This is a genomic window from Sporolactobacillus kofuensis (genome assembly GCF_024125425.1).
Taxonomy (GTDB): Bacteria; Bacillota; Bacilli; order Bacillales; family Sporolactobacillaceae; genus Sporolactobacillus; species Sporolactobacillus kofuensis.
Genome location: NZ_JAMXWN010000001.1, coordinates 57,672 through 115,342, shown reverse-complemented (window position 1 = coordinate 115,342; position 57,671 = coordinate 57,672). Strand labels below are relative to the sequence as shown.

Genomic DNA, 57,671 nt, shown 5'->3' with positions numbered 1-57,671 from the left:
GGCTTCAGAAGTTGCACGTGCATAAGCCTCATCAACACCTTGAGCACTGCGTACAATACGCATTCCGCGTCCGCCGCCACCAAGTACTGCTTTTATTATGATCGGATAGCCATGTGTTGCCCCAAATGCCTTCACTTCATCTACTGAAGCAACTGGGCCGCCTGATCCGGGTATAACAGGAATATTTGCATTGACAGCTGCTTCTCGAGCAGCCGCCTTGTCCCCAAATGTCATCAAATGTTCTGGTTTCGGTCCGACAAAAATGATGCCTTCTTCAGCGCATCGTCGTGCAAAGTCTGCATTTTCAGAGAGAAATCCATATCCTGGATGAATGGCGTCGACATGATGTGCTTTTGCGACCTCGATAATGCTCTCAATATCCAAGTACGCTTCAATTGGATTCTTTCCTTTGCCAACTAGATAAGATTCATCCGCTTTGTAACGATGATAGGAGCTAATGTCTTCCTTAGAATAAATAGCTACAGTTCGAATACCTAGTTCCGTGCATGCACGACAAATTCTGATTGCAATTTCGCCACGATTCGCAATGAGCAATCGTTTAATAGTACGCTTTAACATTCTCTCTCTTCCCTTCTCGTTGGCTGTTCGATCTTTTCATATTTACGAATGCAGAAATGTTCATTAACACACAAATTGAAAAGACCATCGTAATCAATGAAGATCCACCGTAACTGACAAAAGGCAGTGTAACACCTGTTATCGGTAGTAGACCAGTGGCAGCTCCCAAATTGACAAATGTTTGTATTGCCAGCATACTCGAGATTCCAATGGCCAACAAACTTCCGAATACATCTTTGCAGCGAATCGCTGTTACAAAGCCTCTAAAAACAAGATAGGCTATACATAGTATAACAAATAAAATGCCCAATAGGCCCAATTCTTCCCCGATCACCGAGATGATAAAATCCGTTTGCGGTTCGGGCAAAAATCCTGTTTTTTCAATACTTTGTCCAAGCCCCCTCCCGGTAAATCCGCCAGAAGCAATTGCGATATATGAATTAATTAGCTGTCGTCCTGACTTATCGGCAACCGAAAAAGGATCGTAAGCCGCAGTAAATCTGCCGAGTTGGTTGCTACTCAAAAATTTGTTGTAAAAGAGCAGAACAAAAAGTACAGCGAATCCGCCTAGAAACAAAAGATGTTTTGTCCTAAGTCCTGCACAAAGAACCATAATCGTTGAGATCAAAATGAGAATCATAGCGGTCCCAAAATCTGGCTGTGCCGCAATGAGACAGAAAAACACCAATACTACAATTAATGGGGGCAGGACTGATGTCTTAAAATCAGAAATTGAATTCTGTTTATTTGAGAAAACTGAGGCCAAATATAATATAACTGAAATTTTCACTAATTCTGCCGGTTGAATATTGAATGCACCAATATGAAACCAAGATTGTGCATTATTCACAGTATTCCCCATCAAAAAGAGCAGGAAAAGCAAGCCCAATGATAAAAAAATAAATGGTTTTACAATTTTTTTATAGGCTTGATAAGGAAAGACTAAGCCAAAAATTCCAACTGGAATCGCTAGAATCAACCACATAAGCTGATGAATAAAAAAATAGGTAGGTGGCTGAGGCTTTTCAAAAATTAATCCTGCCCATACAGATCCGGCACTATAAACCATAATTAAGCCGAAACCAATCAATAATGTCATGGTCACGAGAAGCGTATAGTCATAATGATGTAGCAACTTTTTCAACATGAAATCCACCTATTTGTGCCCTTATCTAAATGTCTCTGGATACGTTTGTTGGAAGTGATCCATAAACGAGAGCCTGATTTGTCCCCTTAATTGCCAACTCCTAGATACCCGAATTGACAAAAAAGCCCAAACCACAACCATTTGCGGATTGTGAGTTTGAGCAACCAGGTTTATTTCTGTGTCGATGCTTCGTGGAGCGCAGAAACTTGCCGCTCAAGAGAGCTCAGCAGTTCTCGCCCCTCATCCGCACGCACAAGACCAAGGCGAACCGCAAAATCGATCTCACGGGATAAGCCGAACATTTGAGTATCCAATACTTCTTCATACAGGGGGCACTGGGGCATCGTTAAATTTTCCATTTGCACCCCGATCAGCTTCAGTATCTTCTGAGCATCGGCCTGTAACAATTCATAGGCTTTCTCTCGTTTTCCAATCTTCATTTCGACTGACAATTTGCTCCCCCCTTGTCTCAATAACTTTCCTAAAATTTATCTTACCCTCTGTCATGTCAAAAAGCAAGATTAATCACAACCACGGAAATGCACGATCCTGTCTCATCCCCCGATTTCCCCTACTTCACGATTTCTTAAAAAACCTGCTATACTATTCTCAAGGAGGTTATTTCATGCAAGTGAACTGTGCATTATGTGAAAAGATCTGTCAGTTGGATGATCACTCTTCAACTGCAAAGCGACTGAGAAACCGGCCAATTCACACGTATCTCTGTGACGCGTGTAATAAAAGAATCAGTGAGCGAACGAGAGCACGTTGGGCAACTGGTAATTTTTCACTACACTTGCCTCTAGCCGACGGAAAAAAATCACGACGTTTATGAATGCCAATTATTAAGAACGAATCATTTATAAGAGAAACCGGGTAAAAAATGCCCGGTCCTTATTTTGCATCACTTGTGCTCTTCGCTACATTTTCAAGTGAAAAACTTTTACTTTCTTATTTTCCAAGAAAAAAACGTCTGTGCTCATGGAGCACAGACGTTTTTTAAAAAATGCGATCACTTGAAGAATTTATAACGAACTCAATCAAAGAATAACGCAGGTGATCAGCCATTATATTTCGGAATCTTACTTCCTCTTCTTTCAAAACGTTCACGTTCACCCTTATTCAGGATCTTCTTGCGCATACGCACACTCTTTGGTGTAATTTCGCAATATTCGTCATCGTTCAAATAAGACAGAGAATCTTCAAGCGACAGTTTACGTGCCTCTTTCAAAGTAACCGTCTGATCTTTATTTGATGACCGCACGTTCGAAGCGTGCTTAGCCTTAGTAACGTTTACCGTCAAATCATTTTCACGGTTATGTTCGCCGACAATCATACCTTCGTACACATTGACACCTGGTCCGACAAACATCTCCCCACGATCTTCAAGTGCCGCGAGTGAGTATGCTGTTGTTTGTCCTTGATCCATTGAAACCAGCACACCGTTTCTACGTCCACCGATTTCTTCTTTGATGAACGGTGCAAAGTGATCAAATGTATGGTTCAGGATACCATATCCTCGTGTATCAGCCATAAATTGACGGTTATAACCAATTAATCCACGAGAAGGAATCATGAATGTCAAACGCGTTTGACCTGGTTGCTCTTGCCTCATATCTTTTAGTTCAGCTTTGCGTTTACCCATTGATTCAATGACTGCGCCGACATATTCTTCAGGAACGTCGATCTGAACCGCTTCATAAGGTTCGCAGAGTTTCCCATCAACTTCTTTTGTGATTACACTTGGTTTAGAAACAGACAATTCATAACCTTCACGACGCATTGTTTCGATCAGAATGGACAGGTGTAATTCACCACGACCAGAAACGACCCAAGAATCATGTGAATCAGAAGCAGATTCTACCTTCAAGCTGACATCACGTTCCATTTCAGCGAAGAGTCGATCCTCTATTTTACGGCTTGTTACATAGTCGCCTTCTTGACCTGCAAACGGACTCGTATTTGGTAAGAATGTCATTTTTAGCGTTGGTTCATCAATACGCAATGGCGCAAGTGGATCAATTTTATCTACATCATTAATTGTGTCGCCAATATCAATATCCGATACACCGGTAATTGCGATAATATCTCCGGAGTAAGCTTCTTCAATTTCTGTCCGTTTCAGCGCATGATAGCCAAAAAGTTTGGTAATCCGGAACTTCTCAACACTTGCACCGTTATTTTTAACCAGTGCAGCTTCTTCGCCGACTTTGATTTTGCCACGATAAATACGGCCAATACCAATACGGCCAACATAGTCGTTGTAATCAAGCATTGTTACTTGGAACTGCAACCCTTCATCACGATTATCAACCGGTGCCGGCGCATATTTCAGAATCATATCGAGCACAACACTCATATCTTGATCTACATGTTCAGGATCAGTACCAGCAACACCATTTACTGCGGAAGTGTAAACAACTGGGAATTCGAGTTGATCTTCATCAGCACCTAGGTCGATGAATAAGTCAATCACTTCATCAACGACTTCAGCTGGTCTTGCCATTGGCTTGTCGATTTTATTTACGACAACAATTGGTTTTAGATGTTCTTCCAAAGCCTTTTTCAAAACAAAGCGTGTCTGTGGCATACATCCTTCGTAAGCGTCGACGAGTAGAAGAACGCCATCAACCATTTTCATGATTCGTTCCACTTCACCGCCAAAGTCGGCATGTCCTGGCGTATCCACAATATTTATTGTATGGTCTTTGTAAGAAAGACTTGTATTCTTCGCCAAAATAGTAATACCGCGTTCACGTTCAATTGCATTGGAATCCATTGCTCGTTCATTAATGTGTTGATTCTTACGGAATGTCCCTGATTGCATCAAAAGTTTATCGACTAGAGTCGTTTTCCCATGGTCGACGTGTGCAATAATCGCGATATTCCGCAATTCTTCCCTTAATTTTGTCATTTATTCTATACTCTCCTCATAATATCCGTCGCTTCGCATTAGATAGCCGAAACATACACATGCAAATTATTCTCTCACAAGCAACCTTATGTTGTCAATTTTTTCTGTTGATCACGAAATTTATTTTTCTCAAGTTCCCGACCATTTATCATTTGTACTTTACGGAAAAGCGTCCTATGATATCTCCAGGAGGTGTTTCTATGTTCCGAAGTTTATACATTCTGTTCTTAATTTTGACTGCAGCAGGTTTGATCGGTGTAGCTGCAGGGATGGTTTATGGACAGCCACTTTTTATGCTTCTCTGCGCCTTTGCTGTTATCTTGTTTATGTGGCTCAGCTTCATGATCAAAGCGATGCAACAGAAGAAAGAAAATCGAATGTAAAAATTTTATAGTCACTCATTGTGGTTCGTTGAGGCGTTTGCCAGACGCTACTTGTTCCTTAATATGTTGTATCAAATCCTCATATAATCCGGGACGAGCGGCGATTACAGAGGTTTTTGATAGAATATTGATTGGTACACCATCAGCACGGGAATGACATCCGCCGACCTCAGACAATAGGATTAGACCAGCACCATAATCCCATGGGGAAAGCCGCATCGTAAAATAGGCATCAAGAAGTCCCGCTGCCACATACGCCAGTTCAAGAGAAGCTGCACCGTAAGCGCGCGTACCACTGCATCGCTTTATGATTTCAGTAAATACATCTTCATCGATACGCCGATTGGGCTTAAGCCATGTCGGACTTAGATCAATCAACGCGTCATCGATATGAATTTTGGTGAGTGGCTCTAACTTTGCATTGTTTTTATAAGCACCCTTTCCTGAAAGACAATGAAAGAGTTCATCGCCCATTACATCATAGATGAAGGCGGCGCGCCCCTCTCCATTTTCATAAATACCGATCGAAATGGCGAAAAAGCGTTTTTGCATCACATAATTCAGTGTCCCGTCAATCGGATCAAGGAGCCATAATATCCCATTGGTATCTGTAACTTCGTCCCCGTATCCTTCTTCGGAGATAATTCGATGCTCTGGATAATGATCCTTGATCTTACCAACAAGAAAGTGTTCAATCGAGCGATCCATGTTCGTAACGAGATCATTATGTGCACTTTTCTCACTAATTTCTAATGGATTGGTAAGTGAAGCACGCAAGCGAGCAGCTGCTTCTTTGATCCAACCTGTTACTCTCTTCTCAAGCATTGCCCATTCAGTTTGATTCATTTTTTCACTCCCGGTTCTGCGTCTTCATCTAAGACGCCTTTCGTTTAAAATTAATACTACATCATTTAGAGATAAAAATAAAAATCGCCGCTGATTGTGGCGATTTTTTTTTAATTTCAATTGCGAAATTTCGAATATCCAGATTAAAAAATGTTGTACGAATTAGAGAATAGTTATATCTCCAGAAGTAGCATTTCTTTTCGCAGTTTTTCCAATCTTTGTTTGCACAACTTAATGGTTTTGTAGTCTTTCTTCATTAGGGCATGATGCAAAGTCATCAGTTCAGTGTCAATCTCCACACGTACTTTAGGGATCCTCTTTTCTGCGTCCTTCCTGCTCAGTGTCTGATTGAACGCTTTCATGGCAATTGCCACTTCCCTTCAGGAGTCATTGTAATGAGCAAAGGAACATAACTATTTTCAACCCGAGTAATTGATTATGTTTCTCTAGTTTATGCTGTCGTACCGCGCTTATTTCCATAATAATTCTCATTCTTCAAAAGCTTTCAGCCCAATTCACCATTGAAGCTGTGGTAGACTATGAGAAACAAGGAATGTTTGAATAAGGAGTGAACAGCATGTCTCTGAACGGTTTTACAAAAAAGGATTTTGAGTTGATGGAACTTCCCGGCCTCGAAAACCGGATGAATGCCATCAAAGAACAGATTCAACCGAAATTTAAAGGATTGGCAGATCAGCTCGTCCCCTTTTTAAATAAACAGACCAATGCATTTTTCTACACTCATATTGCCCGTCATGCACGTCGAACAGTGAATCCACCCGACAGCACTTGGTTTGCGTTAGCGGAGGATAAACGTGGTTATAAAAAATATCCGCATTTTCAATTTGGTATCTGGCAATCGCATTTGTTTTTCTGGCTCGCATGTATTGATGACTATCCGGACAGAAAGGAGCTTGGAGAATCATTATTATCGAGAATACCTGAGATCATGGATAATACACCGCGTTATTTTTGTTGGTCGATGGATCATACGGATTCCGCGTACGTCATTCACGAAAAGATCAGTGCTGATCAGCTAACAAAAATGTTCAACCGCCTGAGTAAAGTACGTAAAGCAGAGTTACTATGTGGCGTAGTCATTTCAAAAGAAGACCCACGAGCAAGAAATGGAAAACAATTAGCAGACTACCTAAAGGATCAAGCAAACAAACTTCTTCCCCTTTATCAACTTGCGAAGCACTGCGCGCACACGTCAGTATCCTCTTCTTGAAAAAAATTCTTACATAGGTTAAGGCCTGAGTAAATTGATTTTACTCAGGCCTTTTTTATTCTAAATTATTTATTTTTAGTAGAACTACTTAAAGTTAGTACTCGTTATTTTGCAATATGAATCGGTCTACCAAGAACAACGTCCGCTGCTTCCATAGCCATTTCCCCAAGTGTCGGGTGGGCATGGATGGTCAAAGCAATATCTTCAACGGTCATCCCGGATTCAATAGCTAAGCCGAATTCAGCGATCATATCACTAGCGCCTGTACCAACAATTTGCGCACCGAGAACTAATCCATCGGATGCCCGTGATACAATCTTAAGAAATCCATCTGTCTCACCTAATGAAAGCGCACGTCCATTTGCTGCAAAAGGGAATTGACCCGTTTTCACTTCAAATCCTTCTTTGATTGCTTCATCTTCAGATAAACCTACTGATGCGATTTCAGGATCTGAGAAGACGACTGCCGGCATGACATGATAATCCACTTCCGCTGCCTCTCCGTTAATCGCTTCGGCTGCAACTTTTCCTTCATAAGAGGCTTTATGCGCAAGTGCAAGTCCTGCTACAATATCACCGACTGCATAGATTTTTTCAGACGTTGTTTTTCCTTGCTTATCGACCTTGATTAATCCTCGATCCGTGACCTCAACTCCCGCCAAGTCCAGGCCAAGATCTTTTGTATTCGGTCGGCGTCCTACTGTAACCATGACATAATCCGCATCGAAGACTTGTACTTTCCCTTTCACTTCTGCAGTCACAGCTACACCATTTGCGGATTCTTCAACACTTTTTGCCAAAGCATTCGTATAAATGGTAACGCCTTTTGCCTTTAATTTCTTCTTTACTGGGGCAATGAGACGTTTTTCAAATGCAGGGAGAATGGAAGGTGTACCTTCGAGAATGATCACCTCTGTACCAAATCCGGCAAAAGCCGAACTCAATTCAATACCAATATACCCGCCGCCAATAACGACAAGTTTTTTTGGTACTTCTTTTAAGGCGAGAGCTCCTGTTGAGGAGAGTACACGATCACTCCATTTAAATCCGGGAATCTCAATTGGGCTTGATCCGGTAGCAATAATGCAGTGGTTAAATTTGTATCGGGATGACTCATAGCCGTGGTTCACCCGTACAACATCAGTGTCCACGAATAAAGCTTCGCCTTCGACGAGTTCAATACCGTGTGCTTTAAATAGTCCTTTAACGCCGCCCGTCAGACGATCAACAACCTGACTCTTCCATTCTTGAACCTTAAGAAAATCAACACTCACATTCTCCGCTGTAATACCAAAAGCTTCAGAATGATTCATTTGTTCATACCGATGGCTTGCAGAAATTAATGCTTTTGAAGGAATACATCCAACATTCAGGCAGACTCCGCCGACATGCTCCTTTTCAATCACAATTACCTTCTGACCAAGTTGAGCAGCACGAATTGCAGCAACATAACCACCGGGTCCAGCGCCAATGACCACTGTATCCACTTCCGTTGTAAACTCACCTACTACCATCTCTACCCCTCCAAGATAAGTCTTTGTGGATCTTCTAACAATCTTTTTATTTTGTTCATTGCTCTTTGAGCGGTTGCCCCATCGATCAGACGATGGTCAAAACTCATGGACAGAGCGAGAATCGGTGCAGCAACAATTTGACCATCTCGAACAATGGCCTTTTCAGAAATCCTACCCACACCAAGAATGGCTGATTCAGGCTGATTAATAACAGGAGTAAACCATTGTCCTCCTTCAGATCCAATGTTAGAAATTGTGCAGGTTCCGCCCCTCATCTCATCTGAAGTCAGCTTACCTGTTCTCGCTTTTTCAGCAAGTTCTTGGATTTCTTGAGCTATAGCATACATTGACTTTGTCTCAGCATGCTTCACAACGGGAACGACCAAACCAGCATCCGTATTCGCAGCAATGCCGATATTATAGTACTTTTTGTAAACAATTTCCTGGTGCTCTTCATCGAGTGAAGCATTAATAATTGGAAATTCTTTTAATGCTGCAATAAGTGCCTTTAAAATATATGGAAGATAGGTTAATTTTACGCCATTTTTCTGTGCTTCTATTTTAAATAATTGTCGATGTGCGACCAATTTGGTGACATCAACTTCATCCATGAGCGTTACATGAGGTGCTGTTTGCATGGATTGTGCGGTTGCGCGAGCGATTGCTCGACGAATCCCCTTAAATTTCTCACGAATTTCCATCCCATCAACATGGTCATTATTGGAATTTTGAACAACCTTCTCAGAAGGATCTTCTGCTTCAGTTATTGGGGTTTCACTTTGCTTTTCGTCGGTCGTCGGTTGATTCAGGAACAGATCAATATCTTCTTTTAGTACTCGTCCGTTCGTTCCTGATCCTGTAACTAAGGAAAGATTGACTCCTTTATCTCTTGCGTATTTGCGTACAGACGGCATAGCAATAATCATCGGATGCTCATTTTTCTCCGATTTTTCAGGAACTGTTGTCTCCTGTTTCAGATCTTGTTCATGAACAGCCGCAAATTGAAGATCTTCGTGAGCAGGAACAGCATCTCCATCATTTTCATTCTCTCCATCGTCTGATTCGAGAGTAATGACCACTGTACCCACTTCAACAACTTGGCCCTCTTCTGCATCGAGCGTTAATACCTTGCCATTAACAGGTGAAGGTATTTCTACAACCGCTTTATCATTTTGAACTTCCGCTAATGTATCGTCCTCTCGGACAGTATCTCCTGGTTTGACAAACCATTTAAGTATTTCACCCTCATGAATGCCTTCACCGATATCCGGTAATTTAAACAAATAGGCCAACGGCGTTCACTCTCCTTCACTTCATCAACATCCATCAATTTTGATAAGCACGATTTTTACTGGATCAGAAAACTAAGTAACAAATTTTTCTCTTAAAAAGTTATCGTCTCTTTTACTTTTGAAATAATGTCCTTTTCATTCGGCAGCCAGACATCCTCTGCAGCAGCGAATGGGAAAACACTATCAGGTGCTGTAACTCTGCCTACTGGGGCATCAAGAGACAATAAAGCACGATCATTGATTTCTGCAATAATAGTCGAGGCAATGCCTGCTTGTTTCTGAGCTTCTTGAACGACAATCGCTCGATTCGTTTTCTTTACAGATTCAGCAATCGTATCGACATCAAGAGGACTGATTGTGCGTAGATCTATGACTTCACAATCAATGCCCTCTTTCTTTAATTGGTCCGCAGCCTTCAGAGCAGTTCGCACCATTGCACCATAGGTAATGATCGAAATATCGGTGCCTTCTCGAGCTACATTGGCTTTGCCAATTTCAATGGTGTACGCATTCTCTGGCACTTCTTCTCTAAAAGATCGATACAATTTCATATGTTCTAGAAAGATAACAGGATCATTGTCACGAATTGCAGAAATCAGCAATCCTTTTGCATCATATGGATTTGAAGGGATGACTACTTTTAACCCGGGACATTGGGCAAATAGACCCTCGAGATTGTCCGCATGAAGTTCAGGTGTTTTTACACCTCCGCCAAATGGCGAACGGATGGTGACCGGTGCATGATAAGCACCTCCGGATCGATACCTTAATCTGGCGAGTTGTGAGGCAACACTATCCATCGCTTCAAATACAAAGCCAAAAAACTGAATTTCCATTACCGGTCTGAAATTCTGCAATGCCAAACCTAGGGCGAGTCCTCCAATTCCTGATTCTGCTAAAGGCGTGTCAAATACACGTTCCTCGCCAAATTCATCAAAAAGTCCTTCTGTTGCGCGGAATACGCCTCCATTTTTCGCAACGTCTTCACCAAAGACCAAGACATTCTCATCATGACGAAGTTCTGTTCGCATCGCATCAGTGATCGCCTGAATCATTGTCATTTGTGTCAATGCTGATCACCTTCCCGTTCTCTGTAAGCAGCCAACTGCTCTTCAACGTTCTTTGTCGGTGCTTCATACATAAAGCTGAGTAAATCTGTTACTTTTTGTTTAGGAACTCCATCCGCCTGCTTTAAGGCTTTTGCGACATCTTCTTTTGCCTTTTCAGAGGCCTGTTCCTCATCATCTTTGGTCCATAGGCCAAGCTGTTCCAAGTAATAACGGAAACGAATCAATGGATCTCTTTTCTCCCATTCACCCGTTAACTCTTCGGTCCGATACCGCGTCGGATCATCTCCCGCCATCGTGTGCGGTCCATATCTATACGTCAACGTCTCAATTAATGTCGGTCCTTCCCCGGCAATTGCACGCTCACGGGCATTCTTAGCAGCGGCATACACAGCAAGCGGATCCATTCCATCGACTTGAATACCATGGATGCCCGCAGCCACCGCTTTCTGAGCTAATGATTGAGCTGCTGTTTGTTTTTCAACGGGCACAGATATTGCAAAGCGATTGTTTTGGCAAATAAAGACTGCCGGTGCTTTATAGATGCCTGCAAAGTTCATTGCTTCATAAAAGTCCCCTTGCGAAGTTGCTCCGTCGCCGAAATAGCAGAAGGCAATCTGCTTTTTGCCTCTCTTTTTCAAACCGAGAGCAACACCAGCAGTCTGAGTACACTGTGCACCGATAATGATTTGGGGCATTACAGCATTCAGCGTGTCAGGATACTGACCGCCTTCAAAATGTCCTCTTGAATAGAGAAATGCCTTATAGAGTGGCAGACCATGCCATACCAGCTGAGGTATATCTCTATAGGACGGAAGTAGCCAATCGCCTTTGTCCATTGCAAATTCACTTGCAACCATTGAAGCTTCCTGGCCGGCGACCGGCGCGTAAAAGCCAAGACGTCCTTGCCTATTCAATTTAAGTGCACGCTGATCCCATACCCTTGTATAGACCATGCGCCACATCAATTCTCTTAATTGATCATCAGTCATTTCAGGTTTACTTCGATCGTCAACGACATGCCCTTGTGTATCAAGGATACGTAGCGTTGAAAACGCATCCTCAATCTGCTCAGTATGATTTACAGGCAAGTCCCTCACCTCTTCCCATCAGTATTCATGTTTCCATGTTTCAACTAAAGTGATTTATTTCACTAAAGCGTTTTCAGTTAAATGAAACATCTCGCGGCAAGCCACTTTCTGAAAAGTTAAAAATCATTTCACCTATTGTTACGTTTATTCTCAAAAACCCCTTAGGAACAGGTAAAAACAGTCCTGACTATATACAGGATTTTTCCATTTTAGTTTATAATACTTCATTTAACTAAGTCAAACCAAAGGCTTTGGCTCATGATCAGCACAGCGAAAGACGAATCAGTGAGGTAAACATTTTGTACGTTTAATGATACACTAGAATTAGCAGAAAAAAGAAGCAGTCCATGGTGTGACTGTTGTACTGAATGGCAGAAGGAGTGGCTCTAATCATGATTACGATGGAAGATATAATTCGAGAAGGCAATCCAATACTTAGACAAGTTGCGCGTGAGGTGCCGCTGCCCGCTACAGAAGAAGAAAAAGATACATTGAAAAAGATGCTTGAATTTCTCAAAAATAGCCAGAACGAAGAGGTTGCAAAAAAATATGGTCTACGTGCAGGCATTGGAATTGCGGCACCTCAAATTGCCATCAGCAAGCGAATGATTGCATTATATTTGGACGATGAAAGTGGCAAACATTACGAATACATGCTGTTCAATCCGAAAATCATCAGTCATTCTGTTGAAAACACTTATCTTGAAGGCGGTGAAGGGTGTCTCTCAGTTGATCGAGAAGTTCCCGGGTATGTTCCTCGTCACGCAAGGGTTAAAGTAAAGGCATTTGATATTGACGGAACGCCATTAACTTTACGGCTTAAAGGTTATCCCGCCATTGCGATCCAGCATGAGATTGACCATTTGGACGGCATTTTGTTTTTTGATCATATTAATAAAGAAGATCCATTTAAGATTCCAGATCATATTGTTGAAAGTGATCTTTACTGATGACCCCATATAAATGTAAAAGAGCCGCAAAATCGTGGCTCTTTTTCTATGCACTGCTCCATAACATCAATACTTTTCTTACAATAACCCAATCTGTTGTAATCCATGATAAATACCATCTTTTTGAACAGATGTCGTAACAAGATCTGCTGATTTTTTTGCAGCTTCCACAGCATTGCCCATTGCAATTCCTGTTCCGACATAGGAGAGCATTTCCACATCATTATTTCCATCTCCGAATGCACAGGCGTCCTCAGGAGTAAAATTCAATATTTTCAACAGTTGTTTGATCCCTTCTGCTTTCGAACCATTATGTGGAATGACATCCACGCCGCATTCATGCCACCGTACATATCTTAATGTGTTAAGAGGCGTTTGTTCTAAGAATTCACGATTATCTTGCTCTGAATAGAAAAGCAGGCCTTGATAAACATCATGCTCTTTGTAAAAGTCAGGATCGGTTTCAGGAAAAGGCAAAGGCAACTTTAAGCTTTCAATGCCCATAATCGCCTCACGTGAAGCTGTTCTGTGCATTTTCATTGTCTCTTCATTAACAAAGGCAAGTGAAAAGCCTTGTTTCTCAGCGCCTGAAACCAACAATTTAAGCAACGGTTTCTGGATAGGATTGGTGTACACAGGGGCGTCTTCATGAACAACAAAAGAACCATTGATGCTTACAAAGGTATGAATAGTTAATTGCTGTCTCAGTTTACGGAACATGAATGGGGCACGACCCGTAGCAATTGCTGTAATCACACCTTTGCTCTGAAGCTTATGTATCGCTTCTGCCGTCGAATCCGGTACTGTTTTGTTCTGATCGTACAACGTATCATCGATATCAAAAAAAACAATCTTTGGTTTAGCCAATTTCTGAATCCCCCAGTCTGTAGATTGTGTAGCGATCACGCATCGTGCCAAAGCTGATCGTCTAAAAGCGCTCATAACCTTTTCATTATAGCAGTTTACACAGTTATATTCGTTATTACAGAATGATTTTTTGAGCATTGTCAAAGCTAAAGGTATCGATCAATATCATGTACAGATCACCACTTCATTCAAGATGATTTGCTGATTTCTTTAGGAAACAAAACTCGGACAGTGAAAAAGCTCGGCATTTCATATATAATGGTCTTTAGAATCAATTTTTTTGGAGGGAGCATGGATTATGATTTTTAAAGTATTGTATCAAGCTTCGAAAGACGAGGTTCCGGTTCGTGAACAAACGGAAACGCTTTATCTAGAAGCTACTGATGTACGCGATGTACGTAAAAAACTTTTAGACAGGCCCTATAATGTGGAATTTATTCAACCCCTAACCGGAAAATTTCTCGATTATGAAAAAAAGTCTGCCGAATTTAAACTGGAGAAGATATAACCCTATGAAATTTGTTAAAAACCATCAAACTGCCGTATTTTCCCTCGGCGGACTAGGCGAAATCGGCAAAAACACCTATGCTGTTCAGTTTCAAGATGAAATTATTGTCATTGATGCTGGAATAAAATTTCCGGAAGATGAGTTATTGGGAATTGATTACGTCATCCCGGATTACAGCTACCTGGTGAAAAACGCCGATAAAATTAAGGGCTTGTTCATTACTCACGGACACGAAGATCATATTGGCGGCGTTCCTTATTTACTGCGTGCAGTAAACATTCCCATTTACGCCGGCAAACTGGCAGCAGGCTTGATTCGTAATAAGCTTGATGAACACAATCTTCTAAGGCAAACCGTTATTCACGAAGTTACCGAAGATGATGTCATCAAGTTTCAAAAAACTTCGGTCAGTTTTTTCCGTACTACACACAGTATTCCTGACTCGTACGGAATTGTCGTCAAAACGCCTCAAGGAAATATTGTGGAAACAGGTGATTTCAAGTTCGATTTCACACCGGTTGGCGGTCAAATTGCCAATTTAACAAAAATGGCGGAAATCGGAAAGGAAGGCGTGCTTTGTCTGATGTCGGACAGCACCAATGCCGAAGTGCCTGGATTCACCATGACTGAACGTGAGGTTGGCGAAAATATCAAAGATATATTCCGGAAAGTAAATGGCCGGATAATCTTTGCGACCTTCGCTTCTAATATCCATCGTTTACAGCAAGTAGTCGATGCTGCAGTGGAAACAAACAGAAAAATAGCGGTTTTTGGTCGGAGCATGGAAGCATCGATCACCATTGGTGAGGAGCTCGGCTACATCAAAGCGCCAAAGGATACGTTCATTGACCATTCACAATTAAATCAACTACCCGATCAAGAAGTTACAATACTCTGCACGGGTAGCCAAGGTGAACCAATGGCCGCACTCTCTCGCATTGCCAACGGAACACATAGGCAGATCCAAGTACAACCTGGTGATACGGTCATTTTCTCCTCCTCACCAATTCCTGGAAATAAAGTGAGTATTAATCGGACAATCAATCAGCTCTATCGGGCCGGTGCCGATGTTATCCACGGAAAATTGAGCAACATTCATACCTCGGGACATGGTGGTCAAGAAGAAGAAAAGCTGATGTTACGCTTGCTTAAGCCGAAATTTTTCATGCCTATCCATGGTGAATATCGAATGCTCAAAAAACACGTCGAAACTGCACACGGCTGCGGGATCCCTTTTGATCATTCATTCATCATGAATATTGGTGATGTCTTAGCACTGGATCAAAATTCTGCAAGTGTTACAGGAAAAATACCATCAGGATCTGTATACATTGATGGGAGCGGCATTGGAGATATCGGTAATATCGTCCTTCGCGACCGTAAAATTTTGTCAGAAGAAGGATTAGTGATCGTCGTTGTAAGCGCCGATATTTCTGCACATAAAATTCTAGCCGGTCCCGATATCATTTCTCGTGGTTTTGTCTACATGCGGGAATCTGGAGATTTAATTAATGAAGCACAAAATCTCCTTGCAGCTCGGCTTCAGGAAGTCATTCAACGAGAAAAGTTGCAATGGTCTGAGATAAAAAGCGAGGTCACCGATCTATTGCAGCCGTTTCTTTATGAACGGACACGTCGTAGGCCAATGATTCTTCCGATTATTATGGAAGTTGATGAAAAAGCAAACAAACAGGTTGAAAGCAGCAATTAATCATTAAGAAAAGGCACAAGGAGACAATAATTATTGTTTCCCTGTGCCTTTTCTTTTTTCTGATTCTCAAAACAATACTTTATTGGAACTATTTATTTGCCTCATTCCGGATGGCCACTCGATTTCTGGATCTCAGAAACGCGGATAAAACAATTAGAGAAACAATCATGACACTGATAAAGAACCAACGGGAATTTGCCCACAAAGCTAAATGATGGTCCATCATAATATCCGGATAAATCAAAAATGGAAAATGAGACAATGTGTAACCAATCAACGCAAAAAAATATTGCAGCATAACAAGAATGAAAAAGCCTTTATATCTCCTCATAAAAACGAGCGAGACCGCGCCAAGAAGAGAAATAAGGGAGAGCATAAACATCCACGAAACATCAAGTGTACTCGTAAAATGTTGTGGATTCTGTCGTTCAAGTCCAAGAAATACAAGACCACTCGCAAGCACTGTCGGCATACTCCAAAACAAAGCAATATTACGAAAATGTTCAACGAGCGACTCATTTTTGCTGCGCATCCCAAAGTGAATGAGGTACATTGCACTTATATAAAAAATGCTCACAACGGCAATGATCATTACAGACCAAAAATAAAAATTCGATAATAAATGGACCACAAATGATCCTAAATGCCCGGTTCCGTAACCTGAAAATCCCCCTTCACTGATCACAAGAACAATGCTGAGTACAATGGGAACAAAAATCCCGGTGATCCCATTCCCCATGAAGAACAATTTTTTCAAACGATTTTCTTTTGGCAGCAAATCTGCTAAAGCCGCACATGTTCCTTTTAAAACCGTTAATGTAAGCGCAAGAACACCACAAAAGACCAATGGCATTTGGAAGTTAAGAATAATCTCCGGTGACAAACTCAGTACTGCCGTAAAGAGCAAAATGAAGCCAATATTCATAATTTCTGAAAGAGGTGACATCCAATAGAGTAATGGTGAAATGATTTGCTCACCAAGATTTCTTTGCTGACTGTAGAAAAGATAAAATGCTGTTCCGAAGTCAATGGATGCCGCAATCATATAGCAATAAATAATAACCCAAAGAATAATTAAGATCAATTGTTGCACCATTCTTTGCAACGCCCCAGTCTTTAACCATAATTCACAGATGAAATAGAGTACCATTATTTATTATACCAAAGTACTTAGAATCATCATCAATTAAGTGATTTCTGACTATGTGTCAAGCTTCTCCCGAATGCCTTCTTTAGAAGGACATTATTAACTACAAAGTATTATTTCTTCTAGAGGGTCTTAGCCAATTGAGGCGTTCATTGCTCGCTTGTCGCAGGTGTCCCTTCTAATTTTCCCATACATTCTGCGGGGCATCACAGACTTGTGATTACAGGAGTTCTCCCGCGTCTTGCACCATCACTTCCTAATTGTGTTCAGTGCTAACGGCCATCATTCAGTTTAGTTGTTAAGTGCCTCAGAAACGGACAGATCGAATTCTTTGATGCTCCCCAAGCCTTTTTGGCATAACATAACACAGAAACAATAGGAGAAGGGGATACCGTGGGCTCAAATAATATTGGTGAGAATGACTATAACTTTGCTGATCTTTTGCAATTAATCGGACAATGGTTAACGACAACAGGTGATACGTTCAGTCTTGTTGGGCAAATTATGGCGTTAGAAAAAGACAGAAATGATGCTATTCAAACGCAAATTGATAAACAACAAGAAGCATTACAAAAACAGCAATCCGATCAGCAAGTCCAACAACAAATTGCAAAGATGCAGGAACAAATCAATCACTTGCAAAATCAAATTGATAAAAAGGACTTGAATAAGTTGGATTAAAACAAAAATGATTTTGTGCACGCGCATTATAAAAGTCCCTATTAAGAAAAATTGGACATCGATTGCTTACATGCCGCGGGGGCACTGTGAGCCTCTCGAACAGACAAAAGTCTGCGGGATCTCACGGCTCCTGATCCCCGGCGTTTCACATCTTCAATGCATTATTTCGCAACAAAGGTTTAAGCTGTCTTTTTTTTTAAAAAAAATTGGCTTCGCCACGCCTCATGTAAAGGTAAAGGCGTTGTCCACCTATGCTAACTTTCGCTAATCTTTTTAAGATTTTATACTTTCTTAGTGTACAAAAGAGACGGAACGAACGATCGTCCCGCCTCCTGCTTAAGCAGCTGTTAACCGCTTCTTTCTTCTATTAAAGTAAGTTTGAAAGATCAAACATGTAATGTTTCGTCGCCTGGGTGCCAGTTTGCAGGGCAAAGTCCACCCGATTGGAGTGCCTGAAGCACACGAAGTGTTTCATCGACGTCACGGCCAATATTGTTGTCATTCACAACAGCATAACGCAGATCTCCTTCTGGGCTGATGATGAATAAGCCACGAAGTGCAACGCCTTCTTCAGGAATTAATACACCATACTTTTCTGCAACTTCTTGAGTGTGGTCAGCTGCAAGTCTGAAATTGATCTTGCCAATGCCGCCTTCTTTTCTAGAGGTCTTCATCCATGCTTGGTGTGTATAAATTGTGTCGCATGAACATCCGATAATATCTGCGCCAAGGTCAACGAATTCATCATAGCGATCGCTGAACGCAGTGATTTCTGTAGGACATACGAATGTGAAGTCCATTGGATAGAAGAAAAAGACCGTCCACTTTCCAGCCTTACTATTTTCTTCCAAATTGGCCTTACTAAAAGAACCATCTGCATTCACACAATCAAGATCGAACAATGGAGCCTTTGCACTAACAAGACGTTCTACCATATTGTAATAATACCTCCTGAAAAATGTACTTATTGCCTCACCTAATGAGGATATGTCATTATTATAGTATTGGATTATTTTTAAGTCAATATTAATTAATAATTAATGTAAATTAAATATAAACATAGATTAATAATGCTATTTGGTCAATGCATTAAAGTTCACAAATTATCATTTAGATAGTTTATTATCAAGTGTTTGATTCTAGCCCTCAAATTATTATCTTATTTTATCATAGCACGTTGTGCACTTTTCTCCCATTGAAACGCTTGCCTCACTTATTTTTCCCTAATCCATTCCATATCAGACGTTTACATTTCCCAAACTGCGCGGCGGATCTCTTATCTCGTGATCAATCGGAACGCTCCGCGGGCGTCTTGAATCTTGGTCGCATTTTTACGTTAAAAAAATTTAATCTGTCTTTTCTATTGAAAAAGCCGAAACGAATTTTCTCGTCCCGGCAACCCTAAGCATCCATTCTATTAAAGAATTTCTCTTAAATAAGTACTGACCACTTTTACACCTTGAGCCAATGCTGATTCATCTGGTTTAAAATCAGCCGAATGTAGGCTTGATGTTTCCCCAACCCCAAGCCAAAACATAAAGCCAGGCAATTCTTTAAGAAAATAACCGAAATCCTCGCCTGTCATTGCATCACCGCAAATAACATAAGGAAACCCATTACTTGCGCAGAATCTGATGAACGGATCTACATCTTCCTTGCGATTATATACTTGATAGTAATTGGCTCCATAATCTATTTTACTTTCACAATGATAAGCAAGTTCAATGGCTTTTGCATGGCATTCGATATCATTTTTGATCAAAGCCATGGTTTCTTGATTCAGCGTTCTGATTGTTCCTTCAACACGTGCATGCTCAGCAATAATATTCTGTTTCGTGCCGCCACTCATTTTTCCAATAGTGAGCACAGCAGCATTCAACGGATTGACACGCCTGGCGACGATCGTTTGAAGACCAACAACAAAATGACTAGCGGCAACAATCGTATCGTGTGTTAAATGCGGGTAAGCGGCATGTCCGCCTTTACCAAAGAAATCAATAAAAAGTTCTGAAGTATTTGCAAAGAGAATACCCTCTTTTGTCGCTACCGTACCTGCAGGAAAATCTGGAGAAACATGTAATCCGAAAATCAGGTCGGGCTTCCATGCTTGAAACTCGTCACTTTCCATGAGAGGCAGTGCCCCTCCAGGACCTTCTTCAGCAGGTTGAAAAATGAAAAGTGTATCATCCTTTACCGGATTGCTGACAACATTCTCCAATGCACCAAGTGCAATGGTCATATGAAAATCGTGACCACAAGCGTGCATCTTACCATCATGCTTTGATTGAAACGGATAGCCTGTGTTTTCTTTCACAGGTAAAGCATCGATATCGGTGCGATAACCGATCAATCGACTGGGGTTGGTACCTGCCACACGGACAAGCAAACCTGTTTTCCATTTTTTAACTTGCAACCGCTCTTGAGGTAACCGTCCGATTTGATCCAACAAAAAAGCCTGTGTCTCTACTTCTTCAAATCCAATTTCAGGAATTTGGTGCAGAGCACGTCTGACTGCAACATAATCCATGATAAGTCCCTTCCTGTTTCTACACGTAGTAATGCGCTCTATTAAAGCTGACGCAATTCCTGCATAATTTCAGTCTTGGAACGCGTTTTTTCATCGATTTTCTTGATAACACGTGCTGGAGCACCGACAACAACAGTGTATTCTGGAACATCTTTTGTGACGATTGCACCGGCAGCGACTACAGAACCCTTTCCAATACGTACGCCTTCAAGAACAACTGCATTGGCACCGACAAGAACGTCATCTTCAATAACAACCGGCTGTGCGGACGGCGGCTCAACCACGCCAGCCAATACTGCACCTGCGCCAATATGACAATTCTTCCCAACCGTTGCACGACCGCCAAGTACCGCATTCATGTCGATCATTGTCCCTTCACCGATCACAGCACCGATATTGATTACAGCACCCATCATGATCACAGCTTGTTTCCCAATTTCAACCTTCTCACGAATCAGAGCACCTGGTTCGATACGTGCTTCAATTCCTTTGAGATCGAGTAATGGAACTGCAGAATTTGAAGCATTGTTTTCAACAACGTAATCTTCAATTTTGTCCTTGTTTGCCGTAAGAACCGGTTCGATATCTTTCCAGTCGCCAAACAACGTGCCCATGCCCGCACTAATAAACGTTTTTACATTTTCGCCAAATGAAAGGTCGGCTAAATCACCTTTTATGTAAACTTTTACAGGCGTTTTTTTCACACTGTTTTGCAGAAAAGAAATTATTTCATACGCATCCATTTGTTCCAATACAAGCCCCTCCTGAAATTTCATTTCATAAGTAATATTAAAGGATTTTATGTGAAAAGTCTATGACGCACAAGGTCGATAAAAGCTCGAACTTGTTTCAATTTTAGCGCTTCCTTGTCATATAAAAGCCAATTTTCTCGAACAAGAGGTGCTCCCTGTTGATCAAGTAATGGAATACGATGGACACGATCTTGGTTGGTAAGACTAATCGATGGCAGTACCGCATAACCAATTCCATGCGTCACCATTTGTTTGCATGTCTCAATTTGATCCACCATTATTGTTCGGCTGGGCAGCCTAAGGTTTCGTGAACGCCACCAATTCTGAATTACTTGATCATAGGAGGAATCACTACGAAATTGTATATACGGACGCTCTTCAGTTTGCAAGTCGCGTAAATCTGTCATCTTCGAATCAACAAATTGCAGTGGATCCGAAAATAGGTGCAACTTCCCTCCAGCCCAGTTGGGGTTACCCCGAACAATAGCCGCATGGCATTCAGAGTGATACAACTGATCAAGAATGCCGCTTGACCAACCGGTTGTTAATGATATTTTAACTAATGGATAACTCTCGACAAATGCCTTCAATACATTCGGCAACCAATATTGTCCATTAACTGATGAAACCGCAAGTTGGAACGATCCATAAATCTCTGATTCATTTGCTTCAAGCTTTGCACGAAGCTCTGAAGCTCGTTCAAGAGTGTCTTGAGCAAATTTTTCAATTGCTTCGCCTTCAGCAGTCAATGTAACTCCCCGTTTTGAACGAACAAATAATTGAGTATTCCATTCTCTTTCTATCGTCATTAATCTTTGACTAAGCGCTGATTGGGATATAAACAATTTTTCCGAAGCTCTTCTCATACTGGCTTCGGCAGATAATACGGTGATTAACTCAAGATCTGAAAGTTTCATTCACGATCCTCCTGTTTAACAGTAACCCATGCCTTCAATCTGCAACCAACTCTCTCAATTGTATACGTTTGGTAGACAAAAAAAAGAGACATGCTATAATGTATTTAAAATAAATGTTGTCCTGCGCTAAGGAGGGACTTTTTCTTCATGTCTGATTTCCTACAGGTAGGTATATCTCAGGAAAGTAGTTCTATTTACTCTGAGGATATCGAACAAAAGAGACAGGAATTATTGATTACTGCGAAGCAACATGGAATATTTGCCGAAGAAACGCTGCGATGCAGTCAAGAACTCGACCTCATGATTATCGATATACAAGAAAAAAATTCGCCGATGCGTGCAACAATTCATTCCTTATAAGTTTAACTCAAATTTTATCCGGCTCACAGCCGGCACATTTTTACATTTTATTGAAAACGTTTTCTTACCCACCCAAACTAAAATTATTTAAAATCGGCTCAAAAAAAAAGCTCGCAAATGCGAGCCCCTCACAATACCCAATTCAATAATCGATAAACAATTGATGCAATCAGTGCCGTGCATGGCAATGTAATCACCCAGGTAATGACAATATTCAAGGCCATTCCCCAGTTAACCCCTTTCACACGTTCAGCAGATCCTACACCTAATATTGATGAAGTAATGACATGTGTCGTACTTACCGGGAAATGAATCGAAGTGAACCCAAAAATAATCGCAGCTGACGAAAGGTCGGCCGCAGCGCCGTTGATGGGTTGAATCTTCATAATTTTACTGCCAACAGTATGAATGATCCGCCAGCCGCCTAGCGAGGTCCCCATCGCCATAGCAAATCCGGCTGCAACACGCACCCACATAGGAATTTCAACATGGGTTAAATAATGTGATGCAACCAACGCCATGGTAATAATCCCCATTGTTTTTTGTGCATCATTTGTACCATGAGCAAAGGATTGTAATGCTGCTGTGAATATTTGAAGCAATCGAAACCGTCGATTTGTTTTTACAAGTGAGAAATTATGAAAAAGCAACGTAAAAAGTTTCATCACAATAAAGCCTACTGTAATCGCCGCAATTGGCGAAATAATCAGTGCTTCAAAAATTTCGATAAATCCTTTATAGTTCAATGCACCAAATCCAAGTGCTGAGATTCCCGCGCCAGCTAGTGATCCGATAATCGCATGGGAAGAGCTGCTCGGCACGCCCAAGAACCAAGTGGCAAGATTCCATATAATTGCACTAATCAGTGCCGACATGACAATGATTAATCCTGTAGTTTCATCCTTAATGGAAAAAGGGTCAATGACGCCTTTACTAATCGTTTGAGCAACACCCGTAAACAAAATTGCACCTAAGAAGTTCATCGTTCCCGCCAAAATAATCGCTGCACGCGGTCGAAGAGCACGCGTAGAAACCGAGGTGGCAATCGTGTTTGCGGTGTCATGAAAACCATTAATGAAATCGAACATAAACGCCAAAAATACGATCATCAGCGTCAACGCAAATAAACTTTCCATGATTTTATAACCCTTTCCGCAAATTAATGAGTGCGTAAAATACTAAGAACCTTAAAACGATTGTTTCATTACCAATGACTTAGCGGCACATCATTCCATGCAGCATAAAATCTCTTATGCTTGATTGAGTAAAATTTTTCGTTGTGCTTTACTTAGGCATTTCGCATCATAATCGTCTCGAGCGTATCGGCTACATCCTCACAACTATCGGCTACACTTTCTAACATTTCATAGAGTTCTTTATATTGAATGATTTTTATTGCATCTTTTTCATTTTTAAACAGATTAGTAATGCACTTTACAAGCAGTTCATCACATTCCGTTTCATAATCGTTAATTTTAATGACACTGTTACGAATACCTGATAGATTTTTTTTGCTCATCAATGTAATGGCTTGTGCAATTTCTTTGGCAGACTCATAAAGATAGCCCACAAATTCAACCATATATTCGTCTGCGTGAGATATGCCATAGATCTCCAATCCCATTGACCATTCTTCAAATCCATCCAGTACATCATCCATCTTCATCGCTAATTCAAGAATATCCTCTCGTTGCAATGGTGTAACGAAAGTCTTATTTAGCGCAATGATGAGTTCGTGAACATAAGAATCGCCTTTACGTTCGAAGCTTTTCATTTTCTGTGAAAATTCATGCAAATCTGCTTCATTCTTTATTTTGCTTTCATCAAAAAATTTAGCGGATTCCTCAAGATTCAAAGAAATTATTGAAAGCATGTTCAAAAACTTGTCATTTTTCGACAAAAAGTGCACAAAGTCCACCTCTCCATCATTAATTAACAAACTGATCTCAGCTCGTCCAGAAGAAACTGAATCTCAGTTCTCTTAGGTCTACCCTTTAATAAAAAGAGCCCAAACTTCATTTTAACAGAACACGACAAATTTACAATCCGTTTTCATTATGTTAAAAAAAGCTTAACACAATTTTCGACATGATTCGCTACTATAGGTAAATTGAGTAAATGTATCATTTAAAAAAACTTAAAATGATTAGACAAGTAAAAATCTCCGCAGTTGAAAATGACACAAGTGTCGTTTATAATAATGACACTTGTGTCATTATATTGAGGAGCTGATTTATATGTCTATTAATTTTTGGAAGCTACTTTCCGGTCGTGCACTCAGCACAATAGGAATGAGCTTGTACAATGTTTCTCTGGTTTGGTTTATCTACCATTTAACGAAAAATACTTTTTATACTGGTTTGGCAAGCTTTTTAGTGCTAGCACCTATGATGTTTCAATTTTTAGCTGGACCACTTATTGAACACTTAGACAAGAAAAAATTGTTATGGATGACTGAGCTTGGCCAAGTGATATCAGTCATTGCGGCCTACTTACTATTCACTACATTATGGCACTCAATAGGTTCTTTATTGCTGCTTACACCTGTCGTCGCAGTCTTATCAATGTTCAGCAATCCTGCTGAAATGTCTCTGATTCCCGAATTTGTGAATGAAGATCACTATGCAGCAGCAAATACATTAATGAATGTTACCTACCAGACATTTACAATTATTTTCACCAGTTTATCAGGTTTACTAATTCTTTTTCTTAGCCCTTTGTCCATTTACCTGCTCTCTATTTTCTTTAATATTTGCAGTATTTTAATTTTTTTTCAAATCAATCGAAACAAAAGTCAGCAAAACCTGCCCAGCGAACATCCATATTCTTTAACTAATAACTTGAGCAGCTATTGGAATAATCTAACATCCGGATTTCAAATCGTCCGACATTCGTTTATTGTTCAATTTCTTCCCGCTACAATCGTTGCCAATCTTACATTTGGCATGTTGAATGCAACTTTGCCAGCATATGCTTCCTGGCGTGGCGGTCCCCAGTGGTATGGGTTTTATCAATCTGCAGAAACGATCGGTATTCTGATCGGGTCAGCTCTCGCACCTGCATTAAAAAAATTTCCATTAGGCTATCTAGTGATTCTAGGATTTCTGATGGGTGGTTGCTCCTGGCTTGTCTCATTTTTCACTTCAATAAACAGTCTTTCATTAATTCTTTATGCAGTCAGTTTAATCCCGACAGGAATGACGAACATTCTTTTTGTTGCTGCACTTCAAAAGGCAGTATCTCAAAAATATTTGGCACAAATCTATACAATCATGATCAGTGCAGGAGGTTGTGCGATGCCGCTCGGTTCTTTAATCGGTGGACAATTGGCTCAGTCAGCCGGTCTTGCTCCGATATTCATCAGCATCGGTGCAAGCTTCGTATTTGTGTCTCTTTATTGGCTTATTGTTCCTACATTGAGAAGAATGCCTGAAACCAATCAACTCGGAAGTGGTCAATATACAATTCAGTAAGCGATATGAATTCACTCGTCTATGCTATACTATGGACAAACGAGGTGGATAAGCATGCCAAAGGTAACCGAGGCGCACGTTGCTGAACGGCGAAAACAAATTCTAGCTGCTGCTCAAGATGTCTTTTCAACAAAGGGATTTGAACCCGCGACCATGCAAGACATCGTTAAGATTTCCGGAATGAGCCGTGGCGGCGTCTATCAATATTTTGGGAGCACGGAAGCAATGATGCGCGCGCTTCTTGAACAAAATACCAAAGAATTTAGCGACTATGTCCAATCACTTATTCAAAAAAATGGAATAATATGGGATTCGCTTGTTGAATACCTCAATAGTGTATCCAAGGAAGCAAATACGCCTTTTTCAATTGCCGTTTATGAATACTTTGTTTCCGGTTGGCATAATGAGGAAAGAAAAGCATATTTAGCGAAGCGTTATCTCAACGGTCAGTCTGTTTTTCTTCAGCTTTTCAAGGAAGGCGTTCGCCGTGGTGAATTTTTTCCCTGCCAGCCTCTGGAAGTGATCACGCGTTTTTTTATTAACGTGACTGACGGAATCGCATTGGAAGCTTCACTCCTAAATCATCAGCTTATTGATACGTCCAATCAAATTGATTCATTAAAATTATATCTTAAAACTGCATTAGGTATTGATAAAATGAATGTTGAATAATGTAAAAGGTCCTTTGCTGATGAGAGCAAAGGACCTTTTTTCTTAGCTTATGACTTAACGCGTAATCAATGCTTTCCGTTTCATAAAATCAACATCTTTATAGTACGTATTCTTAACCAATACATTAGGACCAAGACACTTAACTGCAGGGCAGTGACAATTCAGTGATTTTGCAAGAGGTGTTGTCAACCAATGTTGATAGGCATCTTCAAGATTTGTCGTTTTGATATTGCCCAATGCTGGGGCATCGCCAAAGTCAGTGACAATGATATTTCCATCAAAAATATTAACATTTAGTCGAGAGCGGCCATCTGGATCATTCCGCACAGTTACATTTTTCTCATGGTACAAACGTTCAAGCAATGCCAGATCTTCTTCATTTTTATTACAAGGATAGAATGGTAATGTTCCAAATAACATCCAAACATTCTGATCGCGGCAATCGAGCAAACGATTGATCCCTGAACGGATCTCATCAAGAGAGGCAACCTGTAGACTGCTGGCGAAATCACTTGGATACATTGGATGCACTTCATGACGTTGGCAGCCCATTTCTACTACTTGCTCATGAATCCGTTCGAGATGAGGCAATGTCCGTTTGTTGATCATTGTTTCTGCTGAAACGATCACACCTCGAGCGGTTAATTCCCTTGCATTTTCAATCATACGATCAAAAAACATTCTTTGCGCTTCGATTTTCGGCTTCTTATCCATGACCGCAAAGCCAATAGTTGAATAATCCTCAAAGCTCCCATAATTAAAGGAAATATGAAGCACATCAAGATACGGAATAATCAATTCGTATCGAGCTAGATCAAGTGTCAAATTTGAATTAATCTGAGTTCTCAAGCCACGCTCGTGCGCATACTTTAAGATGGGCACCACATATTCTTTTACCGACTTGAGAGAGAGCATCGGTTCTCCGCCAGTAATACTTAGGGCATGAAGATCTTTTGCTTCATCAAGACGTTGGAAAATTAAGTCTAATGGAAGGGCATCCGGGTCACGTTTCTGCAAGGTATAGCCTACCGCACAATGCTCACATCTCATGTTGCAGAGCGTTGTCGTGGTAAATTCCACATTCGTCAGCTTTAAATGTCCATAGTGCTCCATATCAAAATAAGCTTCCCATGGATCATTTTCAGGACTGATCGGTGCTGTCCTTATCTGTTCAAGTGTTGTCATGTAACTCCTACCCTTTCAATATGAATTTACAATACTCCTACTATACCATATTGAAAAGATAATTCACTTGTTTGATCTATTTTCAGATATTTCATCGCTTTCGAAAGTAAAATTACGCAGTCTGTACACCATTCATATGTTTTGAGATATATTCCTTCGTTTCACTTATTCCACTACCTTCAATAACGATAAGACATTCATCGTCATGAGAAAACAAGATAAAGGATAGAAGCTCAGACAGACGATGAACCTTTTGAGCCTCATTTTTACCATATACATAAATATTCTGATTCCACTGAGAACAATATCCATAAAAGTCAACAAATTTATTCAGTTTCAATTCGGTCGGGTTAAATTTGAACGAGACGACGTTTGGTATCAAAGAAGGCACTTCCTTTCGTGTAATTAAGATACCTATATTGTCACACATTTCCGTCAAATTCTGAATGGGGTTTTTTTGTCGACTAAACACTAGTTTTCAAGAAGCATTACATAAAAAATTCGTTGACATTTTATTCTTTGCAAATCATGAACTCTACAACTGCCTGTCCCTATAAAAGTGATTCTTCATCTCCATGACAAAAAAACCGGATTTCATCTCATTTGAACGCCGGTTCATAAACCTTTTTTATCGTTACCGTTTGCTAGTAGAAAAGACCAACAATGACAAGGAGAATAAACATTACAACAATGAGAATAAACATACTCCATCCCCCTCTATTTTTCCATATCTTATGCGACCGTTTCCCTAATTGGTTGAGCATTCGCACATTTTTCGACAAAAACATTCCATTGTTCTTGATGCATTGGGTATATGGTATACAAGAAGGGGGCTCACAAGGAGGAATTATTTGGTAGCGTGTCCATGTTCTACATTGGAGAGATTTATCCTCCATTGCAAGCAATTTCTCATCTGTTTGAAGCTATTTCTAAAAAAATATTGATTCCTGTGTTGGTGACTTAATGAAATTGAGGAGTGTTGTCATAACGGTACTGAATCCGTGTGTAGGGTATGGGGATCTTGTATTTTAAAATCAATACGTAATTCCTTTTTCTGGTCATTTCATACTATTTCACCATAAGTATAAGTATCTGTTTACCTGCAAAGTACGCAGAAGAAAACGAATTGGTCTTTCCCACTTAATCTTGCCTGATCATAGCCAGCCTCTTTCTTTCGCAAGCAATGCTGCTTCTTGCCTCGTGCTCACTTCCATCTTTTGAATTGATGTTGATAGGTAATTGCGCACAGTTCCACGAGAAAGATGGAGCATTTCGGCAATTGTCTGGGTTCTTAATCCGGAAAGTGTCTGCCTTAGAACTTCTTGCTCACTTGCAGTGGGCGGATTTTCCTCACTAAAAAAGAATGATACCGCAAGATCTGGACTGATGTAGCGTTCCCCCTTATTTATTTGGCGAAGATGTACTTGTTAGAGCATACAGAACGACCATATAGCCAATCCAATAAAAAATTGACTCCTTTGTTTCAACCGTATTCAGATGGTGAAACCATTGTCCTCGCATAGAGTAGAGTATAGAAGCAATCGGAACACCTAGGGTAAAAAGAAAGTTAACCTTATAATACATTTTAACGCGCATAAAATGTTTGATTAGGGGTATTAGATTCATAAATGTCTCTCTCCCAACTCAACTTATTGAATTCATTCTAAATTGAGCGTGTTCGGGTGGGTAGTCACTGAAGTCATCAATTGTTGATGACAACTGTCAGTATTTAAAGCGACCATTAACTAGCTCAATGTCATCTCAAGCTCTACCTGATTTTCTGTACAAAAAAACACGAGCAATTAGGCTCGTGTTAAATGATCATTTAGTCAAATCAATTAGTTAAGGATTCGCCGAACGACGCCACGGAAATGTGATTTCCAATACGGATTAGACATGCTGACCACAGCAACACCTGTACTGCTTTGTGAACCAATGAAACGACCACCGCCAAGGTAGATACCAACATGTCCATTTGTTTTGTATGTATCAAAGAACACAAGGTCACCAGGGCGTGCAGAACTAAAGCTTACTGCACTACCTTGGCTAACCAAAGCACCAGTGCTTCTTCCTACACCAATTCCGTTTGCCGCAAACGCGGCATGAACAAAACCAGAGCAGTCAAACTGTCCAGTAGACGGACTGGATGCGCCAAAGACATAGGTTGAACGGCCAATAAATTTATTACCGTAATTAAGGATACCTGAGATACCGCCGGATGAAATTGAAGCAGACATGTTCACATCAGGAGATTGGTTCGAATCACTTGAAGAGCTTGATCCATTATCATTTGAAGATTGGTTACTTGATGCTTGGTCACTTGATCCCCCATTGTCCGATGTACTGCTATCTGGAGTGAAAGCAACCTGCTTAATTGACGCACGTTTGAGATCATTTGATGCACTTACCAAAGCTTTTAGTTGATCGGAAATATTGCTTTGCTTACTATCAAGAGCCTGAGCAGCAATTTTTTTCTTCTCTTGAAGAGCAACAACTTCACTCAATGTATTCTTTAACTTTTCGAGCCGTGCAACATTAGCTGCTTGCTTGCTTTCGACACTTGTTTTCTTTTGATTTACTGCCATTTGGTCGTTTTTCTGATCAGTAATAATCTTCTGATCTTGATTCGTAATGGTCGTCAACGCTAATGTACGGTCTATAAAATCACCAAAGTTTTTAGAACCAAGCAAAACATCTAAATAATTAACTGATCCACCATTTTTATAGATGGATACCAAACGGTCATTGAGCAAGGCCTTACGCTTTTCTATTCTTGCTTCAATTTCTTTTACTTCTGCCTTTAATGCATCAATTTGATCGTTCGTCTTGTTAATTTTCGATTGCCCGTCACTAATTTCGCCGGTTAACTGCAATTGTTTCTTATTCATCGAAGTAAGTTCATCTTGAATTGCTTGTTGCCGCTGAGACAATTGAGCTTGAAGTGATTTCTTTGCAGCAGTTTGTTTATTAATACTGCTTAATGATGGTGATGCATATGTAACTGAAGGTGCTATGGAAGTGTATGTAAGTCCGAACGTGAGTGCCAGTGTCACAGTAGCATTTTTCTTATTCATTTTCATGATTGGCTGAGTTCCTCCCCAAAACATTCATTCTCTTTTTATGTAAATTCACTCTTGCACTTTTATACAGGTTAAGTTGTTCTTCTCTTTATCGACTTTTTTATTATAGCACCGCGCCTTTTATAGCAGATATTAAGCTTATATGTCTTGTTGAAACATAAATGTAATATTAGCTCGACTTTCCATGAAAATTATCTGTTTTCTTTTGTAATCATTTTGTAATTTAAATAAATATTTTAGATTATCGCTTAATTTCGCCTAAAAAAGCTTGTAATAGGACAATTCAGATCAGTCATAAAATAACAGATATAGCACATCAACAGAGGTGATCCGAATGTTTCTTGTCTTAGGTTCTTTCTTGCTTTTGATTGTTCTTTTCAATCAGTTAAAAGAAAAACCTGTTACCGGCAAACTCTATCGACAACCACTTGCGCTGTTATTATTCACAGGTCTTACTCTATCCATGATGCCAGCCCTTCCGTTGATAGATTGGATCATCCTTATCACCACCCTCTGTTTCTCGTTTGGGCTTGGGCTGTTACAAGGAAGATTTACACCCCTTATCCACCATGACAGTACGTGGTACTTGGCTGGATCGATGATGTCTGTGCTCGTTTGGTCTCTTTCAATACCTATTCGATACACACTTAATTTCATTTCCATCCATTATCTATTCATGACCCCGTTATTAACAGGAGCTTCCAGTTTTATAATCTATTTTATTTTCATTGCCGGATTTCTTCTTGGCAGATACAGTATGCTGCTCTTTCGCTACCCCTCATTGATGAAGAATGTCGGCAAAAATGAACAGAAGTTGAAACGCCTTCAAATGCGGTGAAAACTTTCTGAAGAATCTCGTGAAAAACAGCCTCTTTTTTGGCTGTTTTTTTCAATTTAATGAATAATTTTCTTCTCCATTGAAACAATAATTCAACTTCTTTCCTATATAATACAAAAATCAACACCATAAAAATAAAAACGAGCCTTACTGTACAGCGCCCTTAACTTGACTTTTAGGGGAAAAGATTTAGAATTATTGAAGGTTTTGATGTCTTTTTTTTTACACACTTTTTACATGACGCTAACATATCGATTATGATATAATTTAGCCTTATTCTAAGGATATCTATTTCTGAATTTTTTCTAAACCTTATACGATCAATTTTCGTTTGATTCCGGGAGGTTAATACAATTGAAACAACTTTTTACTGTGGGGCATCGCTTTGTGAACAAGAAATATGCGTTATTTTTGCTCACAGTCATTTTGTTCTGGCTGAAAACATACGTGATCTATCTCACTCAGTTTAATCTTGGTGTAAATGATCACATGCAACAATTTCTTCTATTCATGAACCCACTCAGTTCTTCTCTTTTATTTCTTGGGATTGCGATCATCTTTAAAGGAAAATTACAACAATCATTAATGGTATTAATCAGTTTCATCCTTTCATTTTGGTTGTATGCAAATATTGTTTACTACAGATTTTTCAATGATTTTATTACGTTCTCAACAATGACTCAGTCAACAGGAAATGCAGGCGATTTGGGTGGAAGCGTACTTTCACTTATGAAACCTTATGATCTTCTGTTTTTTACAGATACGATCATTATTGCTGCTCTTATTGTTTTCAAAGTTGTCAAGCCTACAACAGAGCGGTGGAACATTCGCACTATTTTTACTGTCTTTGTTTCTGCTGTGATGGTCTTCATTATTAATTTAAGTTTAGCTGAGACAGATCGTCCGGAATTACTAAGCAGGACCTTTGACCGAAACTATATTGTCAAATATTTAGGTGCATATAACTTTGCAATCTATGATGCCATCCAAAATGCACGTTCGAATGCTCAGCGCGCAATGGCTGATAGTAGCGACATTAATGATATTCAAAATTTTACAAAGTCGAATTTTGCTAAGCCGAATTCAAACTATTATGCAAAGGGCAAAGGGATGAATGTGATCTATATCTCACTTGAGTCTCTGCAAAGCTTCATTATTAATTACAAAATGCCTGATGGAACAGAAGTGACACCGTTTCTAAATAAATTGACAACAGGAAAAGATAATACGACTTATTTTAAAAATTTCTTTCACCAGACCGGATCGGGTAAGACGTCTGATGCTGAATTTATGATGGAAAATTCATTATTTCCGCTTTCTCAGGGTCCTGTTTTTCAAATGAAAGGGTTTAACACATATCAGGCTGCTCCAGCAATTATGAACCAACGCGGTTATGAGACAGCTGCTTTTCATGGCAATGTAAAATCCTTCTGGAATCGAGATCAAATGTATAAATCACTTGGCTATGAACGGTTTTTCGATGCTAAGTACTATGACATGAGTGCCAAAAACACGAAGAATTACGGCATGAAAGATAAGCCATTCCTGAAGGAAACGATGCCTTATCTAAGCAACTTAAAGCAACCCTTTTACAGCAAGTTGATTCTATTATCGAACCATTTTCCTTTTGGAATGGATAAAGAAGATACCAATTTCCAACCGGGTGATTTTGGTGACAGTGTTGTCAATAACTATTTTCAATCTGCCAATTATATGGATCAAGCCATTGAACAATTTTTTACAGATCTGAAAAAAGCAGGCCTCTTTGATAAAACGATTATTATTATGTACGGTGATCATTACGGATTATCCGAAAATCATAACGATGCGATGGCAAAAGTACTTGGAAAAGATCAAATTACACCTTTCGAGAACGCACAGCTCCAACGTGTACCGTTGTTCATTCATATACCAAAGGTTGCCGGCGGAACCGTATCAACTTACGGCGGTGAAGTCGATGTTCGTCCAACTTTAATGAGCTTACTCGGTATCAACACCAAGAATTACATTCAATTCGGGACAGATTTATTCTCGAAGCAGCATAGACAAATTATTCCATTCCGTAATGGTGATGTGATAACGAATAAATACTCAATTGTCGGTGGTGTCGTTTATGATAATAACACCGGTAATAAGACTTCTGCATCACTCGGAAAGCCTTATGAGCGTCTTGCAAAGAAAGAGCTCGATTACTCAGATAAAGTCATTTTGGGCGATTTACTTCGCTTTTACCAACCAAAGGGCTTTGTACCACCGGATATTTCAAAGATTAATTACAATACAGATCAGAAAATCCAACCCGATTCTAATTATGGTAAACCTGAAGAAAATCATAAGAAATAACAAAGAGTCCCTTCAGGGGACTCTTTGTTTGTAGGGATCTTCCTTTGGAGTATCTAGAAGAATGATCCCTATTTTACTAGCAACAGTTGCATAATCAGAAGCAACTTGGCTATGATAGTGATAGAAAGAGAGGTTATTGATTTGCAGACGGTCAAACGGTTGCTTGTAATGAGTGATATACATGGACAAATTGATGCGTTTAACGCACTTTTAGATAAAGTGAAGTATAAGATGGAAGAAGATCTTCTTTTTTTATTAGGCGATTATGTAGATCGCGGTCAAAATCCGAGATCCTGTATACAAAAAGCAAGGGAATTAGAGGCACAAGGTGCTATCCCGCTAAAGGGAAATCATGAAGATATGATGGAAAAGGCACTTGCCGGTGAAAACTTACAAGCTCTTTCACATTGGGCTTCAAATGGTGGCACTCAAACACTCGCAAGCTACGGTTTATTGTTTGAAGATATCTATCATTCCATTCGGGATGGATCTTTATCTCTTCCTGATCAACTTCTCGACGATTTGCAATGGATTCAGAAACTCAACGTCTATGCGGAAACCGAACATTATTTTTTTGTGCATGCGGGTGTTGATCCTCAAAAAGCGATTAATGAAACGGATGACCAGACTTTTCTATGGATTCGTTCGCCATTTTTTGACGGCTATCACGGGGATAAGACTGTGATCTTCGGCCATACACCAACAATGAATTTACACGATACAAATGATGTTTACTTTGGCACCAATAACATTATTGGCATAGATGGTGGTTGCGTCTTTGGCGGACAACTGAATTGTTTGGAATTGCCCTCAAAAGTAATATATTCTGTATGAAAGAACAAGCAAATAGACTCTCATTCAAGCGGCGTCCCGCCCCAATCAGCGGGTCATGTATCTTTTTAGAAGAACTCGGGTTTCGCCGAGCCTTTGCAACAGCGAAGGCGACATTACCTTACTAATTTCCGTAAATTTTTTCAGATTTTATACTTTACTGCTGTATAAAAAAGCTCTTCACTCGAAAAGAAGAATCGAGTGAAGAGCTGTTTCCTTTATAAACGATCGTTTTAAAGTTTTATCGATAGGGCTCATTATCTTTATTTAATAAATTCGTTGTTACCTGTTTAACTTTCTCTACTCCGTTATCCATAATATCTTTAACAGAAAGATCTTTGCGAATTTCTTCGCCTTTTTTCGGTGCAAAAAGCAAGGCAATTGATGCACCAATGACACCACCGACAATTCCGCCAATAAACAATTCTTTAGTGCTTACTCCAGAGCAAGAACATGAACAATTTTCATTTTTCGCGCCCATTTAGCAACCTCCTTAACGGCATAATCTGATCTCTCATTGTAATCTTGGTCATCAGAATAAAACGATCCTGAATCACTCAATTTAAGTATACCACTTGACATGACATAACTGCTTTATTTTCAGATGTTAATTTGCACAAAGGATTTCTAACTCATTCATCATATGGTAAACCGCGATTAAAATTGGATTAAAGTATACTTCTTCTTCCCGCGTCGAACAATAATATACGCATCATCAATTCGATCTTTCTCCGTGAGGACATCATTCAAATCCGTACGACGCTCACCATTAATGTAGATCGCACCATTTGCTATATCTTCCCGAGCTTGCCGTTTTGAGGAATCAACTCCTGCATCAACAAGAAGATCAAGCAATTTCACTGAATCTTTTGTCTGTGCTTTAAAAGTTGGTACGTCTTTAAATCCTTGACGAATTTCTGCACCACTGAGTTCAGCAACATTTCCACTGAATAGCGCTTGTGAAATATGTTCAGCCTGCTTCAAAGCTTCTTCGCCATGTACGAGAATTGTCATTTCACGAGCCAATGCCTTTTGCGCTTTTCGTTCCTCAGGGTGCGCTGCAACGTCTTTGGCAAGTGCTTCGATTTCATCCTTCGATAAAAAGGTGAAATATTTAAGGAAGTTTACAACATCATCGTCCGATGCATTGAACCAAAACTGGTACCATACATAAGGCGTTGTTCGTTCGGGATCAAGCCAAATGGCTCCCCCCATAGATTTTCCAAATTTTGTTCCATCACTCTTCGTAATCAAAGGGAAGGTCATTGCAAATGCCTGGTCTTCATGACCACGCTTGCGAATCAATTCCAACCCTGCTGTGATATTTCCCCATTGGTCGCTCCCTCCAACCTGCATCCTGCACCCTTTCTTTTCGTACAGATTCAGATAATCAAAAGACTGCAGAAGCATGTATGAGAATTCAGTGAACGAGATCCCTGCTTCAAGCCTGGTCTGAACAGAGTCTTTGGATAGCATGTAGTTCAGTGTGAAGTGTTTGCCAACGTCTCGAAGGAACTCAATGGTCGATAGTGAATCCAACCATTCGGCATTATTCACAAATGTTGCCTTTCCATTATCGAAGTGAAGAAAACGATCCAGTTGGTTCTTCAAACTTTCAGCATAGCTAGCGACGATTTCCTTGGTATTCAATTGTCGTTCGGTTGAACGTCCGCTAGGATCTCCAATCATGCCGGTGCCGCCGCCAACGACAGCAATAGGATGATGCCCCGCTTTCTGCAAACGCATCATGATCACAATAACAAGCAAATTTCCTGCGTGTAGACTGTTTGCGGTTGGGTCAAATCCACAATAGAATGTCATCGGCTTCTTCAACGCTTCACGGAGCGCTTCTTCATCAGATACCTGATTAATTAGGCCTCTGTATTTCAAATCATCAAGAATATCCATCTGTAAACTCACCTTCCAGGCTTTTTATTTAGTCATGATGTAAAACACGCAATAACAATGGTTGATTTATACCAATAGAAAAAGCGCTCCAAAAAAGGAGCGCTTATCGCACGGTACCATCCTCATTAACTGTAAAATAACAGTCACTTAATTGAACATTAACGGTTGCAGCCGTCCTTCGCTACTGACCTTCACGAAAGATGCTCGGAGAGGTAATTCGCTACATCGACTGCTGCAAGGCTTTCACCAACCGCCTGCTCTCTAAGAAGCATATTCGACTGCTACTTAATCTCGTCATCGCTTTATCGATATTATTGTAAAGTTATTTTGCCACTTTTTCAGACAACTGTCAAATCAGTAAAGCTGAGCAAATACCGCCTGCTAATGCTCGTATCTTCGTTCAATGATCGCCAGAAATCAGATACCTCCTTATGTTTATTAAAAATTGGCTTGCAAAGCCTCTGTTGCAGATGGCGTTAACGTCATGCTTAGATTAACTTCTGCAAATCTATTAAGATTTTTTTATGCTTAGTGTAGAAAAAAAGGTTTGTGGCGACGTTCCACCACAAACCTTTAATCTTTTCTTATTCAGCAGCAGTAACCTTAATTTCACCATTTACTTCATCCACGACCATTTTTGAATGTCCACTTTGATCAAGAAGCAAATCGGAAATTTGGTCTTCCACCTTTTCTTCAAGTACACGACGGAGCGGTCTGGCACCGAATTCAGGGTTATATCCAAGCTCTGCCAATTTCTTTTTAGCAGCATCTGTAATCGTAAGTTCAATTCCTTGTTCAGATGCAGCTTGACGAATATCACTAAGCATGAGATCCACAATAGAGAGTAAGTCTTCTTGCTTCAGCGCATTAAATTTAACAATGGAATCCAGTCGATTCAAAAATTCAGGTTGGAAATAGTTTTCGAGCTGTTTAATCATATCTTCACGGTTGTTTGTCGCCCCAAAACCGACAGATGCAGATTTATTTTTGATTCCTGCATTACTTGTCATAATGATGACCGTATCTTTGAAGCTTACCGTTCGACCTTGACTATCTGTTAATCTGCCATCATCAAGGATCTGCAAGAAGATGTGCATAACATCTGGATGTGCTTTTTCAATCTCATCCAGCAAAATAATGCTGTATGGTTTGCGACGCACTTTCTCAGTTAATTGCCCCGCTTCTTCATGACCAACATAGCCCGGAGGGGCTCCAATCAAACGAGATACTGAGTGCTTTTCCATGTATTCACTCATATCCAGCCGTATCATCGCTTCACGATCGCCAAACATTTCGTCGGCAAGTGTTTTTGCCAACTCAGTTTTTCCCACACCGGTTGGACCAACAAATAAGAACGAACCAATTGGTCGTGTCGTCTTGCGAAATCCAGTACGATTACGTCGAATCGCGCGTGAAACTTTTTCAACAGCTTCACCTTGGCCAATCACTTTAGCATTTAGCCGCTCAGCCAAATTTCGCATTTTATTCTGTTCATCAGCCTGCAATTTCCGTACCGGAATACCCGTACGTGTTTCAACGATTTGTTGAATCAATTCTGCATGAACAACGGCATCTTTATCCGTAACCGGTAATTCCGAACCGTTCGCTTTAATTTTCTCCAACTGCTCCAATTGTTTTTGGTATGCATGTTCCTGATCTCGCAGGTGAGCGGCCGTTTCGAATTGTTCATTTTTTGTTGCTTCAGCCTTTGCTGCAACAATTTCATCAATTTTTTTCTTCACACTCTCAGTATCGACAGGTGTTAAATTCAAGTTAACTTTAGAGCCGGATTCGTCCATCAAATCAATGGCTTTATCAGGCAAGAAACGATCTTGGATATAACGTGCTGACAAAGCGACACATGCTTGAATGGCTTCATCCGTATAATGAACATGGTGATATTTCTCATATTTTGACTGAATACCCTTCAGAATCTGAACGGTCTGTTCCTGAGTCGGTTCATTGACAATAACCGGTTGGAAACGACGTTCTAGAGCAGCATCCTTTTCGATCTTACGGTATTCATTCAACGTGGTAGCCCCAATAATCTGTAACTCACCACGTGCCAAAGCCGGCTTAAGAATATTTCCCGCATCCATTGATCCACCTTCAGCTGAACCTGCACCGACAAGCAAGTGAACCTCATCAATGAAGACAATGCAATTCTTTCGCTTTTCCAGTTCAGCCATTAATTGTTTCATGCGCTGTTCAAATTGTCCTCTGATTCCAGTTCCTGCAACCAGAGATGAAACATCAATCAGATAAATTTCTTTATTTGCGAGTTTTGCAGGTACTTTTCCTTCAACAATCTTTAATGCAAGTCCTTCAGCAATCGCAGTTTTTCCGACACCTGGTTCACCGATCAATACAGGGTTGTTCTTATTTCTTCGGTTCAGCGTCTCAATAACCAACTGAACTTCACGTTCACGCCCAATCACCGGATCAATTTTTCCTTGGCGTGCAGCTTCAGTAAGATTGCGACCTATTTGGTCGAGAAATCCTCCCCGTTGTCTTCCACCACCAGATGTCTTCTTTCCATGCATACCATCAAAATTCATTCCGTTTTCTTGTGCTCTATTTTCACTGGAAGCCATTGACGGCTGAATCAGACTCTTGAATAAATCATCAAATGGTGATGATCCACCGCCTTGAAAAAAGGATGGCATGCTAAAGTTATTTTTCATTCGAGAATAACATTCTTCACAAAGATGAAGATGTTTTTGCTGTCCATTTATCATCACATTCATTTCCACTACTGCTTGGTTCAATTTACATTCATCACAAAGCATAAGATCAAACCTCCTTCAGTTTGATTTTAGTGTCGATTAGGATCTTTTTTCTGACCTTATTTGACCTTATGGCTATATTATAGTCTGACCTTATTTGACTTTCAAGTATTAAGTAAAAAAAACCTTCGCAAAGTTTTCGGGCTTTGCAAAGGTTCTTCGTTAATTCCTTATTTCACAATCATGACTGGGCATTTAGCCAAGTTAAGCACTTTATTGCTGACGCTTCCAAGAATAACCTGTCCAAATGCACCCATGCCCCTGTTTCCCATTACAATTAAATCTTTTTTCGTGTCAGTGGCATAATCACAGATTTCTTGAGCAGCAATTCCGTATAGATGCTTCTTACGAAATTTAACCTTTGTATCCTGTACATTCTTTTTAATAATATCATCAAGCATTTTATTGCCTTCTTGTTCTTCTATTTCCTTAACGTTTGCATCCAAAGATGGACCAACCATGGAATAATAGGGGAAATAAATTGGAGAAGGACTCACATAAAGTAATGTGATTTCAGCTTCCGCCTTACCGGAAGCAATAGAAACGGCTTCCTGAACTGCACGAGAAGCAGGTTCGGAACCATCCACTGGAACGAGTATCTTATACATAATCAACACCAACTTTCACAATATTCATCATCTTATCTATTTGTTATATTTATAATATACCACATTTTCAGAATTTGTAAGCGTATTTTCAATGAGTCATAATGAACGTATTAAGACAATTTATTAACTTTATTTTCTCGGTGATGGACAGCCTTTAGAAAAATTAGATTGCAACCTGTTCATGAGGTGCTTTAATGACTCCTACGCTCCTTATCAAATTTTACGGGTCGGATCCGTTCCCCCATAATAATAACAACGCCCCGTTTTCAAGGAAACAGAGCGTTGTTATTGTAAACTAATTATTTAAAAACAGTTTTAACGACTTTCTCAGATGAATGTCCGCTTTCCAATGAACAAAATTTCTTGAAAAACGCATCAAATCTTTCCGAAACTGCAAATCCGGAAGCCTCAATTTCACGAATCGATCGAATGACATCCTCCGTAGTCGTTACCAGCGGCCCAGGTGCTTTCTGTTCAAATTCAAAATAGAATCCACGCAGATGATCACGGTAATCCTCAATATCGTAAGTGAAGAACACCATCGGTCGTCTTAAATTAGCAAAATCGAAGAAAACAGAAGAATAATCGGTAATTAACAAATCAGAAATCATATACAGTTCGCTAATATCCTCATAGTGTGAGAAATCATAAGCAAACCCTTCATAGTCAGACAAATCCAAGTGATCGGCAATTAGGTAGTGCATACGCATGATCACAATATAATCTTTTCCTAACGTTTCTTGCATGCGTTTAAGGTCAAGATCTAATTCAAACCGATAACGTCCTTTTCCATAGAATTGATTGTCACGCCATGTTGGAGCGTACAAGATCACCTTTTTATCTTTTGGAAGTCCGCAGCGATCCTTAATTGCGTCAATCGTCTGTTGATTATTTTTCTGATACAAGAAATCATTACGCGGATAACCGGATTCAATCATTGTATTTTCAAAACCAAAAGCACGAGCAAAGATTTCCGTTGAGTACGCATTAGGTGAGACAAGATAATCCCATCTTGATGACTCGGCAAGGAAATTCCGCTTATATTTCTCAGTATTCGTTCCTGGCATATGCACTTCTTCCATATCCATTGCAAGCCGCTTCAGAGGGGTTCCATGCCAAGTTTGAAGATAGATCGTATGTTTCGGTTTTGACATCCAGAGTGGCAAACGTACATTGGTTACCCAATAATTTGCCCGAGTCATCAGCATCAGCCATTTCAATGAAAAGCGCTTGACATAAGGGACTTGATGTTGCTCAAACAAATCAGTATAATTGGCATTTGCACTCCAAACCAATTGATACTCCGGACAATTCTCCCGCATATATTCATAGATAGCACGCGGATTACAGCTGTATTGACGTCCGAAGAAACTTTCAAACATGACCAAATTCTTCTTCATTGGCAAATGTGAAAGCATTTGGAAAGTGCGATGATAAAGCCCAGTAAATACTTTTGTCTTCCTCACGCGATTCCATCCACGCCTCACCTTGCCTTTAGCTGCATCAGCTAATGTGTACGGTGCAATTCGAAACGCGAGACTGTGATTACGATTACGCTTAATAATCAGACTCTTCTTCGCTTCCTTGAATTTCATAATATGGCGCCCTGTAATGACTTTTTGACGAGCTAATATTCTTACCGGACGCTCTGAAAAGAGCATGCCATTCTTCTTATGTGTCAATTCAAGTCGGAAATACAAATACATCGGTTCAGCGACATCTGAAAACTGTGCCGCAATCGGCTTTAAGTCTATTGCGAGCGAGAATCCGGCCCAGTCATAGTTTCGCCCAGTGGCTTGCGCAGCTTCCGTTAAATCAGGACGCGCTACATTTTCCGCACGCCATTCTGCAATGACTTCCTCATCTCGATTGACGAGTATTATTTTTTTCTGTAGGTCAGGTTTCGATAATACATCTGCGATTGGGAATACCACATGTCCTTCAAGAGTTAGCATAAAATGCCTGCTGATGGACGCCTGGTCTATTCTCGCCATGACGTGCACATCTTCCACACGCACCGATAAAGCATTTTTTTTCGTATAAAAGGGAACCATCATGAGGTCCTTTTCCTCATCATAGAGGCTAAATAAATCAAGCGATTGAAGGGGCTTAATCCCCCGTAAACGAATAGTTAAATTGAAGGGCGTCTCAATAGAATTCACTGCAGGAGCTGAACCTGTCTCTTTTTCTCCCTGTTCATCAAGTTCTGAATAAACGAGATCGATGAGCGATTGATCAACTGGCGCCGCAATAAAAAAGTCCCAATAGTCTCTATCAAACCAATTCTGCTTAATAGAAGACAATTCCATGATCGCAGTTCCAATCCAGTAATCTTCCTCATCCTTATGCACATCTTCAATAGGGAAAGAAAAACTGGAATCACCAAATCGGTCACTAACATAAAGGCTCATGCTTTTTATGTACTGTTCCTCTAAATCGGGATCAAAGCAGATCCGAATACTCCAACTTGAAGTATCCGCTTCGAATTTAATCATCCGCGGTTTAATCATCTTTTTTATATATTTCTCAGCTTGCTCACTGATCATTTCTCCCGCTCCTTCTAGCTAAATAGAAATCGATGTCATTTAATTTCATCAGTGTTCTTGAGTAAAAGTTCTTCAAAGAAATCCGCCACATTCCTACTTGAATATCCGTTTGAATAATGATTCCATCGCTTTGAAAAATTCGTGATTTTTTGTTGATCAAACGATTCTTTTTTAATGACTTTAATCAAATCATCTGTTGAATAAACAATTGGGCCGGGTACTTCTTGTTTATAACTTTCCCATAATCCCCGAGTTCTTACATATTCTTTCAAATCATACGGAAAAAAAATCATGGGTCGTTTCAGTAATGAGAATTCAAAAGGAATGGATGAATAATCTGTAATTAATAGGTCAGTCGCAAGTAACAATTCGTTCACACTTGACCATTTTGATCCATCAATCACAAAATTGTTCTCTCGGTTAAAATCAATTCGTCCTTTTTCCGCTGGATGAAGACGCAAAATAAGAACATAATTATCCTTTAACGCGTTTTCCATTTCCTTAAGTTCCAGTCCGAAACGTCCGTCATCAATGGGTACATCTCTAAAAGTTGGTGCGTATAAAATGATTTTTTTTCCGCCTGATTGCTGATGCAACGTCTTACTTATGTCGTCTTGCTTTAATCGATCAAAAAAAAGATCGGTTCTTGGAACACCCAAAGAAACAAAATGGGTATCATCCAAACCGAAAGATTGCTTAAAGATCTCCTGCATTGCATCAGATCCGACAACAATTTTATGAAAATTTTGGTAAACCGCTGCAAATCTGTTTCGTGCACGCTGTGTCCGATAGGCAACGGAATGGTCATTAAATCCAAAAGTTTTAAAGGCTCCGCACGCGTGCCAAAGTTGGATGCATTGTGCATTCTTTTTAAAAGAAGCAACTGAGAGAAAACCAAAATAATTATCAACCACAATTAATCTGGCTGTTGCCAGGTGAAAAGCCGAACGCACCATAGCCATAATGTTTGCTGTCTCAAACGGGATCACAGATCTCCCTGTTCCCGAAAAGAAAGTCTGCGTCCTTTTACCTCGGCAAAGAAAAATGATCTCTGTTTGATCAAATTGACGCCGCTGATTTATTTCATCATAAACAAATTGAATATTGTCCGTATACGAACAAACGAAGACAATTTTATTACGCAACGCAAAAATTTTGCAAAACATGAAAAGCGTTTTAAATACGTAAAGATAAAAATCAATCAGAATTTCTTTAACCATTTTTTACTGAGAAAAGATCATGTTTTATCTTCGTTGTCGAAATGCCAACAGTCCGCGGGAGATACACTACTTCACAATAATCTTTAAGGAAATCGAATTTCCCTTTCCAATCATCACCCATGACAAACGTGTCCACGTGATTATCTTTCACATCGGATATTTTTTGATTCCAATCCTTTTCAGGAATGACTTCATCAACATAACGAATCGCTTCAAGGATCAATTTGCGATTCTCATAACTGTGGTATGCTTCTTTGTGCTTAATGGCGTTAAATTCATCTGTTGAAAGGCCAACAATGAGATAATCACCCAGTTCTTTTGCACGTCTTAACAAATTAATATGTCCATAATGTAACAAGTCGAACGTTCCATACGTTAAAACTCTTTTCATTTCAATCTTCTCTCCTTTAATTCACATCATACAAGCCATGCATGAACTGTTTCTTTGATCTCATTCATCAAGGCGTCTACTCTATTTTGTCCAAACTCAGCTCTCACAATTAGTAAAGTGTAGCACGATTAATCAATCAGACTCTTGCTTATTATAATTCTAAATAGAATTGAGCACAAATGCACATATGAATACAAGCATTCTACATTTTGCACCCTCAGTTGTCAATAAATGATAAGCATTCCACTACACTTGTCAGTACATTCTGATATTTGCGACTTATGCTTTAAATACCCATAATTTGCTCAAAATAAAATTAAGAATAAGACCAATTGCTGTGCTTAACAATTTATCCAGATACAGCGGTAAAAATAGCATATTATGCATTGCAATTAAAGTAACACCTAATACAGCAACATTTAACAAAATAAAACGAACAACCCGTGACGATGAATGTTCTGAATTGGAAAAAGTTACTTTCGAATTCCATAGATAGCTATTCAGCATCCCTGCGCCATAAGAGATCACTTGTGCAACTGCATAAAATACAAACATGTAATGGGTAAGTAGAAAAAAAACTACAAAATCTACAGCCGTATTACTGACACCAACAAAGCCGAAAAGAACAGCTTGTTTTAACCAGTTCCACTTCATTTCAGCAGTTGTCATGGGTTGCTTTTTATTTACTTTCGATTGACTTTGATCATTCATGAGTTCACGAATCCTTTTCCTGCCTCGTTTTATACGTAGCTGTTTCAATAGTGTATCGTGGCCTTTTCTTCGTTTCATTAAAAATCTTCCCAATGTATTCGCCAATTACACCAATCGCGATTAATTGCATACCGCCAACCAGCCATATCGACAATATAAGTGATGTCCATCCACTAATCGTATGATCCAAAAGCCAGACAATAAGTGCATAGACTGCAATACCAGCACCGATCAAAACGAGAAGAAATCCAATACTCATCACTACTTTGATCGGAACAATACTAAAGGAGGTGATACCATCTGCTGCAAAGGCAAGCATTTTCTTTAATGGATATTTGGATTCTCCTGCATAACGTTTCTGCCTGTCATAGTAGACCTTAGCAGATGGATAGCCAAGCATTGGAATAATGCCACGTAAAAATAAATTTTCTTCTCGATATTTCATTAACTCCAATACAGCCCGTTGACTCAGCAATCGAAAATCCGCATGGTTAGGTACCAATTGAACACCAAGTTTGCCCATGAGCCGATAAAAAGCCATTGCACTCTGTTTCTTGAAAATCGTGTCCTCGTCTCGACTTCTTCTAACACCGTATACAACATCGCAACCTTCATAAAATCGATCAATAAACTCTGGAATTACATTCGCGTCATCCTGAAGATCTGCATCGATGGTGATAATACAATCAGTACTTCGGCTTATCGTCTCCATTCCTGCAATGAGCGCATTTTGATGACCAAAGTTTCTGCTTAATTTTAATCCTTTGATCCTTGCGGTTTTCTCAGCTTTTTGTTCAATAAGTAACCAAGTAGTGTCTGCACTTCCGTCATCAACAAACAGGATAAAACTTCGTTGATCAATCTTTTGTTCATCTACTAAATTTTCAAGTACATGGGTCAATACTTTGAAGGTTTCCGGCAAAACGGCTTCTTCATTGTAACAAGGGACGATAATACCCAGCAGTGTTTTCTCATTCATGATTCTCTGCCAACTTTCCATGCGCATAGCTTTAATCATTTACATAGTCCCATGATCTACAGATCACTAGTAGTATAGCTTAACGCCCTATATTGAGTTGTAAAATGAAAATCTTTTCACATCATGAGACCAGACGATCATTCGTCACGATTTAGTGCATCAATGGCCAATGCCGACCAGCTTTCCATTCGAGAATACACATCAGGTGTACGTAATTCATTTAGTGAACGCCAGCTGCCCTCAAGCTTGTCTTCTTCACGAACGGTAACAAAAGCATCGTCCGGTAATTTTATAGCGATCAGTACACCAATATGTACATGGCCCACCTCTGTGTCGTCATCATTGATTAATCCTATCGTTTGAATATCAAGATCCCCAGCATTTTCGATGCGTAATTCTTCATTTATCTCTCGATTTAGATTCGTTTGCAAGACTTCCTTAAAATTTGTCGCGTTGGTCACAGCATTCATATGACCACCAACGCCGATGGAAAGCTTGCCGTAAAGACGTGACTCTCCTCCTCCGCCCAAACGTCTGTATGTAAAGTAGAGGTTGCCCTTCTTAAGTACGGCATAGGGAATGGGCTGTTTATACAAAGGATTCTCTTCAGCATCCCCTCGTCGCATTACTTTATAGTGCTCTGCTATTCTTTTCTCCAGTTTCACGATATGCTCTTTTTCCTGCTCAGTGCCCTGAAAGGTTAGATCATCTGCACCTTCACCAAATAGGCTCGCTCTATTTACCACAATAATTTGTTCATCCATTTTACCCATCGATTACATCCTCCAAGTCGTAGTCTCTATTCCAAGAGTGGTGGAATTGTGCATTGATGTCAAGTAGTTGATTTGTTACATCTGGATTTCGTTCAAGAATCTGATCCAATGCATCTCGTGTTAGCAGACCTCTTCTGATCTCTCTCGAAACAGCAGAGATTAATGATTGGGCGTTTAATTCATCGCCAATTGTCATGAGGCAACATAGAATATCATATCTCGTGATAAAGGAGTGACTTGAATGGGCAACTTTGGTTTAGGCGGATATCCGTCCAATGCTCCATATGGCGGTGCTAGTGAAGGCTGCGGGTGCGGTGGCTACCCTTCTTACCCGGTAGGCGGCGTTTCTTGTGGTACTGGATTTGCGCTGATCGTTGTTTTGTTCATCTTATTAATTATTGTTGGCGCTGCTTTTTGCTCATAACGTAAATTAAGCATGAAATGTCTGGTTGGAGAACATCCACCAGACATTTTTTGTTTACTATAATCGAAAAAGAACAGGTTTTGTCATCCTTCTGCATCCAGTTTCAAAAAGCAATGGCATTCGTGTATAATAAGTGTAGATTACTTAATTACACATGTGGAGGTGACACCTGGGCATTTGATGCAATGCTCAGGACTCATTTGGACGAAACCATTGGTTTAGCAATCGTCATATTTTTAATCTTTTTAACGGCCTTTTTTGTTGCCGCTGAATTTGCGATTGTAAAAATACGTACGACCCGTTTGAATGAACTAATTAAGCTTGGAAATAAACGTGCTGCCGCTTCCAAGAAAATCGTTGATGACCTTAATTCATATTTATCAACCACTCAGCTTGGAATTTCAGTAACAGCGCTCGTTCTTGGATGGATCGGCGAACCTGCTGTTGCCCATCTCTTCAATCCTGTGTTCCAATGGCTCGGATTAAATAGTGCCATGATTCACACACTTTCTGTGATCACAGGATTTATCCTCATCACTTTTGCAAGTGTCGTTCTCGGTGAATTGGCACCTAAAGGTATCGCCATTCAAAGAGCAGAACAGATCACCTTAGCAATCGCTTTCCCTCTCATATGGGTTCATCGCTTACTTTTTCCTTTCGTGTGGCTTCTTAATGCGTTATCGAATGGGGTCATTCGCATGATTGGAATGAAACCTGATGAAAACCACGAAACTGCGCTAACGGAAGGGGAACTAAGGCTGACTTTAACTGATAGTTTTAAAAGTGGTGAAATCAGCCAAGGCGAGCTGCGTTATATGACACGTATTTTTGACTTTGATGAGCGGACAGCCAGGGAAATTATGGTACCGCGAACGGAAATTATTTGTATCTACAAAGAAGATCCGTTTGAAGAATCACTTCAGACTCTTCATAACGAGAAATTCACGCGATTTCCGATCGTCGAAGAGGACAAAGATCATGTCATCGGTATGATTAATATCAAAGACATGTTTACTGATGTACTGAATGATGAACTTCAGGCATTGGAACATTATATACGTCCGATACTCTCCGTACTTGAAACGACACCTGTCAGAACACTTCTTGAGAAGATGCAAAAAGAAAGTATTCACATGGCAATTCTTACTGATGAATATGGTGGTACTTCCGGTCTTGTCACTGTCGAAGATATTCTAGAAGAAATCGTCGGTGAGATTCGTGACGAGTATGACGAAGGTGAAGAGCCCCTAATTAAAAGGATTGATCCTGACAAAGCCCTTGTCGATGGAAAATTACTGATATCACATGTCAACCAGCAGTTTCAGATCGATATCGAAGAAGAAGGTATTGATACGATTGGTGGATGGATGCTTGCAGAAGATCCCAATGTTAAGGTAGGGTCAAAGCTCAATTACGAACATGTCACCTTTGAGGTCACAGAAATGGAAGCACATCAAATTCGAAAAATTATGATTACAAAGATGAAAGCATTGTATGAATCATAAATACTAGACTTTTTCTTAACTAACAAAGAGAGAAACGCTACGATTGCGTTTCTCTCTTTGTTTGTGTTCCGTGAATAAAAAGTACTGACTAAATTTACAAAGAATACGTAAAATCCTTTAAACCTCGGTTTTTTGCTCGTGTACTAACTGTCTTAAATGCTGGGGAACATCAAGAGCATATAAATGCTTGTAACGTTCCGATGCCATTAGGAGATGATCATGCGTTCCTTGAAGATGCACGCGTCCGTTCTCAAGAAAAATAACTTTATCCATTTGTTCCGTACCCATCAAATGATGCGTAATCCAAATGAGTGTCTTTCCTTCCAGGGTAGTGAAAATAGTTGCTAAAAGTGTACGTTCCGTTAACGGATCCAGTCCCACTGTTGGCTCATCAAGAATAACAACGGGCGTGTCACGTAGCAATATACGTGCAAGTGCAAGCCGTTCTCGTTCCCCACCGGAAAAAATAGAACCTGCTTCATGCATTTGTGTGTGGTACCCCTCTGGTAATTTTTCAATTAACTGATGCAAACCCACTTGTTTTGTTACTGCAACAATCTCATCAAACGTTGCATCAGGACTGCCTAATGCTAAATTATTTAACACAGAGGTATCAAATAAATGGGGATCCTGGCTAAGCACAGAAATTTGTGCGGAGCGATACGCTCCCATTTGATGTGCAGGAGTTCCATTCAAAGAAACAGTTCCATCGGTTGGCTCGAGTACACCATAGATTAAATGTGCTAGCGTCGATTTTCCCGCACCACTTCGTCCAATGACAGCTAATTTAGCACCTTGCGGTAACGTTAACGTGAGATCATGAACTGCCCAATCATCCGTCTCGGAATATTTAAAGGAAACATGGTCCACATCAAGAGTAATTGACTTAGCCTGATTTCTCCATTGTTCATTTATTATCTGCTCACGCGTTGAATCCTCTACGTCCTCAAGCTGCTCGAGCCGATTCAGTGATTGTTGATACTGTGGCAAACGCTCAACGGCTTCAGAAAGCGGAACAAATGACTCGGAAATAGAAAAAATAACTAAAGCAAATGCAGCAATCAACGTGTGATCCATCACTCCGTTTTGTACCATATGCCCGGACCAAATTACCATAATCATCACACAAATACCAATTAATCCCTGTGCAATAAAATCGCGCCATTTCCGATATCCATCCAGCTTAGCCTCAGCTAATCTTGACTTCTTTTCAATTTTCTCATAGCGATCAAGAAATCGCTCTTGTCTTCCGGACATCATCCAGTCAGCAGAACCAAGGACTGCATCGGTCAATTGTTCATACAGTTGATGCCGGTTTTGTGCAATTTTTCGATGATCGTTCTTCATTTGAACCAGTGATAATAAGGGAAGTATAATCGTTAATATCAACAGATAAAGTGCCATCATTAAAGCAAAGGAACGATCAAAGATACCGAGTACTGCAATCCATAAACCGTAAATAACCAAGGCGATACTGCCAGGAAGCACTGTCCGCAGAAAAAGGTCTTGCAGATGCTCAATGTCTTCAGAAAGCACACTCAAAATATTACCCGTTTTGTATTTTGAGCGAATAAAAAGAGCGGACGGTTCAAGCTTGGCATACAAGTGTGCCCGCATTTCTGATAATATCCGCAATATTGTATTATGACTTGCCAGTCGCCCTGCGTAATTAAATACAGCTCGAAACGTCCCGAATGTCCGCACACCGACAATAGGAACATAAATCATAAGGATATTTTCCGGCCGAAGTGCAGCTTTTGAGATTAAGAATCCGGATGTAAATAATAATCCTGAGGCACATAATAATGCCATTAAGCTTAAAAACGCAGCCAAGAGCAATCCGCGCCAATGTCGTTTTACAGATGGAACAAGCCATTCCTTCATAGGAGTCCCTCCAATTGCGCACAAACCATATCGAAATAAGCACCCTTTTTTCGGATCAATTCATCCTGAGTACCACTCTCTGCGATTTTCCCATTGTGAAGTACCACGATCCTGTCCATTTGTTCCATCCAATGTAACCGATGGGTTGCAAAGATCACAAGCTTATTCTCAAAGAGCTGAAGCATTGGTTGTTTCAGTTCATACTCTGTTTCAATATCCAGATGGGCTGTGGGTTCATCGAGCAACAGAATTGGCCGATCACAGAGAAAAGCTCTAGCTAACGCCACACGTTGTTCTTGTCCACCACTCAGTTGCCGTCCACCGCTGCCAATCTGTTCATCCATGCCTTCAGGCAAATGGTCAATCAAACCATTCAGCCCTGCCGCCTGGACCGCTTGAGCAATTTGTTGGTCAGTTGCATCCGGTTTATAAAAGGCAATGTTATCACGGATTGTTGCACTAAAGAGATAGGGATGCTGAGGGATATAGGTCACTTGCTCACGCCATCTCTGTGTTGAAAACGCGAAGTTTTGATCGTTCAGTTGTACTGTTCCTGAACTTGCTGAGATAAAGCCGCCGATCAAATCAATCAACGTTGACTTCCCTGCACCACTGGCTCCGATAATCCCGACTTTTTCAAGGCCTCTAAGGTTCATATTTATCTCGCGAAGCGTTGTCTTCTCGGCATCTGTGTACTGAAATGTAACGTCATGCATTTTCAACAGTGCATGTTTAGTCCAGCGAAGACTTTTTTGATGATCAGCTTCTGACATGTTCTCCAAATCAGTCGGAAGGTTTGTATAATCCTTCAATTGCTTCGTTGCTTCTTTCCCATCAAGCGTGGCATGGTAATCCTGCCCAAGTTCACGAACAGGTAAAAAGTATTCAGGTGCAAGGATCAGCACAGTAAGTGCCGGTTCTAGCAAAATATGTCCGTCCACCAAGCGAATACCGAGCGCTACCGCAACGAAAGCAATGGAAAGCATGGTAAAGAAGTCCAGTGCAAATGAAGACAAAAAAGCGAGTCGGAGCGTACCCATTGTCATACTGCGGTATTTATCACTGACACGATTAATCGTCCGCATATGAAGTTTACTAATGCCTAAATAGTAGAGTGTCGACAAGCCCCTTAGAGAATCAATAAAATGATTTGATAACACGCGGTATGATGCCCAACGGTCATCCATTTTCTTCTGAGCCGCAAGACCCAATAAGATCATAAAAATGATTAACACCGGCATGGTTATTAAAAGAATAAGCCCAGACATCCGGTCCGTCCAGAAAACATAGATCAGAATAAGTACAGGAATAATTCCATTTGCAACCATCTTTGGAATGAACAATTCCAGATATCTTCGTGCCTGTAGCACACCTTCAAGTGCAAGTGATACCAGCGCCCCAGTGCCTTCCCTCTTTGCTGATTGAGGTCCAATGATGAAGAGCTTTTTCAGGAATGCCCTTCTCAGCTCAACACTGGTGCGATCCGCAAATTTATAACAAGCCCTTTTAATTAGAAACACCATAAAATATCTACATACCATAACAATGAAAAAAAGGAGCAGATCGGAGCTTACGCTCGCAATCTGTTTCCCAGAAAAAAGGCCGGAAATCATCCGACCTAAAAATATCGCTTGCAGTATGAGGCATAACCCTTGAAGCGTAGTCAAAAGGGCTGTTAGGGCAAATAATGGCTTGGCACCCCGATAAGACAATAGTTCCCGATCCATTGATAAGCTTGGCGAAACCCCGTCTAATTTTCCGAGGGCCAAGCACTCACTTCCTTTCGGTCATTCTTCTCTCAGTATTCCAAGTGTTCTTTTTTTGAAACTCTTTTTCTAAATACATAATAGCTCCAAATGGAGTACCCGAGCACAAAAGGCAACAACGTTACCGCGACAATGGTCATCACAGTTAATGAATAGGAACCCGAGGCAGAATTATACACAGTTAAATCGAATGCAGGCTTAATATTACTGATCATTAATCTTGGGAACAATCCGATGAACAAGGAGCTGATTGTCAATAAGATCACTCCTGCGTTCATACCAAATGCCCATCCGTCTCGTTTTTTCGCTAAGAATAATGCAGATAAAATCAATATGATCACGTCAAGTGTGTAGATCGGAAAGAGAAATGCTCCACGCTTTGCAAATAGATCCGTTACGAAATAAGTAACCGCAACAAAAGCAAGTGCTGCCACTGCCAGAACCCAAAATACTTTTTTGGCAAAGGCACGCGCACGTTCTCTAAGCTCATCCGTTGTTCTCAAGCAGATGAAAACAAGTCCATGATAGAGACAAAGCAAGGTAATCAATAGTCCTCCAAGCACCGAATACGGATTAACGATACTCGTAAAGGTTGCGTGCATATTCATATTTTTATCGATTGGCAATCCATAAACTAGTGTTGAGAAGACAACACCCCACAAGAACGGACAGAGCAGGCTGGCAATGAAGATTGCCCAGTCCCAAGTGCCCGACCATTTTGGATGCTCAACTTTTGCTCTGTATTCAAAAGCTGTACCGCGTGCAATGAGTAACAGTAAGAGAACGACGAGTGGAACGTAAAAGCCGCTAAATAATGTTGCGTACCAGTCTGGAAACGCAGCAAACATTGCGCCGCCCGCTGTAATCATCCATACTTCATTGGCATCCCAAAAAGGCCCAATTGTATTAATCAGCATCCGCCGTTCGGTCTCATTTCGAGCAACAAAACGTGTCGCCATGCCCACGCCAAAATCATAGCCTTCAAGAAAAAAGAATCCGATAAACAATACAGCGATTAAAAGAAACCACAATTCATTCAGTAACAATGTGATAGCCCTCCCCGTCAAACGGGTCATTTGATTGAACCGTTGCTTTATTGTCTAAAGATGGCCCTTCTTTATATGTCCGAACAAATAAATAAACCATAACAACTGCAAGAATTGCATACATTGTAATGAATGCGATGATTGAGAAGAGTAATTCCCCCGCTGATACATTAGGTGAAACACTTGCTGCCGTTTGCATATAGCCAAATACTGTCCATGGTTGACGACCAATTTCCGTCATTAACCAACCGGTTGTACTGCCAATGAATGGAACTGCAATCGCAGCAACCATGATGCGCAAAAACCACTTACTATCCAATAACTTCTTTTTCCAAGCGAGAAAGATTCCAATAATTCCAAGGAGGCAAAGCACTGCACCCATTATTGTCATGATTCGAAAACTCCAAAAGGTTGCGACAACTGGTGGAATATAATTTCCCTTACCGTATTTTTGAACGTACTCTTTCTGTAGCGTGTCTATACCTTTTACATTACCACTTAACTTATCATAAGACAGTACGTCCAACAGATAAGGAATTTTAATCTCTGCAGAATTTTTATGATTTTTTGTATCAATATTGGCAAAAACTGTCCACGCTGCCGGACTGCCGCTGTCTTTCCAAAGTCCTTCACTTGCGGCCATTTTCATTGGCTGTGTCTGAACCAAATACTGTGCCTGCGCATGACCAAATAGCGCGATCAATACACTTGAAAAAAGTCCGATTATAATTGCTATTTTAAATGACTTCACATAAAAAGAGACATATTTCTTCGTTAATAGTGCAATTGCACTAATCCCTGCAACAACAAAAGCACCTGTAGCAAATGATCCGAAAATCGTGTGCGGAAATTCTACCCATAACTGTGGATTCGTTAATAATGCAAAAAAATCATTCATCTCCGCGCGTCCATTATGAATATGGAAACCAACCGGATGTTGCATGAATGAGTTTGCAGTCAGAATCCATAATGCAGACAAGCTCGTACCTAAAGTCACAAGCCAGATACAGGCAAGATGAGCACCTTTCGATAAACGATCCCAACCAAAAAGCCAAATACCAATAAATGTAGATTCCATAAAAAAGGCAAGTAATGCTTCAATTGCTAAAGGTGCGCCGAACACGTCACCCATGAATCGTGAATATTCAGACCAATTCATACCGAATTGGAATTCCTGAAGAATACCGGTTACAACACCGATTGCGAAATTGATAAGAAAAAACTTCCCCCAAAATTGAGCCATTTTCTTGTAGATTTCATTCTTTTTGACAACATACATCGTTTCCATAATCGATACAATAAGTACCATTCCGATAGACAAAGGTACGAAAAAGAAATGGAAGATGGTCGTTGCCGCATATTGAAATCTTGCTAAACTCAATATGTCCATACTCTCTCCTCTTTTCAATAATGCTGGGTTTAACTATTGCCATCAGTTATCGTGATGCATCTGCTTGATCATCATTTCATTCCTGAATAGCGAGTGTAACAGATGTCACACTCCACTATTTACTTTACAACTTCAAAAACATACTTTGCCCTCTTCTTCATGACAATTTTGTGAACATAATGAGTCGAGTTGCGCTTTGACCTGTGACAAAATTCATGGCAGAACGAATGAATACTGCTATATATTGCGGCTCTAATGGAAATATCTTCACTATTCGCTAAATTTTTCATGATCAAGAGTAAAAAAAAAGCCGGCTCATTAGCCGGAGAAAACGGTTTGTTCACATTGAATTTCAAACTTATAGATCTCTTTTGTTAAAATAAGCGTTTAATTGTCCTCGAATCATGCGCTCTCTCAGCTTATTGTCATAACGATTACTCTCTTTTTTCTGCATTTCTTTCCGAAGTTCAGAGGTTTGCATCCCATCTTCCATCCTATTGGCAATCTCCATGAGTGCTTCCACATCCGAAAATGAGTATTTTCGATTACCGCGTTCCGATCGTTCCGGAAAAATGAGCTTTCGTTTCTCATAATAACGGATTTGTCTTTCACTTAAACCTGTCAATTCACACACTGTGCCGATTGTAATAACTTTTTTGTAAAGATAAGCGTCTCTTTGAGCATTTGTCGTCATCTGATGCACCATCCTCTCTTCGCATCATTCGTCACTATAATTGTAAGATAATATTACAACACAAACAGTCAAGGATCAATATTTATGTAAGATATAGTGACACGTTATTAGACGAATGTTGCAGGATCAATTAAAATAGAAACTGAATTTTTTTGAACAGTACAATTTTACGCAGAGAAAGGCAAAGGATGGTGTGCAATGACTGAGTCACGCATAGAGAATAACGAAAAAAGAAAAAACGATCTTATCCGAAAGCTTCTCGATCGTGGGATCTTCAAAAATGGAGAGTACCAGCTCTATGAACTTTCGTTAAGTGAACTTGAACATACCTATAATAAAAATTTTTATAAGCGCACTATAAAATAAGCGAAAACAATAGGAGCAGTCCCTAGGGAACCCCGGCATCGACATCAGTAAATAAAATAGGTACTATATGAAAAGGTGTCCCACAGTCTATAGACTTGTGAGACACCTTCTTTAATCCTCGTTATGTATACAAAACGATCGACTTAAATCATCGCGCAGGCAAAGCTTGAGCATCCATGGCCACCCACCATAACCGGATTGCAAATTGATATGTCCTTGTTCAGGAAGTATGAGACAAGGAATTTGAAAATCAAGATACTCACAAATACGGTCTCTAGAGAGGAACGGATCATTCGTTGATAGAATTAATAATGACTCCTTCGCCGTGATCCGCAACACACGTTTATCAAATGGAAGCGGGAAGAAATTTTGAATTTCAGCCTTGTCCAGACCATTTGATGGCGGACAAACCATGATCAACCGGCTGACTTTCCGTTCTTGATGCTGCGCTGCATAATGGATCCACAAGATACATCCAAGACTATGCGTGACAACAACCAAGGGATCATCTTCAGGGATTGCATGCATCGTATCGTCAAGACAGCTCAACCACTCATCCTTTTTCGGATGATCCCAATCTGGAAGATTTGGAAACCAAACATTCTTACCTTGCGCCTTTAATTCATTCGTTAGCCATTCTTGCCAATGCCCACCTGTACTGCCGCCAAGTCCATGCAGTACCAGATAATTTGTCATATCCAGCACCTCATTTTACCCTCAATACTACTTCACGATTTATTTGAACTATGATTATTTTATTATACCATTGATAAAACGGACCCGATAGATCCGGATCCGTTTATTTGTCTTTATTTTGAGTGAGACGACTTTCTTCTTCGTCTCTGACGCGATGTGCAAGCCGACTTGAGGCATCTGCTGCGATACTGGCAATCAAATCGTCCAGGAATGTATTTACTTTTCCTTCTTTTGCCAAATCAAGGTTACCAATAATCCTCGGTTTCACTTTATCGAGATACCCAAAAGTGGTTGCAGCGATGCTTCCAAAGCTTGAGACCGCACCAAGCGCGATCGTTTCATCAACTCCAAACAAGCCTTCATCCTGATCAACGAGTGATTGAAGCGGTTCAGAAAGTAATTTTTTCTCAGCCAGCCGATCCAGTTCAATACCCACCAAGATCGCATGTTGTAATTCGCGTTTTGCAAGCACACCTTTCACATTCTCAATACATATCTCTATTGTTAATCCCGACATAAACGGTTTCTGCAAATCAAAAACAATTTCAGCTATATCCTTTAGCTCAACTCCACGTTCCTCCAAAGCAGCTTCCACTGCATTTGCTACTGCGCGAGAAGTCACTCTCTTCTTATTCGCTGAATAAAAAGTAGCACCTTTAGGTAATCCCGGAGCATAGGTCATACTTTTAGAAAAGTGTTGCTCACTCATTCATCTCGATCTCCTTTCATAAACCCCAGAGAAGTAAATACTGGGGCGTTCTGCACAAATGAAAAATAATTCCTATCATCCGCTTAAAGATGCAATTCGCCTCATTCCATTTTATGCAATTCGAAAATGACGATTCATCGAAAAAGCAATAATATTTTTAGTGAAACAGTAAATCGTTACCCTATTTAGAATTATATTCCAATTTTATTGACTCTGCTATCATTGCCCAATAGGCAGTTCTGAATCAAGAACGTGAATTCAATAAGTATTTCTTATTCCGTATAAAAGTCATTGTACATCACCAAACTAACATTGCTCAAATATCCTATCGAAAAGGCTTGATTCCCATGCATTCATTTTTTT

The 57,671-nt window shown here is 40.2% G+C and carries 58 protein-coding genes and 1 other annotated feature (2 of these 59 cut by a window edge); of the genes, 17 read left to right on the top strand and 41 right to left on the bottom strand.

Annotation, left to right across the window (positions count from 1 at the left end):
* From pyc to NIE32_RS00530, 3 genes are all read right to left on the bottom strand, one after another.
* On the bottom strand, window positions 1–579 hold the start of the coding sequence (pyc, locus tag NIE32_RS00540) for a pyruvate carboxylase (RefSeq protein ID WP_253051935.1). 2,865 nt of this gene lie to the left of the window's left edge; 579 of the gene's 3,444 nt are visible here — the first part of the coding sequence; it begins with the start codon at window positions 577–579; its stop codon lies beyond the left edge, outside the window.
* Window positions 560–1,726 (bottom strand): FtsW/RodA/SpoVE family cell cycle protein, encoded by a 1,167-nt coding sequence (locus NIE32_RS00535; RefSeq protein WP_253051933.1) that lies wholly within the window; start codon window positions 1,724–1,726, stop codon window positions 560–562. The genes pyc and NIE32_RS00535 overlap by 20 nt, the downstream gene beginning before the upstream one ends.
* Before the next feature lie 170 nt (window positions 1,727–1,896).
* Window positions 1,897–2,166: an Fpa/YlaN family protein gene (locus tag NIE32_RS00530; RefSeq protein ID WP_381451289.1), complete on the bottom strand. Its 270-nt coding sequence runs from the start codon at window positions 2,164–2,166 to the stop codon at window positions 1,897–1,899.
* A 185-nt stretch (window positions 2,167–2,351) separates the two neighbouring features.
* Here NIE32_RS00530 and NIE32_RS00525 point away from each other — a divergent pair, with 185 nt between their 5' ends.
* Entirely contained in the window at window positions 2,352–2,561 is a 210-nt protein-coding gene (locus tag NIE32_RS00525; protein ID WP_253051929.1) for a YlaI family protein, read from the top strand.
* 225 nt (window positions 2,562–2,786) lie between these two features.
* Here NIE32_RS00525 and typA read toward each other — a convergent pair whose 3' ends face one another.
* Entirely contained in the window at window positions 2,787–4,640 is a 1,854-nt protein-coding gene (gene typA, locus NIE32_RS00520; RefSeq protein WP_253051927.1) for a translational GTPase TypA, read from the bottom strand.
* A 200-nt stretch (window positions 4,641–4,840) separates the two neighbouring features.
* Here typA and NIE32_RS00515 point away from each other — a divergent pair, with 200 nt between their 5' ends.
* Window positions 4,841–5,023: a hypothetical protein gene (locus NIE32_RS00515; protein WP_253051925.1), complete on the top strand. Its 183-nt coding sequence runs from the start codon at window positions 4,841–4,843 to the stop codon at window positions 5,021–5,023.
* Between the two features lie 15 nt (window positions 5,024–5,038).
* On the opposite strand, the gene NIE32_RS00510 is transcribed toward NIE32_RS00515, so the two are convergent.
* Window positions 5,039–5,869: an inositol monophosphatase family protein gene (locus NIE32_RS00510; RefSeq protein ID WP_253051923.1), complete on the bottom strand. Its 831-nt coding sequence runs from the start codon at window positions 5,867–5,869 to the stop codon at window positions 5,039–5,041.
* 173 nt (window positions 5,870–6,042) lie between these two features.
* Window positions 6,043–6,231: a YkzI domain-containing protein gene (locus NIE32_RS00505; RefSeq protein ID WP_253051921.1), complete on the bottom strand. Its 189-nt coding sequence runs from the start codon at window positions 6,229–6,231 to the stop codon at window positions 6,043–6,045.
* Window positions 6,232–6,446: 215 nt separating this feature from the next.
* Between NIE32_RS00505 and NIE32_RS00500 the strand changes: the two genes are divergently transcribed.
* On the top strand, window positions 6,447–7,100 hold the full coding sequence (locus NIE32_RS00500; protein ID WP_253051919.1) for a YktB family protein: 654 nt from the start codon (window positions 6,447–6,449) through the stop codon (window positions 7,098–7,100).
* A 104-nt stretch (window positions 7,101–7,204) separates the two neighbouring features.
* On the opposite strand, the gene lpdA is transcribed toward NIE32_RS00500, so the two are convergent.
* From lpdA to pdhA, 4 genes are all read right to left on the bottom strand, one after another.
* Complete coding sequence (gene lpdA / locus NIE32_RS00495) at window positions 7,205–8,614, bottom strand: dihydrolipoyl dehydrogenase (protein WP_253051917.1); 1,410 nt, start codon at window positions 8,612–8,614, stop codon at window positions 7,205–7,207.
* 2 nt (window positions 8,615–8,616) lie between these two features.
* On the bottom strand, window positions 8,617–9,906 hold the full coding sequence (locus tag NIE32_RS00490; RefSeq protein WP_253051915.1) for a dihydrolipoamide acetyltransferase family protein: 1,290 nt from the start codon (window positions 9,904–9,906) through the stop codon (window positions 8,617–8,619).
* 92 nt (window positions 9,907–9,998) lie between these two features.
* The gene (locus NIE32_RS00485; protein WP_253051913.1) at window positions 9,999–10,976 is read right to left on the bottom strand and encodes an alpha-ketoacid dehydrogenase subunit beta; all 978 of its coding nucleotides are present in this window, start codon (window positions 10,974–10,976) and stop codon (window positions 9,999–10,001) included.
* Complete coding sequence (gene pdhA, locus NIE32_RS00480; protein WP_253051911.1) at window positions 10,973–12,064, bottom strand: pyruvate dehydrogenase (acetyl-transferring) E1 component subunit alpha; 1,092 nt, start codon at window positions 12,062–12,064, stop codon at window positions 10,973–10,975. Before pdhA ends, NIE32_RS00485 begins: the two co-directional genes overlap by 4 nt.
* Before the next feature lie 392 nt (window positions 12,065–12,456).
* On the opposite strand from pdhA, the gene def reads away from it, so the two are divergent.
* A complete protein-coding gene (def, locus tag NIE32_RS00475) occupies window positions 12,457–13,014 on the top strand; it encodes a peptide deformylase (protein WP_253051909.1) in 558 nt (185 codons plus the stop codon).
* 78 nt (window positions 13,015–13,092) lie between these two features.
* Here the strand turns inward: def and NIE32_RS00470 are convergent, their stop codons facing one another.
* Complete coding sequence (locus NIE32_RS00470; protein ID WP_253051907.1) at window positions 13,093–13,881, bottom strand: Cof-type HAD-IIB family hydrolase; 789 nt, start codon at window positions 13,879–13,881, stop codon at window positions 13,093–13,095.
* Between the two features lie 298 nt (window positions 13,882–14,179).
* On the opposite strand from NIE32_RS00470, the gene NIE32_RS00465 reads away from it, so the two are divergent.
* Window positions 14,180–14,389: a DNA-dependent RNA polymerase subunit epsilon gene (locus NIE32_RS00465; protein ID WP_253051905.1), complete on the top strand. Its 210-nt coding sequence runs from the start codon at window positions 14,180–14,182 to the stop codon at window positions 14,387–14,389.
* A gap of 4 nt (window positions 14,390–14,393) precedes the next feature.
* The gene (rnjA, locus tag NIE32_RS00460) at window positions 14,394–16,100 is read left to right on the top strand and encodes a ribonuclease J1 (RefSeq protein WP_253051903.1); all 1,707 of its coding nucleotides are present in this window, start codon (window positions 14,394–14,396) and stop codon (window positions 16,098–16,100) included.
* A gap of 88 nt (window positions 16,101–16,188) precedes the next feature.
* Here the strand turns inward: rnjA and NIE32_RS00455 are convergent, their stop codons facing one another.
* The gene (locus NIE32_RS00455) at window positions 16,189–17,196 is read right to left on the bottom strand and encodes a cytochrome d ubiquinol oxidase subunit II (RefSeq protein ID WP_253051901.1); all 1,008 of its coding nucleotides are present in this window, start codon (window positions 17,194–17,196) and stop codon (window positions 16,189–16,191) included.
* 444 nt (window positions 17,197–17,640) lie between these two features.
* Here NIE32_RS00455 and NIE32_RS00450 point away from each other — a divergent pair, with 444 nt between their 5' ends.
* Window positions 17,641–17,928 (top strand): hypothetical protein, encoded by a 288-nt coding sequence (locus NIE32_RS00450; protein WP_253051899.1) that lies wholly within the window; start codon window positions 17,641–17,643, stop codon window positions 17,926–17,928.
* A gap of 386 nt (window positions 17,929–18,314) precedes the next feature.
* On the opposite strand, the gene NIE32_RS00445 is transcribed toward NIE32_RS00450, so the two are convergent.
* The 4 genes from NIE32_RS00445 to ccpC all read right to left on the bottom strand — a co-directional run bounded on the left by NIE32_RS00445 (window position 18,315) and on the right by ccpC (window position 22,124).
* On the bottom strand, window positions 18,315–18,863 hold the full coding sequence (locus NIE32_RS00445; protein WP_253051897.1) for a peroxiredoxin: 549 nt from the start codon (window positions 18,861–18,863) through the stop codon (window positions 18,315–18,317).
* A gap of 482 nt (window positions 18,864–19,345) precedes the next feature.
* Window positions 19,346–20,455: an N-acetyldiaminopimelate deacetylase gene (locus NIE32_RS00440; protein WP_253051895.1), complete on the bottom strand. Its 1,110-nt coding sequence runs from the start codon at window positions 20,453–20,455 to the stop codon at window positions 19,346–19,348.
* Between the two features lie 41 nt (window positions 20,456–20,496).
* Window positions 20,497–21,198, bottom strand: a complete 702-nt coding sequence (gene dapD / locus NIE32_RS00435) for a 2,3,4,5-tetrahydropyridine-2,6-dicarboxylate N-acetyltransferase (RefSeq protein WP_253052297.1) — start codon at window positions 21,196–21,198, stop codon at window positions 20,497–20,499.
* A gap of 56 nt (window positions 21,199–21,254) precedes the next feature.
* Window positions 21,255–22,124: a transcriptional regulator CcpC gene (gene ccpC / locus NIE32_RS00430; RefSeq protein WP_253051893.1), complete on the bottom strand. Its 870-nt coding sequence runs from the start codon at window positions 22,122–22,124 to the stop codon at window positions 21,255–21,257.
* Window positions 22,125–22,271: 147 nt separating this feature from the next.
* Here ccpC and NIE32_RS00425 point away from each other — a divergent pair, with 147 nt between their 5' ends.
* The gene (locus tag NIE32_RS00425; protein WP_253051891.1) at window positions 22,272–22,484 is read left to right on the top strand and encodes an aspartyl-phosphate phosphatase Spo0E family protein; all 213 of its coding nucleotides are present in this window, start codon (window positions 22,272–22,274) and stop codon (window positions 22,482–22,484) included.
* A gap of 128 nt (window positions 22,485–22,612) precedes the next feature.
* Here the strand turns inward: NIE32_RS00425 and NIE32_RS00420 are convergent, their stop codons facing one another.
* The gene (locus NIE32_RS00420; protein ID WP_253051889.1) at window positions 22,613–23,620 is read right to left on the bottom strand and encodes an inorganic phosphate transporter; all 1,008 of its coding nucleotides are present in this window, start codon (window positions 23,618–23,620) and stop codon (window positions 22,613–22,615) included.
* Between the two features lie 152 nt (window positions 23,621–23,772).
* Window positions 23,773–24,393 carry a DUF47 domain-containing protein gene (locus NIE32_RS00415; protein WP_253051887.1) on the bottom strand — a complete coding sequence of 207 codons (621 nt, stop codon included), beginning with the start codon at window positions 24,391–24,393 and terminating at the stop codon, window positions 23,773–23,775.
* A 328-nt stretch (window positions 24,394–24,721) separates the two neighbouring features.
* Here NIE32_RS00415 and NIE32_RS00410 point away from each other — a divergent pair, with 328 nt between their 5' ends.
* Together NIE32_RS00410 and NIE32_RS00405 are read left to right on the top strand one after the other, a co-directional pair.
* Entirely contained in the window at window positions 24,722–25,957 is a 1,236-nt protein-coding gene (locus tag NIE32_RS00410) for an MFS transporter (protein ID WP_253051885.1), read from the top strand.
* Window positions 25,958–26,011: 54 nt separating this feature from the next.
* Entirely contained in the window at window positions 26,012–26,629 is a 618-nt protein-coding gene (locus NIE32_RS00405) for a TetR/AcrR family transcriptional regulator (RefSeq protein WP_253051883.1), read from the top strand.
* A gap of 54 nt (window positions 26,630–26,683) precedes the next feature.
* Here the strand turns inward: NIE32_RS00405 and yfkAB are convergent, their stop codons facing one another.
* The 6 genes from yfkAB to NIE32_RS00385 form a co-directional block, all read right to left on the bottom strand.
* Entirely contained in the window at window positions 26,684–27,814 is a 1,131-nt protein-coding gene (gene yfkAB, locus NIE32_RS00400) for a radical SAM/CxCxxxxC motif protein YfkAB (protein ID WP_253051881.1), read from the bottom strand.
* A gap of 112 nt (window positions 27,815–27,926) precedes the next feature.
* Window positions 27,927–28,196: a hypothetical protein gene (locus NIE32_RS00395; protein ID WP_253051879.1), complete on the bottom strand. Its 270-nt coding sequence runs from the start codon at window positions 28,194–28,196 to the stop codon at window positions 27,927–27,929.
* Between the two features lie 262 nt (window positions 28,197–28,458).
* Window positions 28,459–28,578, bottom strand: coding sequence for a YjcZ family sporulation protein (locus NIE32_RS14300; RefSeq protein WP_354326804.1), 120 nt, complete (start codon window positions 28,576–28,578; stop codon window positions 28,459–28,461).
* A 390-nt stretch (window positions 28,579–28,968) separates the two neighbouring features.
* On the bottom strand, window positions 28,969–29,202 hold the full coding sequence (locus tag NIE32_RS14295; RefSeq protein ID WP_354326802.1) for a response regulator transcription factor: 234 nt from the start codon (window positions 29,200–29,202) through the stop codon (window positions 28,969–28,971).
* Window positions 29,203–29,215: 13 nt separating this feature from the next.
* Window positions 29,216–29,440, bottom strand: coding sequence for a hypothetical protein (locus NIE32_RS00390; protein WP_253051877.1), 225 nt, complete (start codon window positions 29,438–29,440; stop codon window positions 29,216–29,218).
* Between the two features lie 212 nt (window positions 29,441–29,652).
* Window positions 29,653–30,894, bottom strand: coding sequence for a coiled-coil domain-containing protein (locus NIE32_RS00385; protein ID WP_253051875.1), 1,242 nt, complete (start codon window positions 30,892–30,894; stop codon window positions 29,653–29,655).
* Between the two features lie 334 nt (window positions 30,895–31,228).
* On the opposite strand from NIE32_RS00385, the gene NIE32_RS00380 reads away from it, so the two are divergent.
* From NIE32_RS00380 to NIE32_RS00370, 3 genes are all read left to right on the top strand, one after another.
* Window positions 31,229–31,732 carry a hypothetical protein gene (locus tag NIE32_RS00380; RefSeq protein WP_253051873.1) on the top strand — a complete coding sequence of 168 codons (504 nt, stop codon included), beginning with the start codon at window positions 31,229–31,231 and terminating at the stop codon, window positions 31,730–31,732.
* Between the two features lie 354 nt (window positions 31,733–32,086).
* Entirely contained in the window at window positions 32,087–34,075 is a 1,989-nt protein-coding gene (gene ltaS, locus NIE32_RS00375) for a lipoteichoic acid synthase (protein ID WP_253051871.1), read from the top strand.
* A 111-nt stretch (window positions 34,076–34,186) separates the two neighbouring features.
* Complete coding sequence (locus NIE32_RS00370; RefSeq protein WP_253051869.1) at window positions 34,187–34,909, top strand: metallophosphoesterase family protein; 723 nt, start codon at window positions 34,187–34,189, stop codon at window positions 34,907–34,909.
* Window positions 34,910–35,147: 238 nt separating this feature from the next.
* On the opposite strand, the gene NIE32_RS00365 is transcribed toward NIE32_RS00370, so the two are convergent.
* From NIE32_RS00365 to NIE32_RS00320, 10 genes are all read right to left on the bottom strand, one after another.
* Entirely contained in the window at window positions 35,148–35,387 is a 240-nt protein-coding gene (locus NIE32_RS00365) for a YtxH domain-containing protein (protein ID WP_253051867.1), read from the bottom strand.
* A 176-nt stretch (window positions 35,388–35,563) separates the two neighbouring features.
* Complete coding sequence (gene tyrS / locus NIE32_RS00360) at window positions 35,564–36,814, bottom strand: tyrosine--tRNA ligase (RefSeq protein WP_253051865.1); 1,251 nt, start codon at window positions 36,812–36,814, stop codon at window positions 35,564–35,566.
* 92 nt (window positions 36,815–36,906) lie between these two features.
* Window positions 36,907–37,121: a binding site (T-box leader), on the bottom strand.
* A 277-nt stretch (window positions 37,122–37,398) separates the two neighbouring features.
* A complete protein-coding gene (locus NIE32_RS00355; protein ID WP_253051863.1) occupies window positions 37,399–39,603 on the bottom strand; it encodes an ATP-dependent Clp protease ATP-binding subunit in 2,205 nt (734 codons plus the stop codon).
* 167 nt (window positions 39,604–39,770) lie between these two features.
* Window positions 39,771–40,208, bottom strand: coding sequence for a universal stress protein (locus NIE32_RS00350; RefSeq protein WP_253051861.1), 438 nt, complete (start codon window positions 40,206–40,208; stop codon window positions 39,771–39,773).
* 299 nt (window positions 40,209–40,507) lie between these two features.
* The gene (locus tag NIE32_RS00345) at window positions 40,508–42,754 is read right to left on the bottom strand and encodes a CDP-glycerol glycerophosphotransferase family protein (protein ID WP_253051859.1); all 2,247 of its coding nucleotides are present in this window, start codon (window positions 42,752–42,754) and stop codon (window positions 40,508–40,510) included.
* Between the two features lie 35 nt (window positions 42,755–42,789).
* Window positions 42,790–43,920, bottom strand: a complete 1,131-nt coding sequence (locus tag NIE32_RS00340) for a CDP-glycerol glycerophosphotransferase family protein (RefSeq protein WP_253051857.1) — start codon at window positions 43,918–43,920, stop codon at window positions 42,790–42,792.
* Between the two features lie 46 nt (window positions 43,921–43,966).
* On the bottom strand, window positions 43,967–44,365 hold the full coding sequence (tagD, locus tag NIE32_RS00335) for a glycerol-3-phosphate cytidylyltransferase (protein ID WP_253051855.1): 399 nt from the start codon (window positions 44,363–44,365) through the stop codon (window positions 43,967–43,969).
* 279 nt (window positions 44,366–44,644) lie between these two features.
* Window positions 44,645–45,076 carry a GtrA family protein gene (locus tag NIE32_RS00330; RefSeq protein ID WP_253051853.1) on the bottom strand — a complete coding sequence of 144 codons (432 nt, stop codon included), beginning with the start codon at window positions 45,074–45,076 and terminating at the stop codon, window positions 44,645–44,647.
* A gap of 4 nt (window positions 45,077–45,080) precedes the next feature.
* Complete coding sequence (locus tag NIE32_RS00325) at window positions 45,081–46,055, bottom strand: glycosyltransferase family 2 protein (RefSeq protein WP_253052295.1); 975 nt, start codon at window positions 46,053–46,055, stop codon at window positions 45,081–45,083.
* Between the two features lie 137 nt (window positions 46,056–46,192).
* The gene (locus NIE32_RS00320; RefSeq protein ID WP_253051851.1) at window positions 46,193–46,828 is read right to left on the bottom strand and encodes a hypothetical protein; all 636 of its coding nucleotides are present in this window, start codon (window positions 46,826–46,828) and stop codon (window positions 46,193–46,195) included.
* A 241-nt stretch (window positions 46,829–47,069) separates the two neighbouring features.
* Here NIE32_RS00320 and NIE32_RS14150 point away from each other — a divergent pair, with 241 nt between their 5' ends.
* Window positions 47,070–47,252, top strand: a complete 183-nt coding sequence (locus tag NIE32_RS14150) for a YjcZ family sporulation protein (protein WP_290443362.1) — start codon at window positions 47,070–47,072, stop codon at window positions 47,250–47,252.
* A 185-nt stretch (window positions 47,253–47,437) separates the two neighbouring features.
* Window positions 47,438–48,757, top strand: a complete 1,320-nt coding sequence (locus NIE32_RS00310) for a hemolysin family protein (protein ID WP_253051849.1) — start codon at window positions 47,438–47,440, stop codon at window positions 48,755–48,757.
* Between the two features lie 117 nt (window positions 48,758–48,874).
* Here NIE32_RS00310 and cydC read toward each other — a convergent pair whose 3' ends face one another.
* The 5 genes from cydC to NIE32_RS00285 all read right to left on the bottom strand — a co-directional run bounded on the left by cydC (window position 48,875) and on the right by NIE32_RS00285 (window position 55,537).
* The gene (gene cydC / locus NIE32_RS00305; protein WP_253051847.1) at window positions 48,875–50,641 is read right to left on the bottom strand and encodes a thiol reductant ABC exporter subunit CydC; all 1,767 of its coding nucleotides are present in this window, start codon (window positions 50,639–50,641) and stop codon (window positions 48,875–48,877) included.
* Complete coding sequence (gene cydD, locus NIE32_RS00300) at window positions 50,638–52,410, bottom strand: thiol reductant ABC exporter subunit CydD (protein ID WP_354326716.1); 1,773 nt, start codon at window positions 52,408–52,410, stop codon at window positions 50,638–50,640. The genes cydC and cydD overlap by 4 nt, the downstream gene beginning before the upstream one ends.
* 29 nt (window positions 52,411–52,439) lie before the next feature.
* Window positions 52,440–53,483, bottom strand: a complete 1,044-nt coding sequence (gene cydB, locus NIE32_RS00295; RefSeq protein ID WP_253051846.1) for a cytochrome d ubiquinol oxidase subunit II — start codon at window positions 53,481–53,483, stop codon at window positions 52,440–52,442.
* A complete protein-coding gene (locus tag NIE32_RS00290) occupies window positions 53,440–54,843 on the bottom strand; it encodes a cytochrome ubiquinol oxidase subunit I (protein ID WP_253051845.1) in 1,404 nt (467 codons plus the stop codon). The genes cydB and NIE32_RS00290 overlap by 44 nt, the downstream gene beginning before the upstream one ends.
* Before the next feature lie 358 nt (window positions 54,844–55,201).
* Window positions 55,202–55,537, bottom strand: a complete 336-nt coding sequence (locus NIE32_RS00285; protein ID WP_253051843.1) for a MerR family transcriptional regulator — start codon at window positions 55,535–55,537, stop codon at window positions 55,202–55,204.
* Between the two features lie 198 nt (window positions 55,538–55,735).
* Between NIE32_RS00285 and NIE32_RS00280 the strand changes: the two genes are divergently transcribed.
* A complete protein-coding gene (locus tag NIE32_RS00280; RefSeq protein WP_253051841.1) occupies window positions 55,736–55,903 on the top strand; it encodes a Fur-regulated basic protein FbpA in 168 nt (55 codons plus the stop codon).
* 111 nt (window positions 55,904–56,014) lie between these two features.
* Here the strand turns inward: NIE32_RS00280 and NIE32_RS00275 are convergent, their stop codons facing one another.
* Both NIE32_RS00275 and NIE32_RS00270 read right to left on the bottom strand, forming a co-directional pair.
* Window positions 56,015–56,599: an RBBP9/YdeN family alpha/beta hydrolase gene (locus NIE32_RS00275; protein ID WP_253051839.1), complete on the bottom strand. Its 585-nt coding sequence runs from the start codon at window positions 56,597–56,599 to the stop codon at window positions 56,015–56,017.
* Window positions 56,600–56,702: 103 nt separating this feature from the next.
* Complete coding sequence (locus tag NIE32_RS00270) at window positions 56,703–57,281, bottom strand: phosphatidylglycerophosphatase A family protein (RefSeq protein ID WP_253052291.1); 579 nt, start codon at window positions 57,279–57,281, stop codon at window positions 56,703–56,705.
* A gap of 374 nt (window positions 57,282–57,655) precedes the next feature.
* On the opposite strand from NIE32_RS00270, the gene NIE32_RS00265 reads away from it, so the two are divergent.
* Window positions 57,656–57,671, top strand: the 5' end (the start) of a protein-coding gene (locus NIE32_RS00265) for a DUF421 domain-containing protein (RefSeq protein ID WP_253051837.1). It continues 668 nt past the right edge of the window; 16 of the gene's 684 nt are visible here — the first part of the coding sequence; the start codon lies at window positions 57,656–57,658; its stop codon lies off the right edge, out of view.

Bases quoted from the DNA above. Each gene is read 5' to 3' on its own strand.
- NIE32_RS00535 (WP_253051933.1), bottom strand. From the start codon at position 1,726: ATGTTGAAAAAGTTGCTACATCATTATGACTATACGCTTCTCGTGACC.
- NIE32_RS00530 (WP_381451289.1), bottom strand. From the start codon at position 2,166: ATGAAGATTGGAAAACGAGAGAAAGCCTATGAATTGTTACAGGCCGAT.
- NIE32_RS00525 (WP_253051929.1), top strand. From the start codon at position 2,352: ATGCAAGTGAACTGTGCATTATGTGAAAAGATCTGTCAGTTGGATGAT.
- typA (WP_253051927.1), bottom strand. From the start codon at position 4,640: ATGACAAAATTAAGGGAAGAATTGCGGAATATCGCGATTATTGCACAC.
- NIE32_RS00515 (WP_253051925.1), top strand. From the start codon at position 4,841: ATGTTCCGAAGTTTATACATTCTGTTCTTAATTTTGACTGCAGCAGGT.
- NIE32_RS00510 (WP_253051923.1), bottom strand. From the start codon at position 5,869: ATGAATCAAACTGAATGGGCAATGCTTGAGAAGAGAGTAACAGGTTGG.
- NIE32_RS00505 (WP_253051921.1), bottom strand. From the start codon at position 6,231: ATGAAAGCGTTCAATCAGACACTGAGCAGGAAGGACGCAGAAAAGAGG.
- NIE32_RS00500 (WP_253051919.1), top strand. From the start codon at position 6,447: ATGTCTCTGAACGGTTTTACAAAAAAGGATTTTGAGTTGATGGAACTT.
- lpdA (WP_253051917.1), bottom strand. From the start codon at position 8,614: ATGGTAGTAGGTGAGTTTACAACGGAAGTGGATACAGTGGTCATTGGC.
- def (WP_253051909.1), top strand. From the start codon at position 12,457: ATGATTACGATGGAAGATATAATTCGAGAAGGCAATCCAATACTTAGA.
- NIE32_RS00465 (WP_253051905.1), top strand. From the start codon at position 14,180: ATGATTTTTAAAGTATTGTATCAAGCTTCGAAAGACGAGGTTCCGGTT.
- rnjA (WP_253051903.1), top strand. From the start codon at position 14,394: ATGAAATTTGTTAAAAACCATCAAACTGCCGTATTTTCCCTCGGCGGA.
- NIE32_RS00455 (WP_253051901.1), bottom strand. From the start codon at position 17,196: ATGGTGCAACAATTGATCTTAATTATTCTTTGGGTTATTATTTATTGC.
- NIE32_RS00445 (WP_253051897.1), bottom strand. From the start codon at position 18,863: ATGGTAGAACGTCTTGTTAGTGCAAAGGCTCCATTGTTCGATCTTGAT.
- NIE32_RS00440 (WP_253051895.1), bottom strand. From the start codon at position 20,455: ATGGATTATGTTGCAGTCAGACGTGCTCTGCACCAAATTCCTGAAATT.
- dapD (WP_253052297.1), bottom strand. From the start codon at position 21,198: ATGGATGCGTATGAAATAATTTCTTTTCTGCAAAACAGTGTGAAAAAA.
- ccpC (WP_253051893.1), bottom strand. From the start codon at position 22,124: ATGAAACTTTCAGATCTTGAGTTAATCACCGTATTATCTGCCGAAGCC.
- NIE32_RS00425 (WP_253051891.1), top strand. From the start codon at position 22,272: ATGTCTGATTTCCTACAGGTAGGTATATCTCAGGAAAGTAGTTCTATT.
- NIE32_RS00420 (WP_253051889.1), bottom strand. From the start codon at position 23,620: ATGGAAAGTTTATTTGCGTTGACGCTGATGATCGTATTTTTGGCGTTT.
- NIE32_RS00410 (WP_253051885.1), top strand. From the start codon at position 24,722: ATGTCTATTAATTTTTGGAAGCTACTTTCCGGTCGTGCACTCAGCACA.
- NIE32_RS00405 (WP_253051883.1), top strand. From the start codon at position 26,012: ATGCCAAAGGTAACCGAGGCGCACGTTGCTGAACGGCGAAAACAAATT.
- yfkAB (WP_253051881.1), bottom strand. From the start codon at position 27,814: ATGACAACACTTGAACAGATAAGGACAGCACCGATCAGTCCTGAAAAT.
- NIE32_RS14300 (WP_354326804.1), bottom strand. From the start codon at position 28,578: ATGCTCAACCAATTAGGGAAACGGTCGCATAAGATATGGAAAAATAGA.
- NIE32_RS00390 (WP_253051877.1), bottom strand. From the start codon at position 29,440: ATGAATCTAATACCCCTAATCAAACATTTTATGCGCGTTAAAATGTAT.
- NIE32_RS00385 (WP_253051875.1), bottom strand. From the start codon at position 30,894: ATGAAAATGAATAAGAAAAATGCTACTGTGACACTGGCACTCACGTTC.
- NIE32_RS00380 (WP_253051873.1), top strand. From the start codon at position 31,229: ATGTTTCTTGTCTTAGGTTCTTTCTTGCTTTTGATTGTTCTTTTCAAT.
- NIE32_RS00370 (WP_253051869.1), top strand. From the start codon at position 34,187: ATGATAGTGATAGAAAGAGAGGTTATTGATTTGCAGACGGTCAAACGG.
- NIE32_RS00365 (WP_253051867.1), bottom strand. From the start codon at position 35,387: ATGGGCGCGAAAAATGAAAATTGTTCATGTTCTTGCTCTGGAGTAAGC.
- tyrS (WP_253051865.1), bottom strand. From the start codon at position 36,814: ATGGATATTCTTGATGATTTGAAATACAGAGGCCTAATTAATCAGGTA.
- NIE32_RS00355 (WP_253051863.1), bottom strand. From the start codon at position 39,603: ATGCTTTGTGATGAATGTAAATTGAACCAAGCAGTAGTGGAAATGAAT.
- NIE32_RS00350 (WP_253051861.1), bottom strand. From the start codon at position 40,208: ATGTATAAGATACTCGTTCCAGTGGATGGTTCCGAACCTGCTTCTCGT.
- NIE32_RS00345 (WP_253051859.1), bottom strand. From the start codon at position 42,754: ATGATCAGTGAGCAAGCTGAGAAATATATAAAAAAGATGATTAAACCG.
- NIE32_RS00340 (WP_253051857.1), bottom strand. From the start codon at position 43,920: ATGTTTTGCAAAATTTTTGCGTTGCGTAATAAAATTGTCTTCGTTTGT.
- tagD (WP_253051855.1), bottom strand. From the start codon at position 44,365: ATGAAAAGAGTTTTAACGTATGGAACGTTCGACTTGTTACATTATGGA.
- NIE32_RS00330 (WP_253051853.1), bottom strand. From the start codon at position 45,076: ATGAATGATCAAAGTCAATCGAAAGTAAATAAAAAGCAACCCATGACA.
- NIE32_RS00325 (WP_253052295.1), bottom strand. From the start codon at position 46,055: ATGAATGAGAAAACACTGCTGGGTATTATCGTCCCTTGTTACAATGAA.
- NIE32_RS00320 (WP_253051851.1), bottom strand. From the start codon at position 46,828: ATGGGTAAAATGGATGAACAAATTATTGTGGTAAATAGAGCGAGCCTA.
- NIE32_RS14150 (WP_290443362.1), top strand. From the start codon at position 47,070: ATGGGCAACTTTGGTTTAGGCGGATATCCGTCCAATGCTCCATATGGC.
- NIE32_RS00310 (WP_253051849.1), top strand. From the start codon at position 47,438: ATGCTCAGGACTCATTTGGACGAAACCATTGGTTTAGCAATCGTCATA.
- cydC (WP_253051847.1), bottom strand. From the start codon at position 50,641: ATGAAGGAATGGCTTGTTCCATCTGTAAAACGACATTGGCGCGGATTG.
- cydB (WP_253051846.1), bottom strand. From the start codon at position 53,483: ATGACCCGTTTGACGGGGAGGGCTATCACATTGTTACTGAATGAATTG.
- NIE32_RS00290 (WP_253051845.1), bottom strand. From the start codon at position 54,843: ATGGACATATTGAGTTTAGCAAGATTTCAATATGCGGCAACGACCATC.
- NIE32_RS00285 (WP_253051843.1), bottom strand. From the start codon at position 55,537: ATGACGACAAATGCTCAAAGAGACGCTTATCTTTACAAAAAAGTTATT.
- NIE32_RS00280 (WP_253051841.1), top strand. From the start codon at position 55,736: ATGACTGAGTCACGCATAGAGAATAACGAAAAAAGAAAAAACGATCTT.
- NIE32_RS00275 (WP_253051839.1), bottom strand. From the start codon at position 56,599: ATGACAAATTATCTGGTACTGCATGGACTTGGCGGCAGTACAGGTGGG.
- NIE32_RS00270 (WP_253052291.1), bottom strand. From the start codon at position 57,281: ATGACCTATGCTCCGGGATTACCTAAAGGTGCTACTTTTTATTCAGCG.